Below are 57,671 nucleotides of genomic sequence, written 5' to 3'. Positions count from 1 at the left end.
ACTTCCTGCGGCGGCCCGTGCTCGGCACACCGATCGCCAACACCAGCGTGCACATCCTCGACGAGAAGCTGCGCCCCGTGGCCCCCGGTGTCGTCGGCGAGATCTGCGTGGCCGGTGACGGGCTCAGCGACGGATATCTGGGTGACCGGGACCTGACCGACGCACGCTTCGTCGACACGCCCCGGACGGGCCGTGTGCACCGCACCGGCGACCTGGGTCTGCGGTTCCCCGACGGACGTATCGCCTTCTCGGGACGTGCCGACGGCCGGCACAAGGTACGCGGCCACCGCGTCGAACTCGACGGCGTCGCGCAGATCCTGCGTGAGCACCCCGGTGTCGACGACGCGGCCGTCGTCCTCGACACCGACCCGGCCGGGCAGAACCGACTCCTCGCCTACTGCGTACCGTCCACGGACCGGACAGGACCGGTCGCCCGCCTGTGCGCCCTCCTCGACAGCGCGCCCGAAGTCGCGCGCGGCTGGACCGAGTTGCCCGACGGGCGTCCGATCCTCTCGCTCAACCCGGCCGAGACGGCATTCGTCCACCAGGAACTGTTCGTCGAACGCGCCTACCTGCGCGAAGGGATCAGCGTCATACCCGGCAGCGTCGTCATCGACGTAGGCGCCAACGTCGGCATGTTCAGCCTCCAGGTGGCAACCGAGGCACCCGGGTCGCGCATCATCGCGATCGAACCCGCACCTGCGGCCTTCGCCCGCCTGCGCGCCAACAGCACCCTGTACGGCGACGCCTGGACACCGGTGGCCGCCGGGCTTTCGTCCGCCGCGGGCCGCGGAACTCTGACGTCGTACGCGGATCACAGCATGCTCGCCACGCTGCACCCCGCTGCGGACGAGGACCGGCAACTGCTCAAGTCGCTCGCGGAGCAGCGTCTGGGGCGTGGCCTCGACCGGACCGAGAGCGATCACCTGGACGAACTGCTCGACGAACAGCTCGCCCCGACCGCCGTCGACTGCGAACTCACCACCCTCTCCCAGGTGATCCGCGACCACGGCCTCGCGCGGGTCGACCTCCTGAAGATCGATGCGCAGCGGGCGGAGTGGGACATCCTCCGTGGCATCGACGACGAGCACTGGCCGCTCATCCGGCAGATCGTCCTGGAGGCCCAGGGCGACACCGCGCACCTCGGACGGATAAACGACGCTCTCGTCGATCGCGGCTTCCGGGTGCGGGCCGAAGGACAGGACCACACCGGTGCCGTCGGCCACGTCCTGATGTACGCGACTCGCCCCGGTACCGATCCGCGGGACGAAGGGGCGACACAGACCCCGATGAGCTGGAGCTCTCCCCGCCGCTTCGTCGCGGACCTGCGGGAACACCTCGCCACGGAACTCCCGGAGCACGCGCTCCCCGCACGCGTCGTCCTGGTTCCCGAAATCCCCCTGACCCGCAACCGCAAGGCCGACCACGCGGCCCTGCGTGCGACGGCGCACGCGCTGGACATCGAACGGCGCCCCACCGAGCCCACCACTGCCATGGGACAGCGCCTTGCCGCGCTGTGGCGGACCGCGCTGGGCGTGGACGAGATCGGGATGGAGAGCCACTTCATCGAAAAGGGCGGGGACAGCCTGAGCTCCGCTCGGCTCGCCACCCGTATCCGGGACGAGCTCGGTACGCACGTGACCATGACGGAGATCCTGCGGACCCCCCGCTTCGAGGATCTGCTGAAGCTCCTGATGAGCAAGTCCACGGCTGTGGACCTGATCGCGCCATCGTCCTGGGGCGACACCCATCCGCTGTCACATCTCCAGGAACGCATCTGGCTGCTGAGCCGTATGGAGGGCGGGAGCGAGGCGTTCAACCTCAGCCGGGCCTTCCACCTGAACGGCGAGGTGCCACCGGACCTCCTCGAGCAGGCACTCGCCGCTGTCGTCGACCGGCACGAAGCATTGCGCACTGTCCTGCGGCAGCCGGAGTTCGGCCAGCAGGTACGCGCCCCCGGTGAGTGCCGCCCACCGCTGACCGTCGAGAGCGCCAAGGACGGGTGGAGCCCGGCGACGGCCGCCGAGCGGACGGTCGCGGAGGCGCGGCGCCCCTTCGACCTCGCGCGGGACGTGCTGCTCCGCGGCACGGTGACGACGTTCGCGGACGGCGGGCACCTGCTGATCCTGACCACCCATCACATCGTCGCCGACGGGTGGTCCGTCGAGGTCCTGGTGGCCGACTTCTTCGAGGCGTACGGGCGTCTGCGCGCCGGGGAGGCCCCCTTCCCCGCGCCGCTGCCCAGACGGCACCGCGACTACGTCCACGTACTGGACGACCTGGCCGGCCGGGCCAGGGAGGAAGCCGCCGGCTACCTGGAGCGCTGGGCCGACCCTTCGGTGTCGATTCGGCCGTTGCCCACCGACGCCCCACGGCCGCCCGTACCGTCCTTCCGGGCCCGCAGCCTCCATCTGGAATGTGCGCCCGATGTGTACGAAGGTCTACGGGATCTGGCCCGGACCCAAGGCGTGACGCCGTTCGTCGTGTGCGTCGCGGCGATCCACGCGGTGCTCGCCCAGTGGACGGGGGAGCGCCAGCAGGTTCTCGCCGCCAGCCTTGCGGGTCGCGATCTGCCCGGCATACGCGACCAGGTGGGCCTCTTCGCGAACACGGTGCTGCTGCGTGGCGATGTGGTGCCGGGCGACCCCTTCGCAGAGGTGGTGCGGAGCACCGGCGCTGAGGTGGAGGAGGCGCTGCGCCATCAGTACCTCGCGCTGTCCGATGTGGTCGACCGCATCGGGACACAGCGCCACGGCGGCCTTTCGAGCGCTCCTTCGGTGGGCATCACCTGGCACAGCATCGACAGGGCCGCCGAGGTGGCGGGCGTCGCCGAGCGGTGTGGATTCCGCTGCGAACCCATCGATATGGACGAACACGCGTCCCGCGCGGAGCTGTGGTTCTTCGTCCTTCCCGGAGACGCGCTGCGGTGGCAGATCATCTACGACGCCGCACTGTTCCGCGAGGAGACGGTGACCGCGGTCGCCAAGGACCTGTCGGAGCTGCTGAGACAGGCGGCTCGCGACCCCGGTCTGCGGGTCGGGCCCGCCGTACCGGACTTCGAGGTGCACCTGTAGCGCCCGGTACCCGCGCACTGGTCCCGGTCGCACCGTCACCCCCTGTTCGCCTCCGCACACTGCGGTTCCCCACGTCACCACTCGCTCCCGCCGGAGGGCACGTTGATGCACAGCGCACTGTCCCAACTCTCCACGTCACAACCGGGATTCGCCGACAAGGAGCCCCGGGAGGCGGAAGTCCGCCTGGAATCCCAGGCGTTGGCCGCCTTCGACCGAGCCGCACGGCACGATCGCTGGAGCGAGCTGACACTCCTGCTCTCGGCTCTTACCTGGTACACGGCGGGCACGGGCGAGGACCGCCCGGTGCGTGTCACGGTGCCGGGACCGGACGGCGTGGCGCGGTTCTTCCCCGTGCCGGTGGACCGCACCGTCTCGCTCCGCGCCCACGTGGGCGCCGTCAAGGAGCACCTGACGGCCGCACTGCGAGGGCGCCGGGGGACGCGGTACGCAGAGGGATACGGCGGGGGCGACGGGTGTGACGTGTACGCCGATGTGTCGAGCTCCGAAGAACCGCCGGAGCAGGGTGGGGTGCGCGTGCGCTACTCGGGCGAGGGCCGGATGCGCGTATGGATGCCGGAAGGCGGGGGAAACCCGGAGGCCGCCGCCTCGGCGATCGGCCGGTTCCTGCTCGCCCTCGGCGACGCCGAGGCGCCCCTGGAGCGGATCGCCCTGCTGAGTGACGATGAGCGCGCGCAGGTCATCGGCTTCGGGACCGGCCCGCTGAAGCCTGAGTGGACGCGCACGTCCCTGGTCGAGCTGTTCCGCGAGAGCTCCCGCATGTTCCCGCACCGGACCGCCGTGATCGACGGTGAGCGTGGCATCGACTACGCGGAACTCGACGCCGACAGCGACCGGATCGCGCATGACCTGCTCACCGGGCACGCGCTGGAACCCGGCCAGGTCGTGGCCGTCGCCTTGGACAACGGGATCGACGGCATCCGGGCCATGCTCGGCGTCCTGAAGGCCCGCGGAGTGCTCCTGTGGCTCGACCCGACCTGGCCCGAGGAGCGGCTTCGCGCCCTGTGTGCGGACGCCGACGCGCGGGCCGTGGTCACCGACGCGGGCCCGCCACCGGCATCGCTGAGCCAGATCCCCGCCCTCGCGATCGGCGCCCCGTCCGCCGGCCGGGGCGGGGATCTGCCGCGGGTGAGTCCCGATGACACCGCCTACCTGCTGTACACCTCCGGCTCGACCGGCCTGCCCAAGGGTGTACTCGTCGGCCACGGAAGTCTCGCCAACATGCTGCGGGACCAAAGCGCGTATGTCGGCGTGACGCAGGACGACAGGGTGCTCCAGCCGTTCTCACCCTCCTTCGACGTCACCCTGCTTGCCACGGGAGCGGCACTGGTCACCGGAGCCGCCGTCGTGCCGGGGCGCATGCGGCACTCCACGGACGACTTCGCGGCGGACGTACGCGGGAGCGGAGTCACGGTCGCCTTCCTCGTACCCACGCTGCTCCGCTCGATGACGCCCGACGATCTGCCCGACGCAGGCACGGTCATCAGTGGCGGGGAGCCCTTGCGGGAGCAGGACGTGCGGCGGTGGTCCGGAGCAGGCCGACGAGTGATCAACTCCTACGGCGCGACGGAGACGACCTGCTGCACCAGCGCCGGCGACGTGGTGCTCGGCGGCGAGATCACGATCGGCACACCGATCGCCAACACCCGCATCCGCGTGCTCGGCACCGGGGGCGAGTTGATGCCGATCGGCGCCGTCGGAGAGATCTGCGTGGAGGGCGCGGCCGTGGCGCGGGACTACCTGCACGCCGATGCGCCGCTGGCGCAGCCCGTGCCAGGACTCTCCGGTGTGCGCCGCTACCGTACGGGTGATCTCGGGCGCTGGTGTGCCGACGGGCGCCTTGAGGTGATCGGACGCCGTGACCGGCAGGTGCAGATCGGCGGCCACCGCGTCGAACCTGCGGAGGTCGAGGCCGCGTTGCTGAACCTTCCCGGTGTCGACGCCGCGGGTGTCGTCGCCTCGCAGGGACGCCTGTGCGCGTTCGTGGCCGGGGACGAGGCCCTGGAACCCCGCGTCCTCGCGGCCGAGTTGTCCGCGGTTCTGCCCACCCACGCGCGTCCGGACCGCACGGTGGTCCTCGCGCGGCTGCCGGAGACCGCCGGTGGCAAGACCGATCTGGAGGCCCTCGCCCGGCTCGCGGCGGACGCCGACCAGGACGCCGGCGAGTCCACGGGCCCCGAAGGGCCGTGGGAGGAGCGCCTGTTCGACCTGTGGCAGGAACTCCTCGAGCAGGCTCCCACCGGAGTGACCGACAATTTCTTCGGCCTTGGGGGCACCAGTCTGACGGCACTGCGGATGCTGTCCCGGCTGCAGTTGGAGACGGGCGCTCCCGTCTCCATCTCCGTCTTCTTCGAGGCCCCGACCATCCGGGCCTTGGCAGTCCACTGCGCCGAGGTCCTCGCGCAGTCCGCATCGTCGCCCGAAGCCGCCCCGGAACCCGGCCGCCCGGAGGACCAGGACCAGCCGCTTCCGCTGTCGCCGGGGCAGCTCGGCGTGTGGCTGGCGTGCGCTCGTGGCGAGGCGGATGCCGCGTACAACGTTCCCCGGTGCTTCGAGCTGACGGGTGCGCTCGACGTCGACGGTCTCCGCGCCGCGGTGTCCGACCTCGGGCGTCGGCACGGGGCTCTGCGGACGATCTTCACCTCCCAGCGGGGCACGCCGGTACAACGCGTCCACGCGGAGCCCTTGGCATCCCTGGAGATCCTGCAGGCGCCAGTGAGCCCCGACGAGCGCACGGCTGCGATCGACACCCTCTGCGCCACGCCGCTCTCGCTGGAGACGGGCCCCCTGCTGCGCGTCGTCCTCGTCGAAGGGGAGCAGTCCAGGACGACGCTCGTCGTCATCGCTCACCACATCGTGTGCGAGGGGTGGTCGATGGCACTGCTACTCGATGACCTCGCGGCGCTGTACGGAGCCCGCACGCGGGGAACCGCGCTTCCTCATCCGCCCGCTCTGCCCTACGAGGCCGTCGCCGCGCGTCAGAGCACCCAGGCGCACGCCGACCGGGCGGCGCGGCAACGGGCCGAGTGGCGCGAGCGCCTGTCCGGTGCCCGCGGGGTGACGTTCCCGACCGCCCCCGGCCCCGCTGCCGCCCCGGCGGCCAGCGGCTGCGTCACCCGCCGCTTCACCACCGTGGAACGCGACAGGCTGCGCGAGTTCGCCCGCGGCCACCAGCTGAGCCCGTTCGCAATGGTCCTCGCCGTCGTGTCCTTCGCCTTGCGCGAGGCATCAGGGCAGGAGGACATCGTCGTCGTCTCGCCCGTGTCGCTGCGGGGCGATCCTGACCTGGACGACCAGATCGGCATGCACCTCAACATGCTGCCGCACAGGGTCGGCACCCAGGGCGCGCACACCATGGCCGACATCCTCGCCCGGGTGCGGGAGACGGTGCACTGGGGCCTGGACCGGCGAACCTGCCCGTACACCGACGTGCTCGCCGACCTCGGAATGCCGGGCGCGGCCTTCCCCGTCGAACTCGACTACCGTGCCGCCGACGTACGGGCGGATCCCGCCGAGTGGGCCCTGGGAGACGTCATCGGCCGACGGCTGCCCCGACGTACGGCGGTGGCGCGCAAGTTCGGCTGGGACCTGCTGTTCACGGAGGACGAGCAGGGCCTGCGCCTCGAAGCGCTCTACGACACCGCGGCCCACACGGAGAACTCGGCCGAGGCCGTCGTCACGCGCATCGCGCGGCTGCTCGCCGACACCGTCGACGGACGTGACCCGGCGCTCGCGGCGGCGCCCGCCGCGAGTGACGCGGCGACCGCGCTGGCCGCCCGGCGCGCACGGCTCAAGCGCCGTATGTCCGGCAGTGCCGGGGAAGCTGCCTCGGCCGACGTACCGGCGCGCCTTCCCGAGCCCGGCCAGTCCATGGCCGAACGGCTCGACAACGACCGGGAGTTGCTCGACAACCTCGGCGACCACGGCGGCTTCGTGCTCTACCGCGACACCGGCGCCGACTCGCCCGAGGGGTTCCGCAAGGTGCTCGACCTGCTCGGCTCCGCGCCCCTGCCCTACGAAGAGCGCTCATCCGACCGCCGAGAGGTGGCGCCGTCCCTCTACACATCGACGGAACACCCCGCGGACCAGCCGATCAAGCTGCACACCGAGCACTCGTACGCGCAGAGCTGGCCCTTGCGCCTGACGTTCTGCTGCATACACCCGGCCGACTCCGGCGGCGAGACCAGTGTGGCCGACCTGTCCGAGATCACCCAACGGCTGCGCCCCGAGACCGTCGCCAGGTTCCGTGACGAAGGCGTCCGTTACGTACGCAACTTCGGCGGTGGCCTCGGTCTTGAGTGGCCCACGGTCTTCGGCACCGACGACCGCGCGGAGGTCGAGGAGTACTGCCGCAGCCATGACATCTCGTACGAATGGCGGGGCGGCGACCGGCTGCGGACGACGTTCTGGCGTCCCGCGCTGCAGACCCACCCGCACACCGGACGGGAAGTCTGGTTCAACCACGCCTACTTCTTCAGCCCCAACAGCCTCGATCCCGCTCTGCGCGCCGAACTGCTCGACCACTGCGACGCGGACGACCTGCCCTTCCGGACGCTGTACGGCGGCGGGCAGGAGATCGAGGACCCGGTGATCGAGGAGCTCGGGCGCGCCTACAACGCGACGCTGCGCACAGTGTGCTGGCAAAGGGGCGACGTGCTGATCGTGGACAACATGTCGGCCGCCCACGGCCGCATGCCCTACCAGGGGCGGCGCGAGGTGCTTGTCGCCATGTCGCACGGCCACACGCCGGGACCGAACACGTAAGTCCGGCAGGCCGGTGCGAAGCACGTTCCAGCGATAGCTGAAGGAGCCACAACCCCCATGCACGCTTCGCCCACCCAGCAGCGATTCACCGACGTTTGGGGCGCCCGTACGCCCGAGACCCGGATCGTCGTCGCCCACGACGCGGTGATCGCCCCGGCCGACATCCGCGAGCGGCTGCGCTCGGCCGTCGCCCGCCACGCAGTCCTGCAGGCCGACGGCGCACACACTGAACTGCCCCCTGCCATTTGGCGGGAGGGCGTCGTGACCTGCTCGCTGCGATCCGGTGCCGACGGGGAACACCGCATCGAGCTCCGAGCCCCCGCCGACCGGCTCGACGCAACCGCCGCGTTGCGCCTCGCCGCGAGCCTGATCGGGGACGCCACGTACGAAGGACCGGACCAGGCGGACCTCGCGGCCTGGGCCTGGGAGACACTGGCCGCCCGTGAAGCGGACGGGGTGACCCACTGGGACGGCGCCGAGCAGGGCTGCGCCGCCGTGCCGCCGCTTCCGTGGGGCCGCCACTCGGCCCCCGCGGAGCTGCGCCCCGCCGCCACGTCCATCGTGTGGGGCGACCGCGAGAGCGCGGCCCTGCACGGGTGCGCGGCCGCGCTGGGGGCCTCGCCCGCGGACGTGATGTGCGCCGCGTGGTCAGCGCTCCTCGCCCGCTGGTACGACCTCGACACGCTGCTGCTCGGCGACACCGTCGACGGCCGGGAGCTGGACGAACTCGGCGCCGTACCAGGGTTGTTGGAGCGCACCCTGCCGCTGTTCCTCGCCTGTGACCATGACCGCGACTTCGCGGCACTGGCCCGTGAGGTTGCCGAGGAACGCCGCAAAGCGGCCGCCTTCCAGGACTATTTCGTGCTGCCGTCGGCGCCGGAGACCTCTCGTTCCCTGCCACTGGCCTTCGTCTGGCGTGAGACGGGCATGGTGGACGATGCCGCACCGCGCAGCCGTGTGGTGTCGCTCGACTCCCTCGTGGAACCCTTCTCCCTCCGCCTGGAGACGAGGACCTCACCGGACGGCGTAGACCTGCGTCTGGCGTACGACAGCACCCTGGTCCCGCGCCCTCTCGCCGAGGCACTGGGGGAGTGCCTGCCGCACTTCCTGCGCGCGGCATGCGAACGGCCCGAGACCCGGCTCGGTGACCTTCCGCTGACCGCGGGGCCGATGCCCCTGGCCCAGCGGGAGGCACCCACGGACCCCGGCATCCGCCGACTCCTGGCGGACGTCGTGGCCTCGGCTCCGGGGCGACCCGCGCTGCGCCACCACGGCGTCGTGCGGACCTACGCCGAACTCGCCGTCGGCATCGCAGAGTTCGCTGAGCGACTGACTCAGTTGGGCGCCGTGCCGGGAGACCGCGTCGCCGTGCGCATGCCCACGACACCTGAGGCGATCACGGCATTGCTCGGAGTGCTGCACGCCGGTGCCGCCTACGTACCCATCGATCCGGAGCTGCCCGAGGACCGGGCACAGCACATCATGAGCGACAGCGGCGCGCGGTTCCTCGCACACTCGGACGGCGACGGAGCCGCGCGCATCGACCGGCTCGAAGACCGGTCCGGGCACGACGCATCCCACGACGGCCAAGAACCGCTCGCCTACGTCCTGTACACCTCCGGATCGACCGGCCGACCCAAGGGCGTACAGGTCCCCGAGCGCGCGGTGACGAGCCTCGTCGACGCCCTCGGCGCCCCTGTCTACGACGGTCTCGGCGACGGCCTGTGTGTGGCGCTCCTCGCCTCCCTGGCCTTCGACGCCTCGGTTCAGCAGATCTTCGGCGCGCTGCTTCGCGGGCACACGCTCGTGTTGATCGACCCCGAAGTGAAGCGGGACCCGGTGCAGCTGTGCGACGAACTCGTCGAGCACGGCGTCGACGTCGCCGACTGCACGCCCAGCCTGCTCCAACTGCTCACCGCCCACGCGGCACCGTCGCTGCACCGCCTGCCGCTGCGCCGCCTGCTCGTCGGGGGCGAACGACTCCCGGCCGCCGCGGTCACCCGCTTCCACGAGCTCGGTGCTCCCGAGTCCGCCGTCGTCGTCAACGTGTACGGACTGACCGAGAGCGGAGTCGACTCCGTCGCGTACGTCGTGCGCGGCGGGAACGGGCTCCACCCCGCGCGCGAGGACGTGCCCATCGGCACATCCCTGACGAACAGCCAGGTCCAGGTCACGGACGGCTCGGGCCGGCCCGTCCCGCGAGGGGCTGTGGGGGAGATCCGTATCGCCGGGCCCTGTGTCGCCCTGGGATACACCAACGACGAAGCGCTCACCGAGGAGCGCTTCAGCCATCGTCCAGGGCGCCCGGCGGAGCGCGTCCTGCGCACGGGTGACCGCGGTTGGGTGGATGAGTCGGACGTACTGCACTTCGCCGGACGGCGCGACGGGCAGGTCAAGATCCGGGGCCACCGGGTGGAGCTCGGCGAGATCGAACGCGTCCTTGGCGCGCACCCCGACGTTCAGGCGACGGCCGTCATCGCCTTCCGTACGCCGGGCGGTGACATCGAGCCCGCCGCGTTCGTGGCGGGCCCTGCCGTCCCCAAGCGTGCCGAGATCCGCGCCCACCTCAAGCGGTCGCTGCCCGACGTGATGGTGCCCCGCCTGATCACCTCAGTGCCCGAAATCCCCCTCTCCTCCAGCGGAAAGCTGGATGCCCAGACCCTGCTCGCCCTTTTGCACCGAGGGGGGCCGAGCGGCGAGGGGGCGGATCACGGGCTCGCCGACCTCGTCCTCAACACGCTGCGGGGGGTGCTCGACGACCCCCTGCTCGGGACCGACGAGCACTTCTTCGACGCGGGCGGGCACAGCATCCTCGCGCTCCGGGCGGTCTCCGCACTGTCGCGCGCACTCGACCGGGACGTCTCGTTGCGAGCCCTGCACGACCATCCGACCGCCGACGCGCTCACCCGCCACCTCAGCGACAGCCGCTCGCGCGGCGCCACCCGCGTCGTACCGCTGCGACCGACGCGGCACGACGCCCTGCCCGTCTTCTTCCTGCCGCCCGCCGCGGGCATCCCGTACATCTTCACGGATCTGGTGGCCGAGCTGCCCACCTCGTACGCCCCGTGGGGAGTCGACTACCTGACGCCCGACGGATCGGTGGAAACCTCGCTCCACGAGCTGGCCGAAGCCCTCGCCGAGGAACTGCTGCTCCACACCGACCACACAGTGGTGCCCCTCGTCGGCTACTCACTGGGAGCCGCCGTCGCATTCGACCTCGCGCGCCTGCTCGAGCGGCGCGGACGCCGTCCCGCACTGGTCCTGATCGACCGGATGCTCAACCCACCGGCTCCCTCGGCGGAGCGCGCGGCGCTCATCGAAGGGGCGGAACACACCGATGTCGCGGCCCGTCTCGATGTGCTGCTGCCCCTCGCTGCGGGACACACCACTCAGGGCGTCGTCGCGAGCCCCATGGCAACCCTCGAGGCGGCCGGAAACCCCGTCCCGGCAGGGATGACGTCCTGGCGGGCGCACACCACAGGTTCTTTCCACCACACGGTGATCCCCGGTTCGCACCACACGCTTCTCACGCCGGAACATCTGCCGGCCCTTCGCGAACACCTCCACCACAGCCTCAGCCTCACGACCGGAAGGTGAACCTCCATGAACGCGGACACCGACACCCTCATCGATTCCCGACGCGGGCCGATCCCGCCCACCGGCGTGGCCATCCTCGGCTGCGGTTCGGTCAGCGCGCGCTACCTGCGCATGCTGCGCCACTTCAGCATCCTGGAAGTCCTGCGCTGCGCCGATCTGGACCCGGAGCGGGCCCAGCGGCGCGTCCAGGAGTTCGGGCTCGGCAAGCCGTCCACGTGGCAGGAGGTGCTCGACGACCCCGACGTGTCGATCGTCGTCAACCTGACACCGCCCACCGAACACGCCGCGACCACGGAAGCGGCCCTGCGCGCCGGCAAGTCCGTCTACGTGGAGAAGCCCCTCGCCACGGACCCCGAGGACGCCAGGCGGCTGCTCGCGCTCGCCCGTGAGTCCGGGCTGCTCCTGGCCTGCGCGCCCGACACCGTGCTCGGACGCGGTCCGCAGACCGCGATCGCCGCCGTTGCCGCCGGTGAGATCGGCACCCCGGTCCACGCTCATGCGTCCATGCTCAGGTCCGGGCCCGAAATCTGGCACCCCGACGCGGACTTCTTCTACCGTCCCGGCGCCGGGCCACTGCACGACATGGGTCCGTACTACCTGACCATGCTCGTCCACCTCCTCGGCCCGGTCACCGCGGTCAGTGCCCAGAACCGGGTCAGCGACCGCGAGCGTGTCATCGCCCGCGGGCCCCGCGCGGGGGAACGTATCGAGGTCTCCGTACCCACCGTCACCGTCGCCTCCCTGGACTTCGCGTCGGGCGCGATCGCCACCCTGGTCTGCTCGTTCGACGCCTGGGCGGCGACCTCGCCGCACATCGAGCTGCACGGCACGTCGGGGTCGCTCGTCCTGCCGGACCCGAACCTCTTCGACGGCCCCATCCAGGTCGCCCGTTCCACCGGGGGCGGTCTGCAGGAACTCCCCGCGCTGCCGGGCTATGTGTACGACCGCGGGATCGGCGTCGCCGACCTCGCCCTCGCGCTGCGCACCGGCAGCGCCCCGAAGGCCGATCCGGCCCTGGCCCTGCACGTCGTCGACGTGATGCACGCGGCGTTCGAGGCCGCCGAGCGGCACACCAAGGTCGAGGTGCACAGCACCACCACGCGCACCGAGCCGATGCCCACCGACCTGTCGGTCTACGGGTGGACCGGCATCGCCGACCCCGAAGAGGACGCCCGCCTCGCCAAGATCCGCTGACCCACCCGTACCGAAAGGCACCCCCCATGCGACTGTGCATCTTGACCGAGCCGCAATTCGGCGCGACCTACGACGACGTGCTGCGGGTCGCGAAGGCGGCCGAAGACCTCGGGTTCGAGGGCTTCTTCCGCGCCGACCACTACACGCCCATAGGCGGCGGGGACGGCCTGCCGGGGCCCACCGACACCTGGACCACGCTGGCAGGCCTCGCCAGGGAAACCTCCACCATCCGGCTCGGCTCACTGATGACCGCCGCCACGTTCCGCGCCCCGGGGCCGCTCGCGATCAGCGTCGCGCAGACCGACCACATGAGCGGCGGACGCATCGAGTTCGGGCTCGGCGCCGGCTGGTACAAGCCGGAACACACCGCCTACGGCCTTCCCTTCCCGGACGTGGTCGAGCGGTTCGACCGGTTCGAGGAGCAACTCGCCATCATCACCGGTCTTTGGGAGACGCCCGTAGGGGAGACCTTCGACCACGACGGCAAGTACTACACGCTGACCGACTCGCCCGGACTGCCCAAGCCCCTGCAGCGCCCCCGCCCGCCCCTGCTCATCGGCGGGTACGGCACCCGCCGCACCCCTCGCCTCGCCGCGCGGTACGCCGACGAGTTCAGCCTGGCCTATCCGGGCTTCGGGCAGGTCGCCGAGGCGTTCGACCGCGTCCGCCGGGCCTGCGCCGAGGTGGGCCGCAGCCAGGACTCCCTGGCCCTCGCCGTGTCGCAGGCCGTGTGCTGCGGGCGCGACGCGGCGGAGATCGCCCGGCGCGCGCCCGCGGGCCGCACCCCCGAATCGATGCGGGACAAGTGGCTCGTGGGCACTCCGGACGAGGTCGTGGACAAGATCGGAAAGCTGGGCGAGTCCGGCACGGACCGGATCTATCTCAGGACCCACTCCCTCGGCGACATCGACCAGCTGGAGCTGCTTGCCCACGAGGTGCTGCGCCAGGTCGGCTCGGGGAGTTGAGGACAGTGCGCGCATTGGAGGAATGGCGGACCGACGGAGATCCGCGCGTCTTCCCCTACGCCTCCGTCGTCGACGCGTACCAGCTCGTGGGGAAACACTTCGTGGAGCGGGAACTGCTCACCTCACTCGCCGAGCTCCGTGACGACCTGCCCACACTGCGCGGGGCGGCCCGGGACCGAGAGCTGCTCACGCGGTTCCTGGACCTGGCCCTCGACAAATGGGACGGCCGCTACGACTACCAGACCTATCTCGCGCTCGATCTGCTCCTCGGCCCTGCGGACACCCCGCTCCTGGGGCCTGCGGACACATCGGACCGGCAGGAACACACCTCCGGTCAGCGGGACCGGCTCACCGTCCAACTCATCGCCGACATACTCACGTTCGAGTTGGACGCCGAAGAGGGCAGAACCGACCGGCTCCCGCTGATGCGTCCCGACACGCGTACCGTGGCCAAGCGTTGCCGCCTGGGTATACGGGCGGCGGGTCCGGCGCTGACCCGGCTCGGCCTGGCAGACCCGGCCGATACGGTCGCGCGGACCGTCCAGGACGGCATGAGCGAACAGACCCGCGGGCTCTGCCGCACCGTCCACGGGGACACGAGACCCGAAGAGCGCCGCCGTCTCACACTCAGCATGCTCCCCGCCTACACCGTCCACGACGAGTACCTGTTCATTCGTGTGCTCCAGTGCTTCGAGCTGACCTTCGCGCTGCTCGCCGAGCACCTGGCCGCCGCGGTGGAAGGAATTGACGGCCATCAGCCCCTCGTCGCGGCCGCACGCATCGACGCGGCGACCACGGGACTTCGCGAGGCGGCCCCGCTGTTCTCACTCCTTGCGACGATGAGCATCGAGGCGTTCCACGCCTTCCGTTGCTACACCGAGGGCGCGAGCGCCATACAGTCCCGCGGCTACAAGACCATGGAATCGCTGTGCAGGGAACCGGACCCGGACCGCGTGGAGTCCGCCGCCTTCCACTCCGTACCCGAGGTCCGCACACGCGTACTCGCGGGCATGCCCAGCCTCGACAGCGCGTTCCGGAGCGCCGACGCGGCAGGTCGGATGACCCCGGCGACGCGCGACATCGTCGGGCAGGCGATGGAGGGGTTCTCCGCCGCATTGGTTCAGTGGCGAAAGACCCACTACCGCCTTGCGGCCCGCATGCTCGGCGAGACGCGCTCGGGAACCGGCTATACGGAAGGGGTTCCGTATCTGCGGGAGGCGCGCTCCGTTCCCGTATTCCGGGAGGTACCGGGGGAGTCGGGCGGACGCTGCCCCGTGGGCGCGCCCTCCGCGCCACCCTCGCACGGCGATTGAGCCTGGGCTCCCTACGAGTCGAGGGCCGAGCGGCAGACCATCCGCTCGGCCCGGTGGCGGCGACGGGCGAAGTCACCGCGCCGCGCCTCCAGTTCGGCGAAGAGGTTCTCCCAGCGCTCGGTCACCCGCTCCGCGCAGAAGCGCTCGGCCCCGGCGACCGTGTGTGTGCCCAGAGCGCGCAGAGCCGCCCGGTCGCCCATCAGCCCGGCGAGTACGGCCCCGATCGCGTCCACGTCACCCGTGGGCACCAACCAACCGTCCACTCCGTGCCGGATGATCTCGGATGGACCGTTAGGGCAGTCGTAGGACACCACGGGAACCCCCGCCGCGAGGGCCTCCAGGATGACGAGGCCGAATGATTCCGCGCGCGAGGTCAGCAGGGCGATATCGGCCTTGGCCCACTCCTGGGACATGTGCGGACTGCTGCCGTGGAACCGCACACGGTCCGACACTCCGAGTTCCCCGGCCAGCGCGTGCAACGCACTGCGCTCGGGGCCGTCGCCGAAGATGCTGAGCACCCAGTCGGGGTGCTCCGAAGACGCCTTCGCGAACGCCCGAATCGCATGGTCGACCCGCTTCTCGGCAGCGAGCCGTCCCGCGATCACCACGGTCTTTCCGGTGAGTGTCGAACGCGGACGGTGCGCGACGGGCAGCGAGTTGGGAATCGTCGCGAGGAGCGGCGCGGCATCTCCCAGCGCCTGTTCGTACTGGGCCCGGCTGCGCTCGTTGACCGTCACCAGCGCGTCGAGCTGAGGCGCGGACGGCAGCGGCGGAATCCCGGCCATACGGTGCTCGTGGTGCACCGTCAGAACTTCGGGCCTTGTCAGACGTACGGCGGCCGATGTGAGCGCGGGCGTTGTCGTGACCAGCAGATCGCAATCGATCGCCGGGAGCAGGAGCCCGAGCTCCAGGTCGGAGAGCCGGGTGAAGATGGCCCTCTCCCAGGCCGGGGCGGTGAACTCGGTGGGTAATGCGGCCAGCGCCGCGCACTCGGCCGGGCTGAGACCCGTCGGGGACACCGGGCTTTCGGGGCCGCTGCCGCTCCTGTCCACCAGGTAGCGCAGTGTGACCCGCGGTTCGATGGTGAAGAAGGGCCGTTCCCCGGTCTTGAAGACGCTGATGATCTCGACGTCATGTGCGGCGGCGAGTTGCGCAGCCTGGGTGAACACCGCCCGCTCCGTGCCTCCCAGCACATCCGCCCAGGTGAGCAGAAACGTGATCTTCAAGGATCATCCCCTCGTGAAGACTCGTGATCCGGTGCCTGCCTCAGTAAAGGTCTCAGCCAACGTCCCTGCAGAGCTCTCAGGAGATCCCTCAGTGAGGGCGAGCAATGAGCCGTCGATCCCGAGCCCCGCCACGACGAATCGGCCGGAGCCGTCCACGGCCGCCGATGGAGTACCGACGGTGAACACATCCGGCACGCTACACCGCACGGCACCGCTGTCGCGCGACACATCCATCGCCCACGCCTGCAACGCGCCCTGATCGCTCCGCTGCACGAGCAGCACCTGATGCCCTTCGCCCGCGGCGAGCGCCACCGGTCCGAGGCCTTCCTCGACGGGCTCCGGGAATGCGACCCGCTCCCAGCTGGTGTCGTCAAGCCGTCGGTACACGCATGGAGGGCCGCCGGCACAGCGATACGCCAGCATCAGGGCGCCGTCCGCGGTGACCACGGCGGTGGGCGGACTCACCGGGACGGGCAATGCGGAGGCGTCCTGTCCGACAGGGAGAGCTCCCGGTGCGGACTGCGCCCAGTGCCGAAGCCCGTGCCGTCCGGAACCGAAGAGGTGGACCAAGCCCCGGACATCGGTGACCGCGGCGAGCGATTCCCTGACATCTGATTCGGCGAGCTTGGTCCAGTGCTTCGGCTGTCCACGCGTACCCGTTCTCACGGCTATGGACAGATCCCCTTGCCGGGCGAAGACGAACCGGTTGCCCCCACCGTCGACGGCCGCCACGGGCACCCCGAGTCGGCCCATGCCGGAACGTGGGCCGCCGGGAGCCCCCAGGCTGCGCCAGGTGCGGAACTCCCTTTGGGGCGACTGCTCGATGAGCCCGGTCTCGACGACGTCCTCACCGACCCCGACCGACGGCTCCACCCGCGACGCATGGATCCGGCGGCTTCCGTCAGGCCCGGTGGTCACCGCGAGGACTGGCAGCAGTCCGTGCCCGCCCACCTGCCGGGGGCCGGTCCAAGCCCGCCCACCCGGCTCCTGCTGAGACATCACCACACTGCCGCCCAGGACCCAGAACGCGGCCACTGTGCCATCGGCGTCCGTGGTCAGAGCCGGACCGGCACCGTCCCACCGAGGGGTCACGCTTTGGGCCCACCCCGTCATCCGGGACCTGCCCTGCCCCACCGAGTAGTCACCGCAGCCCCCCGGATTGCCGCAGCCAGCGGTGGAAAGACCCCCGTACGCGTCCAACGCCGCTACTTTGTAGGACAGTTGAGCCGCACTCAGATTGGCGGGCCAGCGCGCGTTGTAGTAGCCACGGTAGGCCTGGACGAAGGAACGGCCGCGGGCCCAGGCGTCGTTCCGTGACAGCGCGGCCAGGGCGAACTTCGCGGCGACGGTGTGGTCGCGGTGGTCGGAGAAGCCGGGCTGGTCGAAATGGCGCCGGTTCGGGGCATCGTGGTTCTGATGATCGGGGAGTGGATCCAGATAGTGGACGACGCCGGGCCGATGGCGCTCCAGGAGCCACGCGATGGCGTCGATCAACTCGCCCCGGTCGTAGCCGGATTCCTCCGCCACGGGACTGCCAGGTGTGCGGAGCGTCGTCGCCGTGCCGCCCTGCCCGTGCCACAGCTCGGCGAGCCCCACGTACGGCGTGTCCGGGAGCGCTTCTTCCCTTAGGCCCAAGTGCACCAGCGTGACCTGCGCACCGAGTTGGGCCGTCTCACTCCACGCCCCGTTCGGCATCGCGAGGGCCGAACGTGACCAGCGGGCCCCTGGCTCCTTGGCCGACATCCAGCCGTACGCCTGGCGCAGTCCCTGCATCCGGGCGCTTGCGTACGCCGGCTGGTCGGGTTCGGCGGGTGCGGCGGCTCCGGGTATGTTGTTGCGTCCGTCGGACTCTCCAGCCGTGATGTACACCGTCACCACGCGGTGGCCCGCGCGGAGCGTGGCCGCCACCTCGGGATTCATGAAGTACAGGTCGTCGTCCGGGTGAGCGACCACCTGCATCAGTGTCTTCGAAGCCTTCATCCATCTCTCCAACGTCAACTGAGCCGGGGCTGTAATCCGTTGTACGCGCAGGTTCTCAGATGTAGCCCGCACGTACCGCATAGGCCACGGCATGAGACCGGTTGCGGAGTTGGAGACGAGGAGACGAGGAGACGAGGAGACGAGGAGACGAGGAGGTGGGAGGTGAGAGGTGAGATTGTGCAGGACGTTCCTCGCTGTCCGTTCGGAATACGCGACTTTGGCCGTGATCTCCTCGGATGAAGGTCACCTGCCGCAGGTCCAGGACGACAGGGGGCGGGGCGTGATCGAAGGTATCGGCCCCGGGCTCGGCGCAGCGGGTCGCCGGTGTCGTGGTCGATTTCTCCCGCCAGGGTCAGGCCGCGCATCCCGTCGCCGACACGTCAGGAGACCGGCAAGTGGTCTGCCTGGCCCATGGCTTCGGCGAGGGCGTCACGGACGGCGAGCAGGTCGTCGACGGCCTCGCCGGTAGTGGCGGCGGTGGTAGCTAGACGGCGTCGCTACGGTCCATCTCGGCTGCGATCCTCAAGAGTTCAGGGGTGTAGGCGTACTGCATCGCCCATGCGGGATCGTCGTCGCCCACCCCCGTCAGATTGGCGAGCCGGGCGTCGGACAGGGAGAGCAGATCCTCGACCAGGCGTCCGCGGGGTGCAGCGCGGTCGAGCAGGGCGGCGAGGTCGCGGCCGCCGCGGGCTGGGACGCCCTCAATGGTGACTCGGGTGCAGCTGCCTCGGGTTCCGGTTCCGGTTCTGGTTCCGGTTGTGCATGAGGTGTCATGACGGTTCTGCCTGCGCGTTTCGATCCGCGGAAGCCCGTGTACGTATAACACTGGCGCCGGTCGGCGGTCGGCGCCGGGGGAGGGGCTTCACGGATGTCCTGGCGGGCTCCGCAAGCATCAACACCCTGAATAGCAAGGCCAGTTAGCATGACACTGCCCAACGCCCGCTACCCCGCCCGCCTCCCCGCGACGATGGAGCCCGCCCATGACGGCACCCTCCCCCCGCCCCAGCATCGACACCAGTCAGGCGCACCCTGCACGAGTTTACGATTGGCTGCTTGGCGGCAAGGACAACTACCCCGTCGACGAGGCGGTGGGTGAGAAGCTGCCGCCCGAGGTGCGTATCGGGGCCCTGCAGAACCGCGCGTTCATGAACCGGGCCACCGCCCATCTCGCGGGGCTGGGCGTGGACCAATTCCTCGACATAGGCGCCGGTATCCCCACCGCGCCAAATCTGCACCAGATCGTTCAACGCATTGTGCCGTCCGCGAAGGTCGTCTACACCGACAATGACCCCATCGTGCTGCGCCACGCGGAGGCCCTGCTGGTCAGCAGCCCCGAAGGCGCCACCGACTACATCCAGGCCGATGTGCGCGAGCCGGAGGTGATCCTCGAACACGCCCGCACTGTCCTGGACTTCAGCCGTCCGATCGGTCTTTCGCTGATCGCGCTGATGCACTTCGTCGCGGACGAGCAGAACCCGTACAGCATCGTCGCCACGCTGGTCTCGGCTCTGCCGTCCGGCAGCCATCTGGTGCTCTCCCATGCCTCGAACGACATCTTCCCTGAGGTGGCGGAGCAGGCGACCGAGCAGTACGCAAGGAGCGGCATGACGCTCGCGCTCCGCTCCCGCGAGGAAGTGGTCCGCTTTGTCGAGGGTCTGGAGCCTGTCGAGCCCGGTCTGGTGACTGCCCCTGAGTGGTTCCGCGAGCAGCTCGCGCCGCAGCCTGCGCCGAGCGGAATGTACGCGGTGGTGGCGCGGGTGCCCTGACCTTCTTGCGAGCCATGGCGGGCCCGCGCCGAGAAGCGGGCCGTGGGGGTAACCGGACGAGGGCCCGTCGGGCGATTCATTGCTCCGCCCACGCCCCTCAGTCCGCACCACTGCTGACCGCCGATCTCGCGCGTCCCCGGTTCACCGCGGCCGCCGAGGCCTTCGCCGACGAGCACGGCACGGCGTTCGCCGCGGAATTCGGCGCGGACTCCACCAGCCACGCGGCCTGACGGCCTCCATCGGCTCGGCGGTGCAGGGTCCTGGCCCTGCTCAGCCACGCTACCCGGCAGGCTTCTGAAGGTGCGCTGCCGCGGTCATGGGGAGCTGGGACAGGGGGCCCAGTACCGGTTCCAATTCATGCCTCACCAGTCGCCGCAAGGTCCAGGCCAGTCGAATCCTCGGCACTATCGGATCGAACCGGTTGAAGGTTGCATTCCAGTCTTCATCGAAAGAGACGATGCCCTTCAACCTCAGGTCCCAGCGCTGGCCTTTGGCCGCCGGCAGTGGCAGTGAGAATGCCGGAAGCTCAGGCAGACGCGGCCACACGCCTGCTTCTTCCTCCTTTGACCGTATGGCGTACCTCTGCGCGACGGCCTCACCGAACGCGGTGTACTGCGCCAGCTCGCCGTAGACCAGCAGGATCAGCCTGGCCGGAGAGATCGTGCGCAGGGCTTCAGTGAACTCCCATACTGTTCCGGGCCCCGGAGCCGTGGTCATCATTACTACGTGGGCGCCCTGGATCATTTTGCTCACGGTGTTCTGCCAGTTGCCTACGGGGAGATACCCGCGCTCCGCTCCGAGCAGTGGAAGCCGCTCGCCTGGTTGGCCCACCGCGACGACCCGACCGAGAGCCTTGAACTGCCTGACGAGGAAGTCCTCTTGCGTCATCCCGGGTATCTCGAATGGGGAGCGCATGAGGCCACCTGGGGCGTCGGGCATCGGCAACGCCATCTCCAGGTCGAGACCGAAGGGACGCAAGTAGAGGACATATCGCGCCTCGGGGAGATCGCCGAGGGACGCGATGGTCCCGGATCGGTGGCGCTTGCCTCGGACGATGAGGGGATAGCTGCCCGCGAAGAGCAGACCACCGACCGCCAAGACCGACAGCGTGATCAACAGGCGTGACCACAGGGGGAGCCGTGCCACATCTCCAGCCGGTTCCTGCACCAGCACTCTGAACAAAGCGGTACCACTGAACATCATGACCAATCCGAGAGCGCCAACTGTCCAACCCAGACCAGTCAAGGTTCGTCCTCGGGCCACGCTCTGTGCCGACTGTGGCGGTAAGCCCTCAGCGGATTGCGTCCTCACGTCTCTCCTGTCAGCCAGGGCGATACCTCTTCAGCGGACAGTAATTGTGAGTGTGGTGTGCAGCGTGTGGCAATGGTTCCGCCGAGCGCTGGATACATCAGTGCCCGTGTTACATGAGTGCCCGTGCGGCCCGTCGCTTCCCGCCTCGGCGCCCAGAGCGATAAGCGTGTGGGGCTTGCCGGTACCGGAGCCCGCGGGAGAAGTCCTTGTGGGCGTTCGACTTCGATGCCAACCCGAACTTCGACGCGGTCACCGGCCACCGGCCACACGTTGGCAGGCTGTGAATGGATCAAGAAGAGTCAGCCGCTACTGCCTGATCGGCAAGCTGGTCGAGGCTGCCGTCGAGGAGCAGTTGAACAAGACCATCGGCGCCACTCGATATGGCCACGTCGATCTTTTGTGCACCCCTCACCGATCCCCGACTCTGCGCTGCCATCGTCGACCGGCTCCCCTCAACGGCACGCTCTCCGAGAGCGGCACCGCCTCCTAACGGGCGGTTAAGCGGGCCAGCACCCGCGCGCGAGTGGAGGTGTCAGCCACGGCCAGCTGAAGCCGCCTCGTCAGCTGGGCGACCGCACCCTTGAGGGCGACGGATCCACCTGCTCACCCAGTCAAAGTGCCCTGGTGGAAGTACATTCGCCAGCCCGTCTCGGTCGAACGCCACAGAGAACTCCTCCACGCCCGGCGGCCCAGGTGGTCGGTGAAGTACGTCAGATGCACAACTCCCGGGACAAGGACGACGCCAGACATCTCGCTGACCTCGACCGGAGACTCCGCGGACACCGAACCGCTGCTCGTCACCGTGAGAATTGACCCCACGTCCCACCGGCGTCCAGAAGCCCCAATCTCGGTCCACTCCGGATCCAGCAGCTCCAGGACACGGTCCGGCGAAGCCCGCACCTCGGGATCGAGAAGCCGCATCTCCCCGTCAATGGCCGCTTGCACGGCCCGCTCGCTCTCATCCGTCATGCGGAAACCCTACGGACGCCGCTCGTCGAGGCACAGCGAATTGATCAGTCGACGCGTCGACAGCACAGCGGTGCCGTCAAAACGCGGCTCTGGCACAGATCTTGAGGAGGGAGCGCGAAGCGTCACCAGGCCAGTCCCTACGCGGCTGTAATCACACCTGTTCTTGGTAGACCCTGATCTCCGTGGGAGGGAAGTCGCGGATGATCGTCCAGATTTCCTGGTGGCCAATGCCGGTGGCCCAGCGGTCGAGTTCATCGTCCGTGTCGTGGAAGAACCAGGACATGGAGCTGGATGTAATGATCATGCTCGCCAGAAGCGTCGTTGACCTCGAACTGCCGGGCAAGATCCAGTGTGAAGACGGGCGGGCCCTCGAAGGTATGGGTCCCGTACTGGAAGAGGAGACCATCGGCGTCGGGGGAGTCCGCGGTGGCGAAGCGTTGCGAGCCAAAGCGCACGAACCTGGGCCACACCTCGTCCGAGTCCAGTTCGGCGAGGGGCTGTTGTCCAGGGCTCAGCGGGCGTGCGAAGACCCGGTCTCGCTCGGGAGAGACCGGGCCGGTTCGGCATGGATCGGTCAGTAGTCTCCGTTCGACAGGATCTCGCCACTCTTGTCGTAGACGGTCACCAGACCGTTCTCCGAGTCGTAGCAAGAGCCGAACGCGCTCGCAATGAGCTTGCCGTCTGATGCGTGCGGACCCATCATTCCGCCGGTGAAGCCGGTGAACACCTCGGCCGCGTCAAGGATGTCGTTGCTCTTGCCCGCACCGGTGACCTTGGTGACGTGCTTGACCGCTGTCTTCTCGCTCTCGGTGCCGCCCTTGGCGACGCAGGCCTTGAACTGTTCTGCCTGGCTTCCCTTGTTCTCCGCGGGCGGCTCCTTCCTTGTGTCGCCGGACTTGGGCTTGTCGTTGGTCGTCACGGCCTTGTCGCTGTTGGTCGCATCGGTGGAGTCGCCACCGGCGGCTGCGCCGATGGCGGCGATCACACAGACGAGGGCGACGACGCCGAGGCAGCCGAAGCCGAGGATCTTCCCGATTTTGGACTTCTTCGGGGGCTGCGGTTGGCACTGCTGCTGCGGGTGCTGCGGTTGACTCATGGTTCCCCCGGGTGACTTCGTACTGAGGGGAGCAGCATGAGCCGGGCGCGCCTACCGTGGAGACGGTATGACCTACTGTGACACGAATGGGTGGCAGCCAAGGAGCGTTGACGTTCCGGGTTCGAGCGGCTTGGGCGCGTCCTGTCGATCAGCAGAGCCAGATCATGATGGCGGATGGCGGCGATGACGACTTCGGTTCGGTGGATCGCAGCGCGCTTGGCACATCGGGCGGCCGGGCCGCGCCATTGCTTGAGCCGGTTGAAGCAGCGCTCGACTACGTTCCGGTCGTGGTAGAGGGCGCGGTCGAGGCAAGGTGGTCGGCCGCGGCGCCGGATTTTCTGAGCAGCATGCTCGGGGATGGTGGTGGCGATCCTGCGCCGGCGTAGCTCGGCACGGGTAGACGGATGCGAGTATGCCTTGTCGGCGATGACCCGATCCGGCCGCGACCGGAGACGCCCCGGCCCCAGCCGGGGCACCCGGATTGCCTCCAATAGCGGCACCAACTGCGCGTTGTCACCGGCCTGTCCGGGCGTCAGCAGGATCGACAGTGGACGGCGGCGCCAGTCCACAGCCAGGTGCACTTTGGTGCTCAACCCGCCGCGGGATCGTCCCATCGGTCAATTCAGCACGACGAATCATCCGACCACCATCGAATCCCGACCTACCCCATGTCCTCGAAGGGTGTTCGGGCAAGCCAGGGTCAGCGACGCGACGCAGCCAGTCCGATACCGCCGCCTGATCGTTTTCAGGCAGCTCGACTGACGTCCAGCCGTTCGGACGACGGTTCATATCCAGCTGCCCTGTAGGCGGCGACGGCGGCAGCGTTCGAGGTCGGGGTACTGACGAGTGCGCTTGATGCACCCAGTTCACGCAGCACCGCCGCAGCGGCGACGCTGATCGCGGTCCCGTAGCCGCGACCGCGATGGTCGGCGTGCACGCCCACCGGCTCCAGCAAGCCGGGCTTGCCGGGCCCGGCCGACCAGACCGTCGCCGCGGCCACCGCGTTGTCCTGGTCGTCGTAGCCGATCAGGCAGCGGGCGTCGGCATAGACCGGCCCGGCCGCGAGGGCGTGCCAAATCTCCTCGGTGAACGCCGGGCTGCCGAACGCCGAGCGATGCACTGCGGTCCGTACCCCCGCCGTCTCCGGACCGGCTACCTCAATCCGTAGGCCGGAGTCCTTCACCGGCTCGGCGAGGTCGTGGCGCAGCGGCGTCCACGGCTCGTCCAGACTCCAGCCCGCCTCCAAGAGGATCTCGCGGAGCAGGGCGCCGTTGGGGATTTCGAGGCCGACCTTCCCGGGCGGCAGGACCCCGCGCTCCGGATCATCGAGATCCGCCAGCAGCTGGCGCGCCAGATCACCGTCCTGTCGCAGATCCGGCGCGGTCGTCAGGCGCAGCACATCAGGGTCGTCCAGGTATCCGACGGCAATGATCCGTCCGTCCACGCTCCAAGTGCGGACGGCTGCGGCCAGCCTCTCCGCGCCCAGCGCCCAGGCCCAGCCGAGGTCTCCCGGATGGAGTTGCAACGGCGTGCGGTCGTTCTGCCATACGCGGAGGGCATCCACGACCCTGGCCAGCCCATCGACGCCGGGCTCGTTCAGAACGATCGTCATGTCCCGCATCTCACACCATCGCGGTGACCGGCCGCACCTGGTTTTACTCAGCCAGTCAGATCGACAGGACACTAGTGGGGCAGGAGGTTGTGATCACACCGCTTGAACTGCCGACGAGAGGCGTGGAATTGCGGCTGTGGGGTGAATGGCCGGTCGGGTGAGCCTGCGGGTCATAAAGTGCGATCGTGGCGAGCGTGAGCAGCGCTTCGATCACGGCTTTCCCTCGCCCCGATCACGCTTATGACCCGCAGGCTCACCCGGCCCACCGTCCAGGTCACCGCATCCCATGCCCCGATCTGCCCAACCCGTCCACGATGCTTGAGGCGTCTCAGGCGTCTCAGGCGTCTCAGGCATCCCAGGCGTGACGCCGACCAAGCCTGGTGCCGGCATGTTTGCCTGGGTCATGCCCCCAGATCCTCCGGCACGGTCAGGCACTCGGCGAGCAGGTCGACGACGTCGCGCCAGGCTCGCCGCGCGTGCTGCGGGTGGTAGCCGACGCCGGGGACCGTGGGGTGGTCGACCGGCGGATGGTGGAAGGCGTGCAAGGCGCCGCCGTAGACCGCGAGGCGCCAGTCGACGCCCGCGGCCTGCATCTCAGCGGTGAACGCCTTGCGTTGCGCGGGCGCCATGATCGGGTCTTCCGATCCGACCCCGGCCCACACCGGGCAGCGAATGCGCGCTGCCTCGCCCGGTCGGCCCGTGGTCAGCGCGTTGACTGTGCCGATCGCGCGCAGATCGACGCCGTCGCGCCCGAGTTCCAGCCCGACGGCGCCCCCGGTGCCGTAGCCGACGGCGGCGATCCGGTCGGGGTCGGTCCGCGGTTCGGCGCGCAACACGGCGAGCGCTGCATGGCCGATGCCCCGCATCCGGTCGGGATCAGCGAGCAGTGGCAGGCAACGGGCCAGCATCTCCTCGGGGTCGCTCAAATAGCGCCCGCCGTGAAGGTCGAAGGCCAGCGCTATGTATCCCAGCTCGGCGAGAGCATCGGCCCGGTGCCGCTCGACGTCACTGAGCCCCGTGCCTTCTGGTCCGAGCAGCACTGCAGGTCGGCGGTCGACACCGGCCGGGAGCGCGAGGTGCCCGATCATCGTCAGACCGTCGGCCGGGTACTCGACCGTACGCGTCGTAATCGTCGTCATGAGACTGGACTGTAGTGATCGTCGAGCCCGGTCCGACCGCTGTTCTGCCGCTGGCAGAGCAGCACGGGTATCCCTCTGAAATACGGCGAGGGATCACAAGAACCCTCACAACCTCGTCCCCACGGCAGAGCTGTCCATCTCGTTGCCCTTTGACCCGTGTCTCGGCGAGGTCGCCAGTTTCAGGCCTCTCACCGGTTGGAGATGGGTTTTCAACCACCGCGGGCACCAGGCCGTCTCTTCTGGGGCCTCGAGCAGGGAGGCGGCCATGCGGCTGTCGGCGATCCTGCGCACCGCCCCGGGGCCGCTGACCGGCACCAGGTCGAGCCGGATCCGATACCCGGCATGGGGGCGGCCCCGCGTACGTGCGAAGCGAAACGCGGGACCGCCAAGGCACGCCGCCTGTCAGGGCACCCGCCTCCGACCGCGCGACCCCGCACCCGCACCCGCGCCCGCGCCCAGCGCTACTCCGGTAGAGGCGCGACCTTCACGCCCTGCGCAGCTGCTCCAACTTCGTCGCGTCGGGCTCGTCGGATCCGAGAACCATCAGGCTCCTCGACGCGGCTTCCGGAGACCAAGAGCTGCCAGGCTCCGCCCGCGCAGGCGCGCTCGCTGTGCGCCCTCGCACCCCGACGGGCGAGTTCGGGGCGGCCCCCTCTCGTGGTAACAAGTGTTACCATCAAGGGTATGGCAAAGACACAGCTCGGTGCACGGGTCGATCCCGAGGTCAAGGAACTCGCGGCGGTGCGGGCCAAGGAGCGCGGCATGGCGGTGGGGGACTACATCTCTCAACTGGTCCTTGAAGACGCGAGCGGCCTGCGCGCTCGGGGTCTGGAGGCGGCCGGCCGATTCCTCGCGGACCACCAGCACGTCTTCGACGAAGCCGAGGCGCCCCGCGACGCGCAGGCCGCCGCACCGGGAGCGCACGCCGCGTAATGGAACTGCACATCGACGTCCCCTGGATCCTGCAGGTCGCGCAACTGGCCGGGGCTGGTGACCCGACCCCGGACGACTACGGCATCCCCGTTGCCGCTGTCGCCTGCCACCGTGCCGAGCTCCTCGAAACCCCCGTCTACGACGGCGCCTACGCGCGTGCCGCGGCGCTGGTGCACGTCCTGGGGCGCTGCCGCTGGCTGGAACGCTCGAACCTCGCAGTCGCGGCCGCTACCGGCGTCATGTACTTGGAAGCCTCTGGTGTCACGGTCAAACCCGGCCACGATGACGCCGTAGCCCTGCGCGATCTCCTCCTCAGCCGCGACTGCACCGCTGACAAGCTCGCCCAGCTCTTGCGCTCCTGGCCCACCTCCAGCTGACGAGGGCGCGGGCAGGGGAGTTGAAGTGACGGAACGAGCAGGGGGACGGGTCAGGGTTTTGTGCACGGTGCTGTGCGGCACCCGGTGAGCTCGGCCGGGCGCCGTGCCGACATTCGTCCCCCGGCCTGCCAGTCCAGGTCGATGCGCAGGTCGAGGAGCCCCGGACCCTGGTGCGGGAAAGGAAGAACAGTGATGTGGGGGCGACGCTCGACCTGCGGGGCAAGGGCAAGTTCACCGTCAAGAACCTCAAGGCGCAGTACTTCTCGTGCTTGGCCAGTGGCCTGCACTCCAAGTCGGGGGAGGGCACCTGGAAGTCTCTGGATGTGACAGGGGCGACCTCGGTGGTGCTGGACTTCTCGGACGGGTGTGACACCACGCTTTATTACGGCGAGGAATCAGGGGTCCCCGTCCTTTATAACTCCGCCGAGGGTGCCGACATCGTCATGAAGCTGGCGTAGTTGCGGTGGAGGTATCCATTTGTCCTGCCTCTCCGTCTCCTTCTCCGCGGTCCTGCAAGAGAGTGCCGCTGGCATCCGAGGCGGACATCCGTGGCGGCACGGGAGTGCCCGTAGGCGTCACACTGGTCCCTTGAAGCCGTGAACCGTCCGGTCCACGGGGCCGGCGCGAGAGGATCAACTCATGCCCAAGAAGATCGAGCATGTCCCCGGCACCGACAAGTTCATGACACTCGATGAGATCGCTGACTTCGTCGCCGAAGCCAAGGAGGCCGGCGCGTCCGGCAGTGACATCCCGCAGGGCCGCTTGTCGTTGAGCGGGAAGCTGCAGCGGCTCGTCGTCGCTGTCCCCGACGGCGAATAGCCCACCATGGAGTCGCAGATCATCCGGCCCGGCTGCTCACCGCCCACCGGACCGCCCGAGCCCTTGGGATTGGCCTCCCCGCCGTGCGCAGGTTAGCCGAGGCGGGGAGAGCTGAAGCCAGCCCCGGGTCGGCACTTGAGGTCTGCCCTGCACCAGCTTCGGTGCCGGTTCGGGCAGCAACGGCAGGATGAGCGACCACAGTTCATCCGACACGATCCGTGGCCGCGGCTGACGTTTCGCCACACCAGACCAACGAGCCAAGACGCCAACAGCCAAATGGTCAACAGCTTTCGTTAGAAGCAGGTATCCAAGACGGCTCCGACGCCGTGATCACACCAGCCATGGAGAGATCATCTCTGCCGTGGGCAGCGAGTATGGGACGACCGTCAGGTGTGCAGAATGCGCACGGCGAGCAGCATCTGCCAGGTCCAGCCGATCGTGAGTGAGACGCGCTGGATCAGTCCGCCCAGATCCACCCAGCGTTGATGTTGGCTGAACGCAGCACTGGCCAGCGCCATCGTGGTTGCGAAGAGCACACCACTGGCGATCGAGTAGAGGGCCCATCCCGGCGAGTTGGACAGAGCGAAAACGAAGCAGGCCGCGGCAAGGGCGAGGAATCCGATGAGGGAGAACAGGTCATGCAGAGCCCCTGTGCGGGTGGGGCGCTGGAGCTGATCGGGGGTGCCGATGGGGTAACCGCTCACCGGATCCGTCCGGCAGGAACCTGCGCCCAGCAGCCCGACCGCCCATACGCCGATCAGCAGTGCGCCCCAGCGGGAAGGCCCGGCACGCCACAGGCCCTCGGCGAAGATCAGCGTCAGCGAGCCCGTGAAGAGGAAGTTGACGGTCTGCACCCACCCGGCGCGGCCGAGGGTGAGCGAGCTGACGGGATGGCGGAACTGCTTGTAGTCCACACGGCGGGCGCCTTCCAGTAGGTACGCGATGGTGAAGAGCGGGCCAGCGGCCATCCCGCAGGCAAGCAGTGTTTGATTACCCATCACGTCAACTTATGTTGACAGGATGGGTACGTCAACCTGCGTTGACGTAGGGATGGGTCGCAGTCATCAACCCAGAACGTGTAATCGCCAGCCTAGGCCCGACTCATGCCTCTGCTCCGGAAGATCAATTGCGGGACAAGTCTTGAAGGGTGTTGCGCAAGGCTGTATTTGCGCAGGTCAGGGTGTATGAGCGCAATCTTCTGGTCATGATGCGGGCGCGAGGTTGTGCATGTGCGCGACGGCTTGGACGGCGTGATGGAGGCCGTCGCCATGTTGCCGGCAGCCACGCAGGATGATTTATGTGGCGGGTCCCAGTTCTCCGGGTGGCATGGCCGCACTCCGCGATGGTCTGCCCGAGATCTTTGGGGTGAATCGACACGGTCTGGAGTGGGCTGACAAGCAGCACACCCTCCACGGTGATCCTGCTCTGCCACCAGGACCTGGTCCCGCTCAACACACAGTTGGGATGCAGCCGGCTCTCCGTGCCCGTCACCTTCCAGCAGCCTGATGGCACACGGACCTCCCCTTTGACCACCATGCTCTACGACCTGGGTGGCCTGCCTCACCGGCCACCAGTGTGGACCTGCGGGGACTGCCCTTCTGATGAGTTGAGCAGGATTCACCGTGGGGTCCAGGCTGCTGCGGCAAAGCAGCGCGCGCCCCAGCGGGTGGCCTTCTCTCTGCGGGTGCGTGCGCTCGCTGCGTTGGGCGGCCGGCACGTGGGGGTGGTGGCCGAGGTCGGCTTCCTGAATCCTTGGAGCGCAGTTGCCGCCGGGAAGACGCACGCTGCCCCCGATTGCGACGCCATGGATGGTGAGTCGCGAGGTGCAGGCGGAGTGCCGCCGCCGACCGACGGGCTTTTGGGCGGCATAGAGAACTGCGGCGATGGGGCTGCCACGTCACCAACAAGCCCGGCCTCGCAGCAGTTCATCGGCCGCAAGGGCACGGCGGCTAGATAGCGCACTGGCGACGCCGGGGGCGGGCAGGGGGCACTGGGGGACCTCTTGCCCGTCGATCGAGGGCAAAGGACTCGTTCCCCAGCTCCCGGCGTGCGTTGCCATGGAAGTCAGGTGCTCAGCGTCGCGTGCCTCTCGTCTTCGATGGAAGGTCACCTCCCATGGACTTTGCACGTAATCAGCGCGTCGCTGGTGTGATCGCGGGTGTCGTCGCATCTTGCGCCGGCCTGGCCGCGATCTCGGCGGCCCCCGCGTCCGCGGCCCCCTTGGCGCCGAAGCCTCCCGCGCCGTCGTACGGCTACGACGGCCACTACGGGGACGCCTGGACCGGCGGCCGCTGGGATCAGGACTACTACCAGCACTCCAAGCCCAAGACGGGCGCCGATCTGAAGGTCACCGCTTCGGGCCCCACTCACATCGATCACCATCAGGAGCAGCGTTGGCAGGTCGAGGTCACCAACGTGGGCAAGGGCAAGGCCGAGAACGTTGATCTGGTCACCACGCTTCCCAACGGCATCGACCACGTCGCGGACCGCGTGAGCCAGGGCAACTCCACCTACACCCCCGGTGGCTCTCTCATCGCCAACCTCGGCACCGTCAAGCCCGGCTCCACCGTGCGCCTGGAGATCGCGGGCAAGGGCCCGTCCCACGGCGGCGGCACCGTACACCTGCGCAGCGAGGCAGGAACCGCCAGCCCCGAAACCAACACCACCAACAACTCCGCCGGCGTCACCACCCGGATCAGCTGAGCCCTGCTGGTCGAGCAGCCCCGTGCTGCTCGTCCAGCTGTGTGCTACGTAGACCGGCCCGACAAACGGACGAGGATGGTTGCGCGGTCGCATCGCATACTGCTGTCAAGGGTGCCCTCGTTCGTTGCGATGGAGCCGACCTGCCCGCCCTCTGACCGCTCGCGGCATCAGATTGTCGGACCTCCACAGCCAGTCCATGAGGCGCAACGAGGCGACCCCGATGGGGGTAATCGTCCCGTCGGTGTTCTGCGTCATGGCGACGCCGCCCGCCGAAGGACAGACCGCCGAGGCTCACCAGGAGCGACCCGACGGCGGCATCTGGGATCACCCCGCTTGGTGGCTGTGGCTCATCATGATCGGTGCCGTGTTGGTTGCCGCCTTCTCCGTCGCGCGCCTCGCGGAGCTCTACCCCCCCCCACAGGTGCCGCCCGTCGGACTTCCCAGGCGCCGACAGCCGCATCCACGCGGTCTCCGCGTCGACGCACGGCTCAATCGTGACGGGCGGCGCCGCCCGTCTCTGCGAAGCGCCCGGCACCCTCCGGCCCGGCGCGCTGCGGTGGCCTCGCCGCACGACACGTCACCCTCGTCGTGGCGTTCGCCCTGGTGCCGACACCTTGCTTGTACGGTCCCTTATGGCTTCGGTATCCGGCATCGGTCCTCCAGCCTGGTGGCGGCCTGGTGATGTCCTGGGGACGGGCTTTCCCGGCTCCAGCGCTCGCAGAGCCCCCGGTGGGCGCGACCTGTCTGTCGTCCTGGCGTCACCCCCTCCTCGGTGATCGGCCGAGACCGCTTGCCCTGTCCCTCGTAATGAAATGCGCCTAGGTGCATCCGGCTGGCGCGTTGGGAGGGAAAACGCACCGACCGACGCTCCGCACGCCATGAGAGGAATTGCGATGCGCCGCACCTGGACGGAGGCACCGTCCCTGACCGGCGGCCAGGACGGTCGATACTTCGGAACGGGGCATGCGGGCTTCCCTCCACTGCCTGAGGGGCAACTTGCCGGGCGCGCCGCGGGCCCAAGCCTGGGCTCCTGGGATCCGGCCGTGGTCGACGCTGACGTCGGCGCCGCAGTCGGGCGCATTCTTCACGATGTTCTCAAAGAGCGGCTCGACGCGGCGATTTCGATCGACGCCCACTTCGCTCAGGGCGTGGCCGAACGGGTCGCCCGCTTCACCCTGGACGGCGGCAAGCGCATGCGCTCAAGGTTCCTGTGGTGGGGCCTGCAGGCATGCGGTGGCTCAGCCGATGCCGCTTCTGCCCGGGCAGCTCTGCGCCTGGCCGCGGGACTCGAACTGATCCAGACGTGCGCGCTGGTCCATGACGACGTGATGGACGCTTCGGCTGTACGCCGTGGCCGGGCCGCGGTGCATGTCGACCTTGCGGCCCAGCACGGTGCCCACGATGCCGGGACAGGCACTTCGTTCGGCACGGGCGCCGCCATCCTCGTCGGCGATCTGGCCCTGGCCTGGGCCGATGATGTCGTTGCGTGCACAGAACTGCCGACGGACACGGCCAGGGACGTGCGAGCGCTGTGGCAGGCGATGCGGTCGGAGATGGTGGCCGGCCAGTATCTCGACCTGTACGGGCAGGCAACGGGTTCTCGCTCGACGTCGTTGGCCCTCAAGACGGCCACGCTCAAGAGCGGTCTGTATTCAGTGGAGAGGCCGTTGGCCTTCGGCGCAGCGCTTGCCGGGGCCGACCAGCGCACGACCCGAGCGCTGTGCTCGGCCGGCCGCTGCGCGGGCATCGCCTTCCAGCTCAGGGACGACCTGCTGGGCGCGTTCGGCGACCCCGGGCACACCGGTAAGCCTTCGGGCGACGACATCAGGGAAGGCAAGGTCACCTACCTCCTGGCGGTGGCGAGGGCCCGTGCCCAAGCCACCGGCAGCCGTGCCCTGCTCCAGATCCTCGATACCCATGTGGGAGGTGGCGCCGACCTGACGGAAGGGGACCTGGAGCGCGTACGAGGCGCCCTGGTGCACAGCGGAGCGCGCGACACCGTCGAGACCAAGATCCGCCGGCTGCTCGCCCAGAGCGTGCGGCACCTCGACCGCGTCGCCCTGGTGCGCCCTGCTGCCGCACAGCTGCGGGAGCTGTTCTGCACCGTGGCAGGCATCCCGGCCGCCCCGGTGCCCGGCTCCTCCCATGAGCCGGGCGGCGGACACACATCGAGCCCACGGACGTCCTTCGCCGAAGCGAGCAACGGATGAGAACACTGCAAGGGCCCACCGATCATGTCGTGGTCGTCGGAGCGGGCTTGTCCGGCCTGTCGGCCGCCTTGCACCTGCTCGGTGCCGGGCGCCGGGTGACCGTAGTGGAACGCGCCGCAGTACCCGGCGGCCGGGCCGGCCTGCTCGAACAGGGCGGCTACCGGATCGACACCGGACCGACCGTCATGACCATGCCGGACATCGCGGATGAGGCGTTCGCTGCGGTCGGAGAGCGACTTGCCGACCGGGTGGACCTGATCCCCTTGCATCCCGCATACCGGGCCCAGTTCGCCGACGGCAGCACCCTGGACGTGCACACCGGCGCGGAGGCGATGGAGGCCGAAATCGCGTGCTTCGCGGGAGCCCGGGAGGCCCTGGGATACCGGCGGTTGCGTGACTGGCTCGAGCGTCTCTACCGGGTGCAGATGCGCCGGTTCATCGACACGAACTTCGACTCTCCTCTCGGTCTGCTGACCCCCGACCTCGCCCGGCTGGCCGTACTGGGCGGGTTCGGCCGCCTGGATGCCCGCGTGGGCCGGTTTCTCGCCGACGAGCGGCTGCGGCGCGTCTTCACCTTCCAGGCCCTCTACGCGGGAGTTCCCCCGGCCCGTGCCCTGGCCGCGTATGCCGTCATCGCCTACATGGACACCGTCGCCGGGGTCTACTTCCCCAAAGGGGGCATGCACGCGCTGCCCCGAGCCATGGCGCAGGCAGCCACCGACGCGGGCGGCGACCTGCGCTTCGAGCACGACGTGACGCGCCTCGAACGCGCGGGGGAGCGGATTACCGCCGTCATCACGGACCGCGGACGGATCCCCTGCGATGCCGTCGTGCTCACACCGGATCTGCCAGTCGCCTACCAGCTGCTCACGCACCGCCCGCAGCGCCCCATCGCGCTGAGGCACTCACCGTCGGCGGTGATCCTGCATGCGGGAACCGATCGCACCTGGCCCGGACTGGCCCATCACACCCTGTCTTTCGGTGCCGCGTGGAAAGACACCTTCCAGGAGCTGACCCGCACCGGACGGCTGATGAGCGACCCCTCCTTGCTCATCACCCGGCCCACGGCGACCGACCCCGACCTGGCACCGCCCGGCCGCCATCTGCACTACATCCTCGCGCCCTGCCCCAACACAGACATCGGCGCGGGCACGCGCGAGTGGCACGACCTCGCACCGCGCTACCGCGACAGCCTTCTTCACGCGCTGGAGCGCCGCGGGCTCGACGGGTTCTCCGCCGCCATCCAGGAGGAATGCCTGGTGACCCCCGCAGACTGGGCGGCGCAAGGCCATGCCGCCGGGACACCATTCTCCGCAGCCCACACCTTCGCCCAGACCGGCCCCTTCCGCCCCGCCAACTTGGTACGCGGCACCACCAACGCCGTCCTCGCCGGCTGCGGCACCACACCCGGCGTCGGCGTGCCGACCGTGCTCATCTCCGGAAAACTGGCCGCGGCGCGTGTCACGGGAGCGGGACAGCCACAGCGCCCACGCCCCCGGACAGCAGGAGCGGCCGCGAAAGGACCAGATGCATGACTGACCGGGAACTCGACGCCGCGGGTATCAGCAACCCGGCGCTCCGCGCGGCCTACACCCACTGCCGACGGCTCAACGCGCGCCACGGCAAAACCTATTTCCTGGCCACCCGGCTACTGCCGGTCGCCCACCGGCCCGCCGTGCACGCCCTCTACGGCTTCGCCCGCTGGGCCGACGACATCGTCGACGACATGCACTCCACCGCCACGCCCACCGAACGGTCCGCCGCCCTGGACCACCTTGAGCGCCATCTGCAGGAGTCGCTGCGGCACGGCACCAGTGGCGAGCCGGTGGTGGCCGCGCTCGCCGACACCGCAGCCCGGTATGTGATCGAACCGCGGCACTTCACTGACTTCCTGACCTCCATGCGCCTCGACTTGGAGATCAGCGAGTACGCCGACTACGCGGCACTGCGCTCCTACATGCACGGATCCGCCGCGGTGATCGGACTGCAGATGCTGCCCGTGCTGGGCACCGTGGTCCCACGCGAGGAAGCCGAGCCGCACGCGGCCGCACTCGGCGTGGCCTTTCAGCTGACCAACTTCCTCCGCGACGTCGGCGAGGACCTCGACCGCGGGCGTCTCTATCTGCCGGGCGACCTGCTGGCCGCTCACGGCGTGGACCGAAGCCTGCTGCAGTGGAGCCGCAAGACGGGAGCGGGCGACCGGCGCATCACCGCGATGCTGAAGGCCGCCGCCGAACTCACGCGCGGGGTCTACCGCCACGCCGTACCCGGACTGGCGATGCTCGCGCCCGCGTCCCGGCCCTGCATCCGCACCGCCTTCGTGCTGTACGGCGCCATTCTCGATGCCATCGCCGACGACGGATACGCGGTACTGCACCGCCGGGCCGTCGTTCCCCGCCGACGGCGCGCGACCGTGGCCTGCGACGGCCTGATCCGCCTCGCGATGGCACGCACCCGTCCCCGCGGCGCGCCCGAGACCCGCGACGCAGCGACCGCGCAAACGCGTGCGACTCCCGCTCCCCGCGTGCGGCCCCAAGCGCAGGGGCTGTGGTCCGCGTGACAGGAGACAGCGAGAGTGGGGGCCGGGCTGCGAGGGCGGCGCGCATCCCCTTGCGGCTGCGCCGTCGTCCCGTTCCCTGGGAGCAGCAGCGCCCGACCTGGCGCGAGGCGAAACCGGGCATCATCGCCGCAGCGCTGAAGCGTGCCCTGGCCCGCCCGTCGGGCAACTGGTACGTCCTGGGCAGCTCGCAGGACGTCACCGCCAGCCGGCCACTGGGCCGGAGCATCGCCGGTGTCGAGGTCGTCGCCTGGCGCGACGCAGGGGGCACGCTGCGGGCGGGACCGGGCAGTTGCCCCCATCTGGGAGCCCCGCTCAAGGACAGCCCGGTTCATTGCGGCACTCTGATCTGCCACTGGCACGGTATGGCGCTCAACGGCCAAGCCACGGGGGGCTGGGAGCCCTATCCGGCGTTCGACGACGGCGTGCTCGTCTGGGTCAGGCTCGACGCTCTCGGGGGCGAGACACCTCTGGACCGGCCGGAAATCCCCGCACGACCGGAACCGGCCCGGGCCATCGCTGCGGTCTGTGAGGTCTCCGGGAGCTGCGAACCCGAGGACGTGATCGCCAACCGCCTCGATCCCTGGCACGGCGCATGGTTCCACCCCTATTCGTTCGTCGACCTCACCGTCGTCGGCCGGCCCGGCGACACCGGAAAGGACAGCGAGCAGGGCCCCGACGCGTTCGCCGTCTACGTGTCCTTCAAGGTGGCCGGCCGCGCGGTCGTGCCGGTCAGGGCGGTCTTCACCGCGCCGGAACCGCGCACCGTGGTCATGCACATCACGCAAGGGGAGGGGCAGGGCTCGGTCGTCGAGACGCACGCCACGCCGCTGGGGCCGGACGCCAAGGGGCGGCCATGTACCGCGGTCATCGAGGCGGTCATCGCCACGTCGGACCGCCGCGGGTTCGCCCTTGCCCGCGCAACCGCCCCCGCGCTGCGCCCCCTGATGCGTGCGGCCGCAGGGCGTCTGTGGCGCGACGACCTGGCCTATGCGGAACGACGCTGGACACTGCGCAGCACCGGTCGGTTCCCAGGCTGAGCATGGTGGCTCTGTGGTCACACCAGACCGCGTCGTCGGCCGCGGGCTTCAGCTGAACATCCGGTTCAGGGCCCGCAGCGCGCCCACCCGCCCCTTGTCCGGCACCGTCCACAGGGTCTGGCCGCGTAGACCCCACTGTGCAAGCAGGGCATTCGCGGCCAGGAAGCCTGTGGTTGCCGCCCGTTCCATCAGCGCGACCGGCAGGTCCGTGCGGACCAGGTCGCCCGCCAGGGTGACGGTGGGATCCGGGGTGCGTACCCCAGGCCTTTCCGCGTACCCGCCGAGCGGAAACAGCGGGCAGTCGGCGTTCCATTCGTGGCGCGCGTCGATCACCTTGGCATCGCGTGTCTCGGGGTAGACCCGGTGCAACTGGGCGACGAGAAGATCCTGTTGGGTTTTCCGGTCGGCCCGCGGGTCCGTGGCGTAGGCGTGCAGTTCGACGACGGAACCGCCGTTGTGAGCAGACCAGCGCGCGGACTGGCCCTCCCAGCGCTCCAGGACGCTCACGTTGTCCAGCGTTCCGTAGCCGCTGGTGCCCATGAAACCCGGGCGACCGGCGGCCACGGGGCGATCGAGCCAGAGCCGGGAAACCAGGAAGGGAGGCGCGGTGCGCAATTTCTGCACCATGTCCCGCCATGGCTGGTCGGCGAGCAGGGGGGACTGGCCGACCACGCGCTGCAGACCAGTGGTGTCCAGGGCCAGGACCACGGCGTCATGATGGGTTTCGGCGCCCTGGGCGATGACGTGCGAGCCGCCGTGCCGCGCGGGTCGGATGCTCTCGACGGTCTCTCCCGTGCGGATATCGACACCGTGGCTCGTCAGGTAGTCGGCCAATGGCTCCCACAGCGCGGCGGGAAAGGGCTCATTGGGCACGTCGAACAGGAGGCCCTCGCTGGAGCCGAGGAAGTAGATGTGGAACATCAGGGCCAGTTCGGCTGCCGAGAGGTCGCGCGGGTCGGCGAAGAAGCTGCGGGAGAACACCTCGAAGGCCAGGTGATGGGCGGCGCGTGGGAACCTGATCCGCTCCAGGAACTCCCAAGCACTGATGGCGTCCAATCGCTCGTATACGTCCGGCACCCGAATGTCCAAAAGGGGCAGGGCGGCCCGCGCGTTCATCCGGGCGAGGTCCCGCACACCGAAGGTGGGGCTCTGCGCGACGAACCCCAGCGCGCTCCAGGGCGGCGTGCGCGGGACGCGGGCGAAGCTGTCCTGGAGACCTCCGCTGTGGCGCAGCGGGTAGTCGGGCAGCGCGGTGAGCATCCGCAGCTCTGGATCAGCGCGCCGCAGCAGGCCGCGAAGGTTGTAGTACTGGCGGAAGAAGGCGTGGAAGCCGCGGCTCATCGTCGCGGCGGAGCCATCGGCGAGGTCCACGGGCCAGCCCGCCAGACGGCCACCGAGCTGATGCTGCCGCTCGTACACGGTGACGTCAACGCCGCGCTCCGCCAAAGCTGTTGCCGCAGCAAGTCCGGCGATCCCACCGCCGATCACCGCCACACGCGGGGCCTGGCCCCGCACCCGCTGAAGCCCATCGGGGCCGGGCAGCCTGCACGCGTGCCGGTCACGTCCCCGCCGCACACCATCTGCCCTTCGGCCTCGCATGGGGCTTTGGCGTTTCGGTGTCTCGTATCCCGGCACGGGCATGTCTGCAGTCTCTTTCTGTCGTCGGCCGCTGGCGGGAGCCACGGCGCGGGTCAGCCGGGCTGCCGGACCGTGCGTTGCGATACGCGCCGGGGCAGCCAGGGCAGTTCAGCCGCGGTACGGAGCATGGGGCCGACCGGGGTGTGCAGTCCGATGCGGAAGTCCTCGTCCCAGCGGGTGGCGCCGTCCAGGAAGCGCAGCAGCCGTTCCATCGGCACGTGGCGAAAGAGCCCGGTGAAGAAGTCCGCTCCATCCAGCCTGCCGGTGTCCAAGGCGCGCAGCAGGACCGCGTCCATGGCCAGCGAACGGCGCGAGTGTACGGGCGGCGACAGGGGATGGCCGCGCTCCTGCCAGGCGGTGGCGATGGACTGTGCCTGCCGCTGGATGGCGGCGAAGGTGTACCCGGTGGAGGGGCGGGTCGCGCCGCCTGCCGTTCCGATGCGAAACACCGATCGCCCCGGCCGGTGCGGGAATCGTGCATCTGTCATGGGGATGACGCCCTGTTCGACATGGCTCACTTCGAAGCGGGCGAGGCCGAGTTGATCGGTCACGTAGGTGTGCAGGGCCCGGTCGTAGTCGGCGCTGTCCAACGCCGCGGGCGAGAATTCCGTGTACTCCACCAAGGCCTCGTAGGGGCTGCTCGGCAGGACGTAGCCGAAGGACAGACCGTGCGCGGGGCGCGGGGTGCGAAAGTCCATCAGGTCTGCCACCTGCGGGTCGAAGACGGGCCGCTCGGCCCGCAGGAACCAGCCACGGAAGTGCTGCAGAAGCGTGGTTCGGGCCGGCGGCAGCCGGGGCAGCGGGCGGGAGTCGAACACCCATCGGGCTCGCAGTGACAGTGCCTCTCCCCGGCTGGTCATGCCCCGCACCTCCGCGCCGTGAGGCAGGTCGTGCACGGCATGGACCGTTGCCGCCAGGTGCTTCACGTGCGGTGTGGCATCGAGCCGTTTTGCCACAAACGCTTCGAACGCGCGCGAGCGGAGCATCTTGTAGCGCAGCGGTGCGGGTGAACCGGTGACGGACGTGCCGTCCGGCCCGCGCACCCGCAGGCTGTCCCAGCCTGCCGACGTCGCGGCGTCGAATTCGCCGCCGGGCTCCTCCCAGAAGCACCAGGTTCGTTCCGGTGGGCGCAGCGGCCCCTGCGGGGCGTCGATCAGAGTGATGGTGGGGATGTCACGGTTCGGGGTGGCGGCACACAGGCGGTAGGCCAGAGAAAGGCCAGCGGCGCCCGCGCCGACGATGGCGATCTCCGTGTCGTGCATGCATCCCCTGTCCCGTGTCGTGACCGGCCATACCGATGCCCTGTCTGCCAGGTTGATGCCTGCCCGAGCAGGCAACAGCCGCCGTCCACGAACGGATGGACGCGCAGCGGGCTCTTAGCATTCCGTACGAGGTGACCAATTGGATGCACGGCGCAGTGCGAACTGGAATGTGTCGCGGCCCCAGCCCCGGCCTGGCTGGGAATGGGTTCCTCAGCGCCGGAGTGCTTGGCCCGGAGGGGGCGGCCACCTTGCCCCTGCCGCGCGGCGTGGACCCGGCCGGCTATCCCTGGGAGGGAGACGCATCTCAAGGCGCCCGTGACCCGCACGGTTGGCAGTTCCACTGCCAGTCATGCGGCCATCAGGCGCGTGCGGACACGGTGGGCGCGATCAACGGTTTCTGTCGGCGTCAGATGCTCGTACAGGGCCAGGCGCAGGATGGTGGCGCGGAGCGGCGGATGATTCGCGAGCGTCTCCCGGGTGACGCCGTAGAAGGACGCGGCGAGTTCGGACTCGGCACCACGGGCTGCGTCCGGATACGAGGGTGGGCAGGAGGCGAAGTGTTTGTGGGCCGGGCGGGCTTCAGGTACGTAAGGGTCGATAACAGGGGGGGGCGTACTCGCCGCGTCCTTTCTCGCTGCCGTGCCGATGGCCCCGAGTCCGGCGGTTCAGTGCGGGGGTTCTGTGGCCGCAGCAGACTCATCGGGGGTTGGGCCGCCGTTACGTGCGAGGAAGGTGTGGACGATGCCGGTCTGCCATCCGGCGACGGGCAGAGTGCGGACGTCGGTGAAACCGGCATTGCGAAGGCGGGCGGCGAAGGCGGGTGCGGTGTCGAACGCGGTGACGCTGTCGTGCAGATGCCGGTAGAGCGCGCGGTCGCCGGTCAGGGTCCCCGCCGGAATGATCACTGTCCGGCAGATTGCCGTCCACAGGGAGCGGTGGATGGGTGAGCCACTGAGGCTGTATTCGTGGGCAGCCAGCCTGCCGCCGGGGCGCAGGAGAGTGCGCACGGCGCCCAGGACCGCGTCGGGGGCGGTGACGTTGCGGAAGAGGTAGGCAGCGAAGATCGCGTCGAAGGTGCCGGTGTCCTCAGCCGTCAGCAGCTCTTCGGCGGACAGGTGCTGAAAGCGCACATTCGCCGGCCAGGCTTTGCTGCGTGCTTGGTGCAGCATGCCCGCCGACGCGTCGACGGCTGTGATGCGGGCGTGCGGGGCAGCTCGCAGCAGGGCTCGGGTAGAGGCGCCGGTGCCGCAGCCGAGGTCGAGGATGCGCAGGCCTGCTCCGCCGTGGGGAAGCCGGAGTCGGCGGGTTGAGCGCAGCAGGTCCGTGCGGTAGCCGGGGTTCATCGCGGTGAGTCGGTCGTAGGTTGGCGCGGCATGATCGAAGGCGCGGGCAAGGTGGTCGTCGTGGAGCAGTGTCATCGGCGTGTCTCCCCAGGGGCCCTTGTGTTGGAGGTCGGTCACCGGGCGCATTGCTGGACAACCGACGTCCCACAGGGTGCGGCCCGGACGAGATCGGCGTCGCTCTCCAGCGCCCGCGCGACCCTCGTACTGCCTGCTGCACGCCGCCTCTTGGCGGCATGGGTCTGCGGTGCCCGCTACCGCGCCCTCGGCGAACCCGGTGTTCACGTGCCCGACAGGTGTTCCGCGGTGGCGTCATCGACCGCCTGTGTGGTGCCGAACACGACCGTGCCGAACGCTGTGATCACTGCGTCCAGTTCGCCGAGTGCCGCCGCGCAGGTGTGGACGGCGCGGGCGCAGGAGTTGGGGGCGTAGGCGTCGAACAGGGCAGTGGCGGCGCCCTGGTGGATCTTTGCCGCTTTCGCCAGCCGGGCCGGGTCGCGCGTGGTGAGCGCCGGCTGGGCTCCGCGAGCACCGCGTTCGATCGCCAGTGAGCTGCCGATGGCCCCGTCGGCACCGGCGGTCACAAATGCGCGCCCCGTGGATGTGCACTGTTCCTCCAGCAGGTCGGCCCAGAAGGGAGCCATTTCACGTCTCTCCTTCCGCTCTGGATGGTGGCGTGGATGCGGTGGGGTGCGGACGGGTTTCACTGTTGCGCAGACGCGGAGTCGGCCAGCACCTCGCGTGCGGCCCGCGTGCCGGAGGCGAGCGCGCCTTGCACGGATCCGGTGGCCCGGTAGTCCCCGCACACATACCGTCCGGGTGTGAGGCGGGTGGTGCGGCTCAGAGGCCAGGGCGGCCTCATCGCCGGCAATGCCCCTGCGATCGTGTAGGTCGCGATCTGCTGCCAGGTGGTGGTGTCCGTCGTGTACAGCTCGGCCAGACGGCGGCGTACGGCGGCCTCTGCCCCGGGCTGGTCGTCGCCGAGTACGGAGGTGGACACGAGTGCGGTGCCGGGCGGGGCGTATTCCGGGGCGACTTCGCTCAGGACACAGGTGTTGAGGACGGCCAGCGTGCTGTCCGTCACCAGGGTTGGTTCGGCCAACGGTGAGGTGTCGGCGGCGTGGTAGTAGGTGGTGACGGTGCGTCCGTCCGGCACCGGCAGTCCGGGACGCAGGCTTGCGGCCCTCGCGGCGTCCGTGGCGACGACGACCGTGGTGGCGGGCACTTCGCGGCCGTCGGCCAGTAGGACACCGTGGTCGGTGATGGCCGCGACCGGCGTCTCCAGCCGCAGAGTGCCCTGCGGCAGGCCCTCGGCGAGCTGGGCCGGAGCCGAGCCGATTCCTCCGGCGGGCAGGCACAGACTGCCACGCGCCATGCTGCGATAGATGAGATGGAAGAAGCGCGCTGAGGTCTCCAGCTCCCCCTCCAGGAACACGCCCGCCAAAAACGGCCGCAGCACGTGCTCGATGGCGCGGTGGGACAAGCCCCAGCGTGCGAGAGCACGCTGGGTGCTCTGGTCATGTCCCCGAACGACGGCCCGGGCCGGCAAGAGGGTGTCATGTGCGGTCAGAGCCGCCAGGGCGGCCAGGTCGCGGGCGCTCAGGGCCCGACCGGGCAGCAAGTTGCCGGCCTCGCGCGGACGCCGGGTCGGGTCAGTGAGCCGCACCACTCCGGTGGGCGTGTGCGCCATCAGACCGGGAGTGAAAGGGCGCAGCCGCAGCCTGCGAAGGTCCAGGCGCCGCTGCACTTGCGGGTAGAAGGTGTTGAACACCTGGAAGCCCCGGTCGAGCTGAAAGCCGTCCTTGCGGTCCGTGCGCATCCGCCCGCCCACCGCATCGGATGCCTCCAGCAGCGTGACCCGCTGTCCGGCTCGGCACAGGTCCATCGCGCAGGCAAGGCCGGCCAGACCCGCACCGATGACGACGGTATGGGGGGTCGACCGTTTTTGAAGGGGCATCAGCTGTCTCCTCAACTCGTAGGCCCTGCATGGCGATGGTCCCGGGCGAGGCCGGGCCGACGGTCGGCCAGGATGCCACCGCCGCGGGGTGGCTCAGCGCGTGACAGGCCGTTGGGCGTCATCGGCTATCGCCGTCTCCAGAACGGCCAGGGCTTCGGCCAGTCCTGAGGGCCGTGGAAGTCCGGGCAGAGTCTGGCCGGCCCAGCCCGGCCCGAGGGTCAGCACGAGGGGATGCCTGCGCGCGCCGCGCACACCCCACTCCATCGCCGCCACGTACTGCGCGAGGGGACGGCTTGCCGTGGTCCGGGACTGGGCCCACAGCCCGATCGCCGCGGGCCCGGTCCTGCGCACCGCCTCCACGAGCGCTTCGGCAGGCATCGCCGGACCGAACATCCGCACCGGCAGGCCCCGTTCGGCCAAGGCCGCCGCCAGCGCCTCCAGCGGCAGGGTGTGGATCTCGCCGGGCACGCAGGCGAGCAGCGTCGTGGCAGCCGCCTGACCGGCGGGGATCGGCGGGGAGCTGCGCCGCAGAGCCCCGGCGACATGCCAGGACAGCAGGTGCTCGACCTCCACGTACCTCTCGCCCGAACTCTCCCACTTGCGGCCTACCGCCTGGAGGGTCGGCACGATCACTTCCTGCCAGGCCGTGACGAGCCCGTAGCCGGCAATCGCCGTGGTCAGCAGGTCGTCCACGGAGGTGGCATCGAGCCGCAGCGAGGCGCGGGCGAGACCTTTGCACTCCCGGCGCACGTCACCGATCTGAAGACCGGTCCTGGAACGCCTGCGAGCAAGCCCCGGCCGCGCCGGCGCATGGGTGGCCGCCCTGTCCGACGAGCGGCCCTCGCGTGCGATGCGCGCGGCTTCGGCGGGCGGCACCCCCGCCATGGTCAGCGCGCACATCTGCTCAAGACGCGCGATGTCGGTTGCCGTCCAGCGGCGGTGCTTGCCGCCGGTGTGCGCATCGGGCCCCAGGCCATAGCGCTGGTCCCAGGAACGCACCGTGGTCGGCGCGACGCCCAGGAGCCTGGCCACCGCGCCGGTCGACAGCGCCGCGGACTGTTCGTGCTCGCTCAAGCTCACCGACTCAGCGTACGACGCATAACCGACGCGTGTTGCTTGCGTCGTTTGTGCGTCCAAGACTCGGACTGGCGCAGGCGCGCGCCGGCCTGTGGGTGTGCGTCCGCACATGAGCCTCTATCCCGCACTGCCGCTCTGCAGGAGGAACCAGACCATGAGTTCGATCATGCGAGCCGCGGAGCGTGTGTTCCCACCCCTCGAGGAAACGGCGCTCGAACGGCACTTGGCCCAAGGACTCATCAACGCCGACGAGCAGGCATTCGCCGCGGTCTACCGGCGCTGGAGCCCCCTCGTGCACACCATGGCCGCCCGCTCACTGGGCGACGCGCGCGAAGCGGAAGATGTGACTCAGCAGGTGTTCCTCGCGGCCTGGCGGGGGCGGGCCGGATTCCATCCGGAACGCGGTCCGCTGGGTTCCTGGCTGGTCGGCATCACCCGCCGCAAGATCGTCGACGCACTGGCGGCCCGCACCCGCCGCCTTCGTCTCGTCGAAGCAGCGGGCCACGCCACGGATGGCGCCGCCCCGCACCTGCGGAGGACGGCTACCGACCGGGTACTGGACCGTGTGCTGCTCTCCGCGGAGCTCTCCCGGCTGCCCCGGCGACAGCAGGAGGTGCTCCGCATGGCGTTCTTCGATGACCTGACCCAAGTACAGATCTCCCAGCGCACCGGTCTGCCCCTGGGCACGGTCAAGAGTCACGCACGCCGGGGCCTGTTCCAACTGCGCCGCAAGATCGAAGAGGACTGCTGATGCCACCGCTGCAACACACCGGGCAGCCGGCGCCGGGCGCGCGACCTTTTCTCCAGGAGCCTGACGTACGCAATGTGGCGCTCACGGCGGGTCGGGCGGACGGCGAGCCACAGCTCGCTCGGGCCACCGCCGGCCGGCGGTGGCCCGAGCCGGGGGCACCGGGCACACCGCTGACATGGCGCACACTCGGGCTGGAGACGATGGCATCCCTGCTCGTCGTGTCCCTGAAGCGACAGGGCAGCAGCGCTTTCACCGCCCGGTGCCAATGGCCGCGCCTGCATCCGCTCAACGAACGTGCCATCGCCGTGTCCCACCATCCGCTGATCATGGCGGAGTCCACCCGGCAACTCGCCGTCGCACTGGCACGCCAGCCGCACGGCCTTGGCTCGCTCGAACCCGTATCAGTAAGCCTCGGGTTCGCGCCCGGTCCCCGGCCGACGGAGCGGGGCAGTGCCACGGACGTAGCCGTCCGGGTGAGCGTGAGCGACCACGCGACGCAGGCCGGCCTGCAGACCGCCTACCGCATCACCGCCGAGTATGAGCATGCGGGGAAGCTGTTCGGATCGTGCACCATGCGGTGTGCCCGGCCTGCAAACCCGGACGGACCACCCGCCGCTGCGCGGTCCTCACCGTCGCTGCTGCATCCTCCGGCGGCCGCTGTGGGCGCGGCCGCCGACACCGACGTCATGCTGGCGCGCGCACCGCAGGGGCGCCTTTTCATCGCCCCGCGCGACCCCGGTCACCCCGTCCTGCTCGCCGGCCGTCCGGCCCGGCTGCCCGCGCTGGCGGTGCTGGAAGCCGCCCGCCAGGCGGCGTTGCTGACCTCTGGCATGACCGCGGCGGCGGTGGCCGGGCTGCACATGGAGCTGCGGGCGCCGGTGCCACTCAGCGGGGCCCTGGTTGAAGTGACTGCGGAGCCAGGGGGATCCCGCGTTCTCATCATGGCCGCCGGACAGATCGCCGCACTGGGGACGGTCGCGCTGCCCGGAGCCTGAGCGGAAGTCAAGGCCAACCCTGAGACGCAGATGCGCGGCGAGCGTGCGGAGGAACAATCATGGGAATCGACGGACAGCAGGACACGGACCGGCTGCACTGCCTGGTCGCCGGAGCATCCGGCTACATCGGCGGACGCTTGGTGCCAGAACTACTCACGGCGGGCCATCAAGTGCGCTGCCTGGCCCGCTCGCCCGCGAAGCTCCGCGATCACCCATGGGCACAGGATGCCGAGGTGGCTCAGGGCGATGTCACCGACGCCGATTCCGTCGCGGGCGCCATGCAGGGGATCGACGTCGCGTACTACCTCGTCCACGCGCTGGGCTCCGGCTCCGGTTTCGAGGAAACCGACCGCCGCGCGGCCCGGATCTTCGCCGAGCAGGCGCACGCCGCCGGCGTGCGGCGCATCGTCTATCTGGGCGGCCTCACGCCGCAGTCCGTTCCCGAATCACAACTCTCCCCACACCTGCGCTCCCGCGCCGAGGTCGGACAGATCTTCCTTGGCGGGCCCGTCCCGGCCACTGTGCTGCGGGCCGCAGTGGTCATCGGTTCGGGATCGGCTTCGTTCGAGATGCTGCGCTACCTGACCGAACGGTTGCCGGTCATGGTCACCCCCAGCTGGGTGCACACCCGCACCCAGCCCATCGGGGTCCGCGACGTGCTGCGCTACCTCGTCGGATCGGCCACCATGCCCCACGACGTCGACCGGGCCTTCGACGTCGGCGGCCCGGACGTTCTCACCTACCGGGAGATGATGCGCGCCTACGCGCGCATCGCCCGGCTGCGCCGACGGCTCATCGTGCCGGTACCGGTCCTCACACCGCGGCTCTCCAGCCACTGGGTCGGCCTCGTCACCCCGGTGCCCGCATCGATCGCCCGGCCGCTGACCGAGTCACTGCGCCACGAAGTCATCTGCCACGAACACGACATCGCCCAGTACGTACCCGACCTCCCCGGCCGCCCGCTGCCGTTCGAACAGGCTCTGGACCTGGCCCTGCGCCGGGTCCGGGAGGCGCAGGTCACCACCCGCTGGTCATCCGCCTCCGTGCCCGGGGCGCCCAGCGACCCGCTGCCCACCGATCCCGACTGGGCCGGCGGCAGCCTCTACAAGGACGAACGGCACCTGTCGGTCGACGTGTCCCAACAGGCACTGTGGAAGGTGATCGAGGGCATCGGCGGCGACAACGGCTGGTACTCCCTGCCGCTCGCCTGGGCGGTCCGGGGCTGGCTGGACCGGTTCGTCGGTGGCGTGGGCCTGCGTCGCGGACGACGCGACGCCGAACGTCTGCGGGTCGGCGACTCGCTGGACTTCTGGCGGGTAGAGGAAATCGAGCACGGGCGGCTGCTGCGGCTGCGGGCGGAAATGCGGCTGCCGGGACTCGCCTGGCTGGAGATGCATGCCGAGACGGATGAGGCGGGCCAAACCTGCTACCGGCAGCGCGCCCTGTTCCACCCACGCGGTCTGCTGGGCCACGCCTACTGGTGGTCCGTGGCCCCCTTCCACGCTCTTGTCTTCGGCGGCATGGCCCGCAACATCACGCAGGCCGCCGCCAAGGGCATGAGCGCGCACGGCAGCGCATCCCGCGGCGACCACGCTCGGCACCCCGGTGCCGGTTGAAGCGCGCCGCGTTGACGTGCAGGCCCAGGGTCCGGGCCGGACTCGGACCTCTGATCGGGTTGTCGTCGTCTTCCTGCATCCGCTGACCGGGACGAGCCAGAAGTAGCCAGAAGTAGAGGGTGCCGGGGTTTTCGCAGATCACGCTGCGCTGCGACCCTCGGTCCGCCGACGAACGGCGCCGCGGTCGGGCTCAATTCCGTATCCGCCTGCTGGGCGTGATTCCGCGTCGCCTCGGAGGGCCTACATGACATGTGCCGAGATGAAGGGCGGGCGGGAGCCTGAAGCGGATCTCTCAGAGTTCATGCGGCGAGTGGCTCATGGCGATGAAGACGCCTACTCGTCCCTGTACGACGGTCTGGCCGCTCCTGTCCTGCGTGTCGCCTGCGCGGTGCTGCGCGACTCGTCGCAGGCCGAGGAAGTCGCGCAGGAAGTCCTTGTGGAGGTGTGGCACAGCGCCCCGCGCTACCGCCAGGACCGCGGAACGGTCCTGAACTGGGTGCTGAGCCTGGCGCACCGGCGCGCGGTGGACCGGGTCCGCTCCGCGCCGGCCTCCAGCGCGCGTGAGCAGCGAACAGCGAGGCTGGCGCACACCCCCGATTTCGATCCGGTCAGCGAAGAGGTGGAGATCCGGCTGGAGCACGAGCAGGTGCGTTGTTGTCTGCGCGCACTGACCTCGGCGCAGCGGCAGTGCGTGGTGCTCGCCTACTACCAGGGCATGACATCGCGGCAGATCGCCGAACGGCTTTCGCTGCCGCTGGGCACGGTGAAGTCGCGCCTGCGGGATGGGCTCATCAGCCTGCGAGACACCCTGGATGTCCTCGTGTAGAGCCCGAGTCCCCGCGGCGTTCGCCGCGGGGACTCGGGCTCCCCGGGCGCGGACGGGGACTACGTGCGAGCGTCCGGTTCTCGGGTGTCGTTGTCCGCCGGGCGGGCGCTCGCTGCGCCGGGCTCATCTACGCTCCTGCGACTGAGGACGCCGGGCCACCAAGCGGTCGGGCCCATGTCCCGTACCAGTGCCGGTACCAGGAAGGAGCGCACGACCAGCGTGTCGAGCAGGACGCCGAAGGCGACGATGAAGGCGATCTGGAAGAGGAAGGCCAGGGGGATGACGCCGAGCGCCGCGAACGTCGCCGCCAGCACGACACCCGCAGATGTGATCACGCCGCCGGTCGCGGTGAGGCCGCGCAGGACTCCCTGGCGGGCGCCGTGGCGCAGGGATTCCTCACGGACCCGGGACATCAGGAAGATGTTGTAGTCGACACCCAAAGCGACCAGGAACACGAAGCCGTACAGCGGCACGGAGGAGTCGGTGCCGCTGAAGCCGAGCACATGCTGGAAGACGAGGGCGGAAACACCGAGCGTGGCAAGGAAGTTGAGGGCCACGGTGGCCACCAGGATCACCGGCATCACCAGGGACCGGAGCAGGCCGACCAGGATCACCAGGATGATGGCAAGGACCACCGGGACGATGATCCCGCGGTCGTGTTCGGCCGTCTTCTGTGTGTCGTACTGCTGCGCGGTGTAGCCGCCGACCAGAGCGTGGGCCCCGTCCACCGCGTGCACGGCCTCGCGCAGGCGGGCCACGGCGTCCTTGGCGGCGTCGCTGTCCGCGGCGTTCTCGAGGGTGGCATCAATGCGCACGCGGTCCTGGACCACCAGGGGCTTGCCCGCACCGGGGCGGCCGTTGGCGGTGACCGCGGATGCCTCCGCGATGCCGGGGGTGTTCTCGGCGGCTGTGGTCACCTGATCAATGCGATCGGCCTCGGCGATGATGACGGCCGGATTGCCCGAACCGCCGGGGAAATGCCGGCCAAGGGTTTCCTGAGCGGCCACCGACGGCGCGTCGTTGACGAAGATCTCGTCCAGCGGGACGCCCTTGGAGCTGAGGGTGGGGGCGAAGGCCGCGCACACCACCAGGGCGGCCAAGGTCGTGGCCCAGATCCGCCGCGGGGCCCGGTCCACCCAGGCCGCGATCCGCGTCCACACGCCGTGCCCGGCGGACTTCTGCTCCGCCGACTTCGGCTTGGCCGGCCAGTAGGCGGCGCGTCCCAGCACCACCAGGGCCGCCGGAAGGAAGGTCAGTGCGCTCAGTACCGCACAGGCGATGCCGATGGCGCCGACAGGCCCCAGCGCGCGGTTGTTGGTCAGTTCGCTGAGCAGCAGGGCCAGCAGGCCAAGGGCGACGGTCGCGCCACTGGCGATGACGGGGCCGGCCGACCGGCGCAGCGCGCGACGCATGGCCACGATGCGGTCCTCGCCGGTCGCGAGCTCCTCACGGAAGCGCGCGGTCAGCAGCAGGGCGTAGTCCGTGGCGGCTCCGATGACCAGGATGGAGAGGATCCCCTGGACCTGCCCGTCGACGCGCACGACATCGTGATCGGCCAGGACGTAGACGATGGCGCAGGCCAGCCCGAGCGCGAACACCGAACCAAGAATGATCACCAGGGGCAGCAGCACGCTGCGGTACACCAGGAGCAGGATCAGCAGCACGGTGGCCAGGGCGACGCCCAGCAACAGCCCGTCGATGCCGGCAAAGGCATCACCCAGATCCGCCTGACTGGCCGCCGGGCCCGCCAGCTGCGGCTGCGTGCCGGGAACCTGCTCTGCGGCCTGCCGCACGCCGTCGAGTGCCTCGGGCAGCTTCTCGCCCAGGTCGGGGCGCAGCTGCACGATGCCCTGCAGCGCCGCGCCGTCCTTGGAGGGCAGGGCGGGGGAGGGGCTGCCGACCACGCCGGTGGCGCCATCGAGCGAGGCAAGAGCCTTGCTGGCGGCGGAGCGCTGCTCCGGGCCGAGCTCGCGCCCCGAATCTCCGTCCGCGGTCCAGACGACGATGGCCGGCAGCGTCTCCTGCTGGCTGAAGGCCCGTTGCGCGTCGATGACCTTCGTCGACTCGGCGTTGCGCGGCAGGAACGCGGCCTGGTCGTTGGTGGCGACCTCACCGAGTTTGCCGGCGTAGGAGCCGAGTGATCCGCCGACGCCCAGCCAGACAACGAGCAGGACGACGGGGACCAGCCAGCGCGCGAGGCGCGGGGCGGTGAACATGGGGCTCCCAGGAATAGACATTACTCAATCACTAACAATCTCAATGATTGAACAATATCGGGTTCGGTGGCAAGAACGAGACGGCCCGCTCCGGTGTCTCAGCGCTGCCTTCGGCAGACGGAGGCCCTTCGGATGCACCTGCGGGCAAGGGGTTTCAGGGTGTGCTGGTCCTGAGCGTGGCGAGCTCTTCGTTCATGGCTGCCAAGAAGCGCAGCACGACCAGCAGTTCATCCTCGCTGAAACGATCACGGGCGCTCGATGCGGCGTTGGCCAGAGGCCGAAAGGAGGTCCGGGCCGCGGTGCGGGCGCCCGCCTCGTAGTGAAGGTGCACGACCCGGCGGTCCGCACTGTCGCGTGACCTTCGCACGTGCCCGGCCCGCTCCAGGCGATCCAGGCACGCGGTCACGGCGCCCGAGGTCAGGCCCAGGTGTTCGCGCAGCTTCCCGGGAGTCAGCGGGTCATCCGCGTCGAGGATCGCGGCCAGGGCTTGCACATCGGTGGCGTGCAGGCCCTGCGCGGCCGCGAAGCCGTGGACGAGACGGTTCATCTCGCCGTTCAAACGGCGTAGCTGAACCGCGAAAGCCGGGAGGTCGGGTCGCTGCGTCGGGGGTGCCGCTGCCGGTCCCTGGCCTGCCGGTTCTTCTGCGCTCGCCACATGGCCAGCTTAGCGGCCCCCTGATCCTGGACCCGGCCGCACATCGAGCGCGATTCAGCCTCCGGGGAGGTTGTGCGGGCCGTGATGCATCCGCAGAGATCAATGGGTGGGAATAGATGGTGCTGTATCCCGACAAACCGCCGGGGCCCACGCGTGAGGCCGCAGCGGCTGGAGCCTCCGCCCGCCGGGCGGCCTGCGGTAAGGAGCCGACATGAAACTGCGGGACGAACTGCCTGTCGACCATCATCTTGCCGCCGTCTACCGTTACGGCGCGGCGTTCTGCGGCCTGGTGCTCATCACCTTCGGCTGCCTCGGCCTGGCCGACGCACTGACGCCCCTGAGCACGAACGGTGAAGTGGCCGGCCTGTCCACCAATGTCGCGCTGAGTGTGATCTCGCTCGTCGTAGGAGCCGCGCTCGTCGTGGGCGGTTTCGTCGGCGGAACCTTCGCCTCCGCCCTGAACATGTCCGTGGGCACGCTCTTCCTGCTCTCCGGCTTCTACCACCTTTTCACTCTGGACCGTCCGGCCAATTTCCTCGACTTCGGCATGACCAACGTGCTGTTCAGCTTCGTGGCGGGTCTGATGATCCTCACCTTCGGCATGTATGGACGCGTCTCCAGCAAGCTGTCCCACGACAACCCCTTCTGGCGTCGCCGTCACCCGGAGCAGGCCGCCCGCGAGGACGACACCCGCCAGGCGACAGCGCGAGCCGGGCTGCCGCACCGGGAAGCAACGGCCCTGGACACGGCACAGGGCGACTGACCGACCTGCCCCGTGTCATGCCGGATGGCGGGCCGCTCATTTGTCGCACCGGTGAGGAAGGACAGCAGAGCGGGGCATGTCGAGGGCCGGCAGCGGGCCTGAACCGCAGTTCCGCTCAAGGTGCTTGCTCTCGCCGGGCGGCCTCTTCCTGCAGCACCTGGTCGAGGTCGCTCAGCCGTTCCAGGCCCCGGACCGCCCGCACGGTGCGCGGGTTGTCGGCAAGCCGACGTTGGTTGCGGTGCATGAACGACCAGTAGCCGGCCGTGTAGGGGCAAGCTCGCTCGCCGGTGCGCTGCGTGGGCCGGTAGGCGCACCCTGTGCAGAAGTCGCTCATCCGGTTCAGGTAGGCGCCGCCCGAGGTGTAAGGCTTGGTGGTCATCTGCCCGCCGTCCGCGTACTGCGACATGCCGATCACGTTGGGCACCATCACCCAGTCGTAACCGTCGACGAAGCAGCGGTGGAACCAGTCGGTGAGCGCGCGGGGATCGTAGCCGCGCTGCAGGGCGTGGCTGCCGAGCACCATCAGGCGGGGAATGTGGTGGGTCCAGCCGGTGTCGCGGACCTGGGCCAGCACGGTGGAAAGGCAGCGGGCCGTCACCGCGTCCGCATCCAGCTCCAGGAGCCAGTCGGGCAGCGGCTCGTGATGGCCCAGCGCGTTGCGGTCGCGATAGTCCTCGCCGAAGTACCAGTACAACTGCCACACGTACTCGCGCCAGCCGGCGATCTGCCGGATGAAGCCTTCCACGCTGCTGAGCGGTGCCCGGCCCGCACGCCAGGCGTCTTCGGCCTGCTCCACACACTCCCAGGGATCGAGCAGCCCCAGATTGAGGGAGGAGGAGAGCAGGCTGTGACTCATCACCGGATCGGCCGCGAGCATCGCATCCTCGTGCGGCCCGAACCCGGCCAGCCGGTGCTCGACGAACCGGGCCAGCGCGGCACGCGCCTCGCGGCGTGAGGCGGGAAACAGGCGGGGGCCGTCCCGGCCCACGAACTCGATGCCGTCCTCGCGCTCCCAGCGGTCCAGATCCCGGCGTACCTGCTTGTCGATTTCATCCTCGCGCGGCCGGTAAGGGGGCGCGGCGCCCAAGGTGCGCGCTCCTTTGGGTGGAGCCTCCCGGTTGTCGTGATCGAGGTTCCACCGCCCGCCGGCCGGCGCGTCGCCCTCCATGAGCAGGTCCAGCCGGTGGCGCGTCCAGCGATAGAAGTCCTCCTGGCGCAGCTTCGTTCCGGCGCGCCCTTCAGCCCAGGTGCGGAACATGTCATTGGGCACGAAAAAGCCCCGGGCGGGCAGTACCTCGACCTGAGGCAGCCGCGACACCAGGTCCAATGCGGCCCGGGAAGTGGGCTGGTGCACCGTCACCTTGCGTTGCCCCACCGCCTCGCGCAGCCCTTCTCGGTAGGTGTCGGCCCGGACATAGCGCACCCTGTCGCCCAGTTCGGCAGCCCGATGGCGCATCGCGGACAGCACGAGATGGGCCTTGGCCCGGTGAAAGCGACGGCGTCTGAACACCGATTTGGCCTCGATCAGCACGAGCGGCGCGCCGCGGTCCGGCCCCTGGTCACCAGGTTCGATGAAGTGCGGCCCCAACTGGTCGCCGAACAGCCAGTGCGCGGTGCTCATGCCGCCTGCTTCCGGGCGCCTTCACGGGCTCGCCGGAACCGATTCAGACCGTCGGCGAGGTCAATGATCGGATCGGGGTAGCGGTAGGCGGCACGCTCCAGTTGCGGCAGCTTCCACGGCTCGTGGACGGCAGGTCCCTTCAGCCCTTCGAGCTCGGTCACCCACCGCCGGGTGTAGACCCCATCGGGGTCGTGCCGCTTGGCCTGGGCAAGGGGGTTGAAGACCCGGTTGGGACGGGTGTCCGTGCCGGTGCCCGCCATCCACTGCCAGTTGAGCTGGTTGTTGGCGATGTCGCCGTCCACCAGCAGGGACAGGAAGTGCTGCGCGCCGATGCGCCAGTCCACATACAGGGTCTTGGTCAAGAAACTCGCGGTGAGCAGGCGGCCGCGGTTGTGCATCCAGCCCTCGTGGCGCAGCTGACGCATCGCGGCATCGATCACCGGATAGCCGGTGCGCCCCTCCCTCCAGGCCGCGATGTCTTCCTGCGCTTCTTGCGTCCCGCGCCAGACGTCCTGTTGGCTGCGGTAGTCGCTGCACGACGCGTCCGGGCGAGCAGCCAGAACCTGCTGATAAAAGTCACGCCAGGCGAGCTGGCGTACGAACGCCGCAGGCCCGGGCCCCTGCTTCTTACGCAGACGATGCAGGAGTTCGACGGCGGACAGCGTGCCGAAGTGCAGGTGCGGCGAGAGGCGCGAGGTGGCGTCGCCCGGCAGGTCATCGTGGTGCTCGTCATACACGGACACCCCGGCGCGCAACCAGGCGGTGAAGCCCTCACGGCCCAGGCTCTCGCCGCCCCTGGCCAGGCCCGGCGACACGTCGGCGACGTCGGAGCGGGCCGAGAGCGCCTCGGAGGCCACGCCGTCAGGCACCCGCACGGCCCGCGGGGCTGCCAGGGCCTCGCGCAGCCTCTGCTGAGACCAGTGCCGGAAGAACGGCGTGAATACGGCGAAATGATCCGAGGACGCCGGAGTCACCACGCCCGGGGCAACCGCCGACCCGACGCCTCCGTGTACCAACAGGCGCACGCCCCGCTCCTCCAGAGCGTGACGCAGCCGGTCCTCGCGGCGCTGCGCGTGGCTGCTGTATCCGGCCGACATGTGGACTTCGTCGGCATCGGCTTCGGCGACGACCCGGCACACTTCCTCGACGAGGTCCCCCGACCGCACGATCAACCGGCCGCCCCGTGCGCGCAGATTCGTGTCGAGATCGGCCAGACAGTCGGCGAGAAAGGCGAGTCGGTTGGGAGCGGCAAACCCGGCCGCGTCAACAGCACGGTCCCGCACGAACAGGGGCACCACAGCCGTCGCTCCGTCCAGCGCGGCCCGCAGCGGCGGATGATCATGCACCCGCAGGTCCGAGGTGAACAAGACAATCGAGACGATCATGGCGCGGCTCCTCGACGGCGGAAAACACTTGTATCAGCTGATTCCGTCACAAGGCGGTGTGCGGATGCGGTCGCAGCGTGTTCCCTGCTGCTCACCTGCATGGTCGAGGGCCCTGTGCCCGCGAGAAGCGGGCAGGGCTCTGGGCGGCTGTTGCCTCGCCGGTGGCGAGAACTCTGCCCACGTCATGACAGGCGGGCGGGCGACGGCTATTTGAACCCGGAGACCGGCCAGGGCCGGGACGAGATGGGTTCGGTCCACTGGCCAGGGTGCCGGTCTTCGTGCACAGATTCCCGAACACTCTGCGGACCCGGGCGGGCGTGAGCCTGTTCCCCCTACGCGCGGGGACCATCCCCGCGCGTGCGAGGAGCAACTCCCGCCTGCCTTTCGGGCGACGACGCGACTTTGCGCAAACGGCCTAGAGCTGCGACGCCCCTCCGTCGACAGGGAACTCCGTTCCCGTCGAGAAGGTCGCACCGAACGCCAAGTACGCCACCGCGGCGGCCACTTCCTCGGACGTCCCCAACCGCTGCATCGGGATGGTGCTCCGGTAGCTGTCCTTTATCGTCTCGGCGACGTCGGCGGGGACGGAGCGGTCCAGGATGCCCGTGTCGGTCGGGCCGGGGCTCACGGCATTGACCCGTACCTTGTGCGGCAGCAACTCGCGGGCCAGGGTGCGCGTCATCGACCGCAGGGCTGCCTTGCTCGCCGAGTAGACACTGAGTGTGTCGAGGCCCAGGACGTTCACCACCGACGTGGTGAGGACCACGCCGCTTCCCTCGCGCAACAGCGGCGCCAACGCCTGCACCGTGAAGTACGGGCCCTTGGTGTTGATGTCGAACAGCGTGTCGTACATCTCCTCCGTCGTCGAGTCGAACGGCCCGGACTCGGTGACGCCGGCGTTGACGAACAGCGCGTCCACCGCACCGAACCGCTCCTGGACCGTGCCGGCCAGCGCCTTGATGTCCTCCAGGGACGCGGCGTCGCTGCGGACGCCGACCGCCTTGTCCCCCAGCTGCTCAAGCGCGGCGTCCAGAGTGGATGGGGTGCGGCCGGTGATCAGTACGTGCGCCCCACCGTCCGCGAACAACCGGGCCGTAGCGAGGCCAATACCGCTGCTTCCGCCCGTGATCACGATCTTCTTGCCGTCATAAGTGGTCATGCCCTCAAGCCAATATCTACCCGCACACCCTGTCCAAGACCTGTTCCGTATGCCGTCATGCCCCAGGCGTATGACGACGCGCGACGTACCCTGAGCGAATGGACGTCGATCTCCGGCTCGTGCGCTATTTCACTGTCGTGGCGGAGTACGGCAACTTCGGCCGGGCCGCCACCCAACTGCACCTGGCACAGCCGTCGCTGAGCCGCCAGATCCAGCGACTTGAGGCTCAGCTCGGTGTCCGGCTTTTCGACCGCTCGCCGCAGGGCAGCAGCCTCACCGACGCCGGTCAGGCATTCTTTCCCAGGGCCCGGATACTGCTCCAAGAGGCCGAGCAAGCCGTTCGCACGGCCAGAGCCGCCGTCCAGCCGCGTACCGTCACCGTCGGCTGCGCCGAAGGACTGGTCATCACCGCCTGTGTGCAGGAACTGCGCCGCCGGCACCCCGACGGCCAGGTCCGCACCCGGCACCTCGACTGGCGGGACACGCGCGCCCTCGCCGAGGGGCGGGTCGACGCCCTCGTTGTGTACAGGCCTCTGCCCTTCCTCACGGACGGCCTCCGGGTGACCAGGCTCCATCAGGAATCGCGGGTACTCGTCACATCGGCGAGTCATCATCTGGCGAACGAGAATGCCGTCAGCCTGCGGGCTCTGTCGGACGAAGAACTGGTGGCCTGTGTCAGCACTCCGGTTGTTTGGAGCACGCCCAAGCCGGTCAACGGCCGCCCGGCACCACCCCCGCCCGCGATCGACGACAGCTACGAGGACAAGCTGGAGCTCATCGCCACCGGCCACTGTGTCGCCATCTTCCCTGCCTCCGATCGACGCGCTGCTGTGCGCGAGGACATCGCCCTGGTGCCCGTCATCGACATCGATCCCTGCGAGCTCGTGCTCCTCACGCGGGCCGGCGACCTGAACCCGCTGCTCGGATCCCTGGAAGACGTCGCACGTACATTGCTCGGCACAGCCTCCCGACAGGAGAACAGCACGCTGCCGATCAGCTGACCCCTCGCGGAGGTGTCTCCAAATGATCTTGTGTGGTGGATCATGGTCGGGTGATACGTCGCCATGAACTGTCCGATGCCGAGCGGATGCTGCGGGAAGCCCAGGCACGGGCGGATGCGGCCGGTGAGATCGACTGGCTGGTATCGGTCGACTCCACCCCTGGTGTCTCAAGAGTGCTCCTGGCGCCACCAGCAACGCGCCACACTGGAACGACGCGCTCACCGTGACCGGTGCGCCCGCCATCCCTCCCCAGACGCTACGGAGGGCCCTTGACGTACTCGCCACCCCCGTCTGACGCCGACAGCCACCGCATGGAGGCCGCGCTCGCGCACGCGGCCTCCATGCGCGGCGTCACCGTCAGCGGCCCGCAGTCCTGGGGCTGGCACGGCCGCACCCTCGGACACCGCACCACACACCCCGCCCACGGCACATGTTGGCTGCGCCTGCTGTCCGTCCTTGCCGATCGGGCAGGTGGAAAGCTCTGGGAAGGCACCGAGTTGGCCGCCAAGGCATTCCCTGCGGAACGCAAACCGGCACTCCACGCCCTGCACGACTGGACCGAGGACGGACATGCCTACCGCGCCGAACTGAGCGCCTTCGTCGATGAGGAATGGATCTCCCGCGCCGTCCCCCAGTTCACCGGCCACCCGGCACCCAAGATCACCGACTGGGCTTGCGTCGGCGGCGACTTCCACGCGGCCAACCTCACCGTGGGCGCCACCCTCTTGGACTGGGAAGGCTGGGGT

44 protein-coding genes and 3 pseudogenes (1 of these 47 running past the window's edge) are annotated in these 57,671 nt (G+C 69.6%); 25 read left to right on the top strand and 22 right to left on the bottom strand.

The window, feature by feature from the left end; all coding sequences use genetic code 11:
- From ACFUPX_RS16505 to ACFUPX_RS16480, 6 genes are all read left to right on the top strand, one after another.
- Positions 1-3,074, top strand: partial view of an amino acid adenylation domain-containing protein gene (locus ACFUPX_RS16505; RefSeq protein ID WP_383321928.1) — the 3' portion only. Its footprint begins 2,233 nt before the window's first position; the window shows 3,074 of its 5,307 coding nt (coding positions 2,234-5,307); its start codon lies off the left edge, out of view; its stop codon occupies positions 3,072-3,074.
- A 105-nt stretch (positions 3,075-3,179) separates the two neighbouring features.
- Positions 3,180-7,856: an AMP-binding protein gene (locus tag ACFUPX_RS16500; protein WP_383321925.1), complete on the top strand. Its 4,677-nt coding sequence runs from the start codon at positions 3,180-3,182 to the stop codon at positions 7,854-7,856.
- Between the two features lie 57 nt (positions 7,857-7,913).
- Positions 7,914-11,453 (top strand): amino acid adenylation domain-containing protein, encoded by a 3,540-nt coding sequence (locus tag ACFUPX_RS16495; RefSeq protein ID WP_383321922.1) that lies wholly within the window; start codon positions 7,914-7,916, stop codon positions 11,451-11,453.
- A gap of 6 nt (positions 11,454-11,459) precedes the next feature.
- Positions 11,460-12,647 (top strand): Gfo/Idh/MocA family protein, encoded by a 1,188-nt coding sequence (locus tag ACFUPX_RS16490; RefSeq protein WP_383321919.1) that lies wholly within the window; start codon positions 11,460-11,462, stop codon positions 12,645-12,647.
- A gap of 26 nt (positions 12,648-12,673) precedes the next feature.
- Entirely contained in the window at positions 12,674-13,612 is a 939-nt protein-coding gene (locus tag ACFUPX_RS16485) for an LLM class F420-dependent oxidoreductase (RefSeq protein WP_383321916.1), read from the top strand.
- 5 nt (positions 13,613-13,617) lie between these two features.
- The gene (locus ACFUPX_RS16480; RefSeq protein ID WP_383321914.1) at positions 13,618-14,925 is read left to right on the top strand and encodes a tryptophan 2,3-dioxygenase; all 1,308 of its coding nucleotides are present in this window, start codon (positions 13,618-13,620) and stop codon (positions 14,923-14,925) included.
- An 11-nt stretch (positions 14,926-14,936) separates the two neighbouring features.
- Here ACFUPX_RS16480 and ACFUPX_RS16475 read toward each other — a convergent pair whose 3' ends face one another.
- On the bottom strand, positions 14,937-16,151 hold the full coding sequence (locus tag ACFUPX_RS16475; protein ID WP_383321911.1) for a glycosyltransferase: 1,215 nt from the start codon (positions 16,149-16,151) through the stop codon (positions 14,937-14,939).
- 3 nt (positions 16,152-16,154) lie between these two features.
- A complete protein-coding gene (locus ACFUPX_RS16470) occupies positions 16,155-18,131 on the bottom strand; it encodes a PIG-L family deacetylase (RefSeq protein WP_383321908.1) in 1,977 nt (658 codons plus the stop codon).
- 329 nt (positions 18,132-18,460) lie between these two features.
- Between ACFUPX_RS16470 and ACFUPX_RS16465 the strand changes: the two genes are divergently transcribed.
- Positions 18,461-18,619: a hypothetical protein gene (locus tag ACFUPX_RS16465; RefSeq protein ID WP_383321905.1), complete on the top strand. Its 159-nt coding sequence runs from the start codon at positions 18,461-18,463 to the stop codon at positions 18,617-18,619.
- Between the two features lie 492 nt (positions 18,620-19,111).
- A complete protein-coding gene (locus ACFUPX_RS16460; protein WP_383321902.1) occupies positions 19,112-19,897 on the top strand; it encodes an SAM-dependent methyltransferase in 786 nt (261 codons plus the stop codon).
- A gap of 279 nt (positions 19,898-20,176) precedes the next feature.
- Here ACFUPX_RS16460 and ACFUPX_RS16455 read toward each other — a convergent pair whose 3' ends face one another.
- Entirely contained in the window at positions 20,177-21,100 is a 924-nt protein-coding gene (locus ACFUPX_RS16455; RefSeq protein ID WP_383321899.1) for a hypothetical protein, read from the bottom strand.
- A 299-nt stretch (positions 21,101-21,399) separates the two neighbouring features.
- Between ACFUPX_RS16455 and ACFUPX_RS16450 the strand changes: the two are divergent.
- Positions 21,400-21,698, top strand: a pseudogene (locus ACFUPX_RS16450) (AAA family ATPase); the annotation flags it as partial.
- A 113-nt stretch (positions 21,699-21,811) separates the two neighbouring features.
- On the opposite strand, the gene ACFUPX_RS16445 reads toward ACFUPX_RS16450, so the two are convergent.
- The 6 genes from ACFUPX_RS16445 to ACFUPX_RS16420 form a co-directional block, all read right to left on the bottom strand.
- Complete coding sequence (locus ACFUPX_RS16445) at positions 21,812-22,177, bottom strand: DUF4440 domain-containing protein (RefSeq protein ID WP_383321896.1); 366 nt, start codon at positions 22,175-22,177, stop codon at positions 21,812-21,814.
- 151 nt (positions 22,178-22,328) lie between these two features.
- A complete protein-coding gene (locus ACFUPX_RS16440; RefSeq protein ID WP_383321893.1) occupies positions 22,329-22,481 on the bottom strand; it encodes a hypothetical protein in 153 nt (50 codons plus the stop codon).
- 270 nt (positions 22,482-22,751) lie between these two features.
- Positions 22,752-23,273 carry a hypothetical protein gene (locus ACFUPX_RS16435; protein WP_383321890.1) on the bottom strand — a complete coding sequence of 174 codons (522 nt, stop codon included), beginning with the start codon at positions 23,271-23,273 and terminating at the stop codon, positions 22,752-22,754.
- Positions 23,270-23,887, bottom strand: a complete 618-nt coding sequence (locus tag ACFUPX_RS16430; RefSeq protein WP_383321887.1) for an IS5 family transposase — start codon at positions 23,885-23,887, stop codon at positions 23,270-23,272. The genes ACFUPX_RS16435 and ACFUPX_RS16430 overlap by 4 nt, the downstream gene beginning before the upstream one ends.
- A gap of 131 nt (positions 23,888-24,018) precedes the next feature.
- Positions 24,019-24,885 (bottom strand): GNAT family N-acetyltransferase, encoded by an 867-nt coding sequence (locus ACFUPX_RS16425; RefSeq protein WP_383321884.1) that lies wholly within the window; start codon positions 24,883-24,885, stop codon positions 24,019-24,021.
- Positions 24,886-25,286: 401 nt separating this feature from the next.
- Positions 25,287-26,024, bottom strand: coding sequence for a dienelactone hydrolase family protein (locus tag ACFUPX_RS16420; RefSeq protein WP_383321881.1), 738 nt, complete (start codon positions 26,022-26,024; stop codon positions 25,287-25,289).
- A 684-nt stretch (positions 26,025-26,708) separates the two neighbouring features.
- On the opposite strand from ACFUPX_RS16420, the gene ACFUPX_RS16415 reads away from it, so the two are divergent.
- The 4 genes from ACFUPX_RS16415 to ACFUPX_RS16400 all read left to right on the top strand — a co-directional run bounded on the left by ACFUPX_RS16415 (position 26,709) and on the right by ACFUPX_RS16400 (position 28,153).
- Positions 26,709-26,957 carry a hypothetical protein gene (locus ACFUPX_RS16415; protein ID WP_383321878.1) on the top strand — a complete coding sequence of 83 codons (249 nt, stop codon included), beginning with the start codon at positions 26,709-26,711 and terminating at the stop codon, positions 26,955-26,957.
- Positions 26,957-27,334 (top strand): fic family toxin-antitoxin system, toxin component, encoded by a 378-nt coding sequence (locus tag ACFUPX_RS16410; RefSeq protein ID WP_383321875.1) that lies wholly within the window; start codon positions 26,957-26,959, stop codon positions 27,332-27,334. The genes ACFUPX_RS16415 and ACFUPX_RS16410 overlap by 1 nt, the downstream gene beginning before the upstream one ends.
- Positions 27,335-27,504: 170 nt before the next feature.
- Positions 27,505-27,792 carry a hypothetical protein gene (locus tag ACFUPX_RS16405; RefSeq protein WP_383321872.1) on the top strand — a complete coding sequence of 96 codons (288 nt, stop codon included), beginning with the start codon at positions 27,505-27,507 and terminating at the stop codon, positions 27,790-27,792.
- A gap of 181 nt (positions 27,793-27,973) precedes the next feature.
- Positions 27,974-28,153 (top strand): hypothetical protein, encoded by a 180-nt coding sequence (locus ACFUPX_RS16400; RefSeq protein ID WP_383321869.1) that lies wholly within the window; start codon positions 27,974-27,976, stop codon positions 28,151-28,153.
- 386 nt (positions 28,154-28,539) lie between these two features.
- On the opposite strand, the gene ACFUPX_RS16395 is transcribed toward ACFUPX_RS16400, so the two are convergent.
- A complete protein-coding gene (locus ACFUPX_RS16395) occupies positions 28,540-29,151 on the bottom strand; it encodes a DUF998 domain-containing protein (RefSeq protein WP_383321866.1) in 612 nt (203 codons plus the stop codon).
- A 204-nt stretch (positions 29,152-29,355) separates the two neighbouring features.
- A pseudogene (locus ACFUPX_RS16390) lies at positions 29,356-29,445 on the bottom strand (IS5/IS1182 family transposase); the annotation flags it as partial.
- Positions 29,446-30,268: 823 nt separating this feature from the next.
- Here ACFUPX_RS16390 and ACFUPX_RS16385 point away from each other — a divergent pair.
- The 5 genes from ACFUPX_RS16385 (at position 30,269) to ACFUPX_RS16365 (ending at position 36,663) form a co-directional block, all read left to right on the top strand.
- Positions 30,269-30,856 (top strand): hypothetical protein, encoded by a 588-nt coding sequence (locus ACFUPX_RS16385; RefSeq protein WP_383321863.1) that lies wholly within the window; start codon positions 30,269-30,271, stop codon positions 30,854-30,856.
- A 1,043-nt stretch (positions 30,857-31,899) separates the two neighbouring features.
- Positions 31,900-33,066, top strand: a complete 1,167-nt coding sequence (locus ACFUPX_RS16380) for a polyprenyl synthetase family protein (protein WP_383321860.1) — start codon at positions 31,900-31,902, stop codon at positions 33,064-33,066.
- Positions 33,063-34,601, top strand: coding sequence for a phytoene desaturase (locus ACFUPX_RS16375; RefSeq protein WP_383321857.1), 1,539 nt, complete (start codon positions 33,063-33,065; stop codon positions 34,599-34,601). The genes ACFUPX_RS16380 and ACFUPX_RS16375 overlap by 4 nt, the downstream gene beginning before the upstream one ends.
- Entirely contained in the window at positions 34,598-35,626 is a 1,029-nt protein-coding gene (locus ACFUPX_RS16370) for a phytoene/squalene synthase family protein (protein WP_383321854.1), read from the top strand. Before ACFUPX_RS16375 ends, ACFUPX_RS16370 begins: the two co-directional genes overlap by 4 nt.
- Positions 35,623-36,663: a DUF5914 domain-containing protein gene (locus ACFUPX_RS16365; RefSeq protein WP_383321851.1), complete on the top strand. Its 1,041-nt coding sequence runs from the start codon at positions 35,623-35,625 to the stop codon at positions 36,661-36,663. Before ACFUPX_RS16370 ends, ACFUPX_RS16365 begins: the two co-directional genes overlap by 4 nt.
- 48 nt (positions 36,664-36,711) lie before the next feature.
- Here the strand turns inward: ACFUPX_RS16365 and ACFUPX_RS16360 are convergent, their stop codons facing one another.
- The 6 genes from ACFUPX_RS16360 to ACFUPX_RS16335 all read right to left on the bottom strand — a co-directional run bounded on the left by ACFUPX_RS16360 (position 36,712) and on the right by ACFUPX_RS16335 (position 43,940).
- Positions 36,712-38,262: an FAD-dependent oxidoreductase gene (locus ACFUPX_RS16360; RefSeq protein ID WP_383322086.1), complete on the bottom strand. Its 1,551-nt coding sequence runs from the start codon at positions 38,260-38,262 to the stop codon at positions 36,712-36,714.
- 92 nt (positions 38,263-38,354) lie between these two features.
- Positions 38,355-39,563, bottom strand: a complete 1,209-nt coding sequence (locus ACFUPX_RS16355) for a lycopene cyclase family protein (RefSeq protein ID WP_383321848.1) — start codon at positions 39,561-39,563, stop codon at positions 38,355-38,357.
- A gap of 665 nt (positions 39,564-40,228) precedes the next feature.
- Positions 40,229-40,981 (bottom strand): class I SAM-dependent methyltransferase, encoded by a 753-nt coding sequence (locus ACFUPX_RS16350; RefSeq protein WP_383321845.1) that lies wholly within the window; start codon positions 40,979-40,981, stop codon positions 40,229-40,231.
- Positions 40,982-41,184: 203 nt separating this feature from the next.
- Positions 41,185-41,547 carry an SDR family NAD(P)-dependent oxidoreductase gene (locus ACFUPX_RS16345; RefSeq protein WP_383321842.1) on the bottom strand — a complete coding sequence of 121 codons (363 nt, stop codon included), beginning with the start codon at positions 41,545-41,547 and terminating at the stop codon, positions 41,185-41,187.
- Between the two features lie 59 nt (positions 41,548-41,606).
- Entirely contained in the window at positions 41,607-42,875 is a 1,269-nt protein-coding gene (locus ACFUPX_RS16340; protein WP_383321840.1) for an NAD(P)/FAD-dependent oxidoreductase, read from the bottom strand.
- A gap of 78 nt (positions 42,876-42,953) precedes the next feature.
- Positions 42,954-43,940 (bottom strand): MerR family transcriptional regulator, encoded by a 987-nt coding sequence (locus ACFUPX_RS16335; RefSeq protein ID WP_383321837.1) that lies wholly within the window; start codon positions 43,938-43,940, stop codon positions 42,954-42,956.
- A gap of 151 nt (positions 43,941-44,091) precedes the next feature.
- Here ACFUPX_RS16335 and ACFUPX_RS16330 point away from each other — a divergent pair, with 151 nt between their 5' ends.
- From ACFUPX_RS16330 to sigK, 4 genes are all read left to right on the top strand, one after another.
- On the top strand, positions 44,092-44,688 hold the full coding sequence (locus ACFUPX_RS16330) for a sigma-70 family RNA polymerase sigma factor (RefSeq protein ID WP_383321834.1): 597 nt from the start codon (positions 44,092-44,094) through the stop codon (positions 44,686-44,688).
- A 200-nt stretch (positions 44,689-44,888) separates the two neighbouring features.
- The gene (locus ACFUPX_RS16325; protein WP_383321831.1) at positions 44,889-45,683 is read left to right on the top strand and encodes an AfsA-related hotdog domain-containing protein; all 795 of its coding nucleotides are present in this window, start codon (positions 44,889-44,891) and stop codon (positions 45,681-45,683) included.
- Positions 45,684-45,742: 59 nt separating this feature from the next.
- On the top strand, positions 45,743-47,299 hold the full coding sequence (locus ACFUPX_RS16320) for an SDR family oxidoreductase (RefSeq protein WP_383321827.1): 1,557 nt from the start codon (positions 45,743-45,745) through the stop codon (positions 47,297-47,299).
- A 244-nt stretch (positions 47,300-47,543) separates the two neighbouring features.
- Positions 47,544-48,125 (top strand): ECF RNA polymerase sigma factor SigK, encoded by a 582-nt coding sequence (sigK, locus tag ACFUPX_RS16315; protein WP_383321824.1) that lies wholly within the window; start codon positions 47,544-47,546, stop codon positions 48,123-48,125.
- A 59-nt stretch (positions 48,126-48,184) separates the two neighbouring features.
- Here sigK and ACFUPX_RS16310 read toward each other — a convergent pair whose 3' ends face one another.
- Together ACFUPX_RS16310 and ACFUPX_RS16305 are read right to left on the bottom strand one after the other, a co-directional pair.
- Entirely contained in the window at positions 48,185-50,341 is a 2,157-nt protein-coding gene (locus ACFUPX_RS16310; protein WP_383321822.1) for an MMPL family transporter, read from the bottom strand.
- A gap of 154 nt (positions 50,342-50,495) precedes the next feature.
- Positions 50,496-50,996 carry a MarR family winged helix-turn-helix transcriptional regulator gene (locus tag ACFUPX_RS16305; protein WP_383321819.1) on the bottom strand — a complete coding sequence of 167 codons (501 nt, stop codon included), beginning with the start codon at positions 50,994-50,996 and terminating at the stop codon, positions 50,496-50,498.
- A 211-nt stretch (positions 50,997-51,207) separates the two neighbouring features.
- On the opposite strand from ACFUPX_RS16305, the gene ACFUPX_RS16300 reads away from it, so the two are divergent.
- Entirely contained in the window at positions 51,208-51,759 is a 552-nt protein-coding gene (locus ACFUPX_RS16300) for a DUF4383 domain-containing protein (RefSeq protein ID WP_383321816.1), read from the top strand.
- A 115-nt stretch (positions 51,760-51,874) separates the two neighbouring features.
- On the opposite strand, the gene ACFUPX_RS16295 is transcribed toward ACFUPX_RS16300, so the two are convergent.
- The 3 genes from ACFUPX_RS16295 to ACFUPX_RS16285 form a co-directional block, all read right to left on the bottom strand.
- On the bottom strand, positions 51,875-53,380 hold the full coding sequence (locus ACFUPX_RS16295; protein WP_383321814.1) for a cryptochrome/photolyase family protein: 1,506 nt from the start codon (positions 53,378-53,380) through the stop codon (positions 51,875-51,877).
- Entirely contained in the window at positions 53,377-54,765 is a 1,389-nt protein-coding gene (locus ACFUPX_RS16290) for a cryptochrome/photolyase family protein (protein ID WP_383321811.1), read from the bottom strand. Before ACFUPX_RS16290 ends, ACFUPX_RS16295 begins: the two co-directional genes overlap by 4 nt.
- Before the next feature lie 415 nt (positions 54,766-55,180).
- Positions 55,181-55,924, bottom strand: coding sequence for an SDR family oxidoreductase (locus ACFUPX_RS16285; protein WP_383321808.1), 744 nt, complete (start codon positions 55,922-55,924; stop codon positions 55,181-55,183).
- 98 nt (positions 55,925-56,022) lie between these two features.
- Here ACFUPX_RS16285 and ACFUPX_RS16280 point away from each other — a divergent pair, with 98 nt between their 5' ends.
- Entirely contained in the window at positions 56,023-56,925 is a 903-nt protein-coding gene (locus tag ACFUPX_RS16280) for a LysR family transcriptional regulator (RefSeq protein WP_383321806.1), read from the top strand.
- A 269-nt stretch (positions 56,926-57,194) separates the two neighbouring features.
- Positions 57,195-57,671, top strand: a pseudogene (locus ACFUPX_RS16275) (hypothetical protein); the annotation flags it as partial.

This window comes from Streptomyces sp. NPDC057302 (assembly GCF_042667685.1).
In the GTDB taxonomy this organism is placed as follows: domain Bacteria; phylum Actinomycetota; class Actinomycetes; order Streptomycetales; family Streptomycetaceae; genus Streptomyces.
Note: the sequence above shows the minus strand (reverse complement) of the source record. Positions and strands in the feature narration are given on the sequence as shown.

What these genes read in the sequence shown, in the direction of transcription:
- ACFUPX_RS16500 (WP_383321925.1), top strand. Translation starts at nt 3,180, where the DNA reads ATGCACAGCGCACTGTCCCAACTCTCCACGTCACAACCGGGATTCGCC.
- ACFUPX_RS16495 (WP_383321922.1), top strand. Translation starts at nt 7,914, where the DNA reads ATGCACGCTTCGCCCACCCAGCAGCGATTCACCGACGTTTGGGGCGCC.
- ACFUPX_RS16490 (WP_383321919.1), top strand. Translation starts at nt 11,460, where the DNA reads ATGAACGCGGACACCGACACCCTCATCGATTCCCGACGCGGGCCGATC.
- ACFUPX_RS16485 (WP_383321916.1), top strand. Translation starts at nt 12,674, where the DNA reads ATGCGACTGTGCATCTTGACCGAGCCGCAATTCGGCGCGACCTACGAC.
- ACFUPX_RS16470 (WP_383321908.1), bottom strand. Translation starts at nt 18,131, where the DNA reads ATGAAGGCTTCGAAGACACTGATGCAGGTGGTCGCTCACCCGGACGAC.
- ACFUPX_RS16460 (WP_383321902.1), top strand. Translation starts at nt 19,112, where the DNA reads ATGACGGCACCCTCCCCCCGCCCCAGCATCGACACCAGTCAGGCGCAC.
- ACFUPX_RS16455 (WP_383321899.1), bottom strand. Translation starts at nt 21,100, where the DNA reads ATGATGTTCAGTGGTACCGCTTTGTTCAGAGTGCTGGTGCAGGAACCG.
- ACFUPX_RS16445 (WP_383321896.1), bottom strand. Translation starts at nt 22,177, where the DNA reads ATGACGGATGAGAGCGAGCGGGCCGTGCAAGCGGCCATTGACGGGGAG.
- ACFUPX_RS16440 (WP_383321893.1), bottom strand. Translation starts at nt 22,481, where the DNA reads ATGATCATTACATCCAGCTCCATGTCCTGGTTCTTCCACGACACGGAC.
- ACFUPX_RS16435 (WP_383321890.1), bottom strand. Translation starts at nt 23,273, where the DNA reads ATGAGTCAACCGCAGCACCCGCAGCAGCAGTGCCAACCGCAGCCCCCG.
- ACFUPX_RS16430 (WP_383321887.1), bottom strand. Translation starts at nt 23,887, where the DNA reads ATGGGACGATCCCGCGGCGGGTTGAGCACCAAAGTGCACCTGGCTGTG.
- ACFUPX_RS16425 (WP_383321884.1), bottom strand. Translation starts at nt 24,885, where the DNA reads ATGACGATCGTTCTGAACGAGCCCGGCGTCGATGGGCTGGCCAGGGTC.
- ACFUPX_RS16420 (WP_383321881.1), bottom strand. Translation starts at nt 26,024, where the DNA reads ATGACGACGATTACGACGCGTACGGTCGAGTACCCGGCCGACGGTCTG.
- ACFUPX_RS16415 (WP_383321878.1), top strand. Translation starts at nt 26,709, where the DNA reads ATGGCAAAGACACAGCTCGGTGCACGGGTCGATCCCGAGGTCAAGGAA.
- ACFUPX_RS16410 (WP_383321875.1), top strand. Translation starts at nt 26,957, where the DNA reads ATGGAACTGCACATCGACGTCCCCTGGATCCTGCAGGTCGCGCAACTG.
- ACFUPX_RS16400 (WP_383321869.1), top strand. Translation starts at nt 27,974, where the DNA reads ATGCCCAAGAAGATCGAGCATGTCCCCGGCACCGACAAGTTCATGACA.
- ACFUPX_RS16395 (WP_383321866.1), bottom strand. Translation starts at nt 29,151, where the DNA reads ATGGGTAATCAAACACTGCTTGCCTGCGGGATGGCCGCTGGCCCGCTC.
- ACFUPX_RS16385 (WP_383321863.1), top strand. Translation starts at nt 30,269, where the DNA reads ATGGACTTTGCACGTAATCAGCGCGTCGCTGGTGTGATCGCGGGTGTC.
- ACFUPX_RS16375 (WP_383321857.1), top strand. Translation starts at nt 33,063, where the DNA reads ATGAGAACACTGCAAGGGCCCACCGATCATGTCGTGGTCGTCGGAGCG.
- ACFUPX_RS16370 (WP_383321854.1), top strand. Translation starts at nt 34,598, where the DNA reads ATGACTGACCGGGAACTCGACGCCGCGGGTATCAGCAACCCGGCGCTC.
- ACFUPX_RS16360 (WP_383322086.1), bottom strand. Translation starts at nt 38,262, where the DNA reads ATGCGAGGCCGAAGGGCAGATGGTGTGCGGCGGGGACGTGACCGGCAC.
- ACFUPX_RS16355 (WP_383321848.1), bottom strand. Translation starts at nt 39,563, where the DNA reads ATGCACGACACGGAGATCGCCATCGTCGGCGCGGGCGCCGCTGGCCTT.
- ACFUPX_RS16350 (WP_383321845.1), bottom strand. Translation starts at nt 40,981, where the DNA reads ATGACACTGCTCCACGACGACCACCTTGCCCGCGCCTTCGATCATGCC.
- ACFUPX_RS16345 (WP_383321842.1), bottom strand. Translation starts at nt 41,547, where the DNA reads ATGGCTCCCTTCTGGGCCGACCTGCTGGAGGAACAGTGCACATCCACG.
- ACFUPX_RS16330 (WP_383321834.1), top strand. Translation starts at nt 44,092, where the DNA reads ATGAGTTCGATCATGCGAGCCGCGGAGCGTGTGTTCCCACCCCTCGAG.
- ACFUPX_RS16325 (WP_383321831.1), top strand. Translation starts at nt 44,889, where the DNA reads ATGGCATCCCTGCTCGTCGTGTCCCTGAAGCGACAGGGCAGCAGCGCT.
- ACFUPX_RS16320 (WP_383321827.1), top strand. Translation starts at nt 45,743, where the DNA reads ATGGGAATCGACGGACAGCAGGACACGGACCGGCTGCACTGCCTGGTC.
- sigK (WP_383321824.1), top strand. Translation starts at nt 47,544, where the DNA reads ATGACATGTGCCGAGATGAAGGGCGGGCGGGAGCCTGAAGCGGATCTC.
- ACFUPX_RS16310 (WP_383321822.1), bottom strand. Translation starts at nt 50,341, where the DNA reads ATGTTCACCGCCCCGCGCCTCGCGCGCTGGCTGGTCCCCGTCGTCCTG.
- ACFUPX_RS16300 (WP_383321816.1), top strand. Translation starts at nt 51,208, where the DNA reads ATGAAACTGCGGGACGAACTGCCTGTCGACCATCATCTTGCCGCCGTC.
- ACFUPX_RS16295 (WP_383321814.1), bottom strand. Translation starts at nt 53,380, where the DNA reads ATGAGCACCGCGCACTGGCTGTTCGGCGACCAGTTGGGGCCGCACTTC.
- ACFUPX_RS16290 (WP_383321811.1), bottom strand. Translation starts at nt 54,765, where the DNA reads ATGATCGTCTCGATTGTCTTGTTCACCTCGGACCTGCGGGTGCATGAT.
- ACFUPX_RS16285 (WP_383321808.1), bottom strand. Translation starts at nt 55,924, where the DNA reads ATGACCACTTATGACGGCAAGAAGATCGTGATCACGGGCGGAAGCAGC.
- ACFUPX_RS16280 (WP_383321806.1), top strand. Translation starts at nt 56,023, where the DNA reads ATGGACGTCGATCTCCGGCTCGTGCGCTATTTCACTGTCGTGGCGGAG.